Annotated in this window: 39 protein-coding genes; 15 read left to right on the top strand and 24 right to left on the bottom strand. The window is 67.3% G+C overall.

The features are described from left to right. Positions 1 to 421: 421 nt before the first annotated feature. From embR to AC5Y7D_RS26990, 7 genes are all read right to left on the bottom strand, one after another. Complete coding sequence (gene embR / locus AC5Y7D_RS27020; protein ID WP_499928896.1) at positions 422 to 1,582, bottom strand: ATPase/transcriptional regulator EmbR; 1,161 nt, start codon at positions 1,580 to 1,582, stop codon at positions 422 to 424. A gap of 279 nt (positions 1,583 to 1,861) precedes the next feature. Further along, complete coding sequence (locus tag AC5Y7D_RS27015; RefSeq protein ID WP_499928894.1) at positions 1,862 to 2,569, bottom strand: C39 family peptidase; 708 nt, start codon at positions 2,567 to 2,569, stop codon at positions 1,862 to 1,864. Positions 2,570 to 2,707: 138 nt separating this feature from the next. Further along, a complete protein-coding gene (locus AC5Y7D_RS27010; RefSeq protein WP_499928893.1) occupies positions 2,708 to 3,421 on the bottom strand; it encodes a C39 family peptidase in 714 nt (237 codons plus the stop codon). A gap of 129 nt (positions 3,422 to 3,550) precedes the next feature. Beyond that, positions 3,551 to 3,919, bottom strand: a complete 369-nt coding sequence (locus AC5Y7D_RS27005) for a DUF4189 domain-containing protein (RefSeq protein ID WP_499928891.1) — start codon at positions 3,917 to 3,919, stop codon at positions 3,551 to 3,553. 29 nt (positions 3,920 to 3,948) lie between these two features. Then, positions 3,949 to 4,698, bottom strand: a complete 750-nt coding sequence (locus AC5Y7D_RS27000; RefSeq protein WP_499928888.1) for an LppX_LprAFG lipoprotein — start codon at positions 4,696 to 4,698, stop codon at positions 3,949 to 3,951. A 176-nt stretch (positions 4,699 to 4,874) separates the two neighbouring features. Further along, complete coding sequence (locus AC5Y7D_RS26995; RefSeq protein WP_499928907.1) at positions 4,875 to 6,767, bottom strand: ABC transporter ATP-binding protein; 1,893 nt, start codon at positions 6,765 to 6,767, stop codon at positions 4,875 to 4,877. An 8-nt stretch (positions 6,768 to 6,775) separates the two neighbouring features. After that, a complete protein-coding gene (locus AC5Y7D_RS26990) occupies positions 6,776 to 8,518 on the bottom strand; it encodes an ABC transporter ATP-binding protein (RefSeq protein ID WP_499928886.1) in 1,743 nt (580 codons plus the stop codon). A gap of 172 nt (positions 8,519 to 8,690) precedes the next feature. On the opposite strand from AC5Y7D_RS26990, the gene AC5Y7D_RS26985 reads away from it, so the two are divergent. From AC5Y7D_RS26985 to AC5Y7D_RS26975, 3 genes are all read left to right on the top strand, one after another. Continuing rightward, positions 8,691 to 9,260, top strand: coding sequence for a DUF3558 domain-containing protein (locus AC5Y7D_RS26985; RefSeq protein ID WP_499928905.1), 570 nt, complete (start codon positions 8,691 to 8,693; stop codon positions 9,258 to 9,260). A gap of 8 nt (positions 9,261 to 9,268) precedes the next feature. After that, positions 9,269 to 9,811: a DUF3558 domain-containing protein gene (locus AC5Y7D_RS26980; protein ID WP_499928884.1), complete on the top strand. Its 543-nt coding sequence runs from the start codon at positions 9,269 to 9,271 to the stop codon at positions 9,809 to 9,811. Positions 9,812 to 9,931: 120 nt separating this feature from the next. Next, positions 9,932 to 11,776, top strand: coding sequence for a PE family protein (locus AC5Y7D_RS26975; protein WP_499928882.1), 1,845 nt, complete (start codon positions 9,932 to 9,934; stop codon positions 11,774 to 11,776). Positions 11,777 to 11,781: 5 nt separating this feature from the next. On the opposite strand, the gene AC5Y7D_RS26970 is transcribed toward AC5Y7D_RS26975, so the two are convergent. Beyond that, positions 11,782 to 12,258, bottom strand: coding sequence for a SixA phosphatase family protein (locus AC5Y7D_RS26970; protein ID WP_499928904.1), 477 nt, complete (start codon positions 12,256 to 12,258; stop codon positions 11,782 to 11,784). A gap of 244 nt (positions 12,259 to 12,502) precedes the next feature. Here AC5Y7D_RS26970 and AC5Y7D_RS26965 point away from each other — a divergent pair, with 244 nt between their 5' ends. From AC5Y7D_RS26965 to AC5Y7D_RS26950, 4 genes are all read left to right on the top strand, one after another. Beyond that, on the top strand, positions 12,503 to 13,651 hold the full coding sequence (locus AC5Y7D_RS26965; protein ID WP_499928880.1) for a metallophosphoesterase family protein: 1,149 nt from the start codon (positions 12,503 to 12,505) through the stop codon (positions 13,649 to 13,651). After that, positions 13,648 to 16,278 (top strand): AAA family ATPase, encoded by a 2,631-nt coding sequence (locus AC5Y7D_RS26960; protein WP_499928878.1) that lies wholly within the window; start codon positions 13,648 to 13,650, stop codon positions 16,276 to 16,278. Before AC5Y7D_RS26965 ends, AC5Y7D_RS26960 begins: the two co-directional genes overlap by 4 nt. Positions 16,279 to 16,405: 127 nt before the next feature. Next, positions 16,406 to 17,998, top strand: coding sequence for a GMC family oxidoreductase (locus AC5Y7D_RS26955; RefSeq protein WP_499928876.1), 1,593 nt, complete (start codon positions 16,406 to 16,408; stop codon positions 17,996 to 17,998). Between the two features lie 67 nt (positions 17,999 to 18,065). Further along, a complete protein-coding gene (locus AC5Y7D_RS26950) occupies positions 18,066 to 19,307 on the top strand; it encodes an alpha/beta hydrolase (RefSeq protein WP_499928874.1) in 1,242 nt (413 codons plus the stop codon). Here the strand turns inward: AC5Y7D_RS26950 and AC5Y7D_RS26945 are convergent. Genes AC5Y7D_RS26945 through AC5Y7D_RS26930 form a run of 4 tightly spaced genes read right to left on the bottom strand, consistent with a single transcriptional unit; the run spans position 19,297 to position 24,653 of the window. Then, positions 19,297 to 20,964 (bottom strand): ABC transporter family substrate-binding protein, encoded by a 1,668-nt coding sequence (locus AC5Y7D_RS26945; protein WP_499928872.1) that lies wholly within the window; start codon positions 20,962 to 20,964, stop codon positions 19,297 to 19,299. The genes AC5Y7D_RS26950 and AC5Y7D_RS26945 overlap by 11 nt on opposite strands. Beyond that, on the bottom strand, positions 20,957 to 22,792 hold the full coding sequence (locus tag AC5Y7D_RS26940) for a dipeptide ABC transporter ATP-binding protein (protein ID WP_499928870.1): 1,836 nt from the start codon (positions 22,790 to 22,792) through the stop codon (positions 20,957 to 20,959). Before AC5Y7D_RS26940 ends, AC5Y7D_RS26945 begins: the two co-directional genes overlap by 8 nt. Next, positions 22,789 to 23,679 (bottom strand): ABC transporter permease, encoded by an 891-nt coding sequence (locus AC5Y7D_RS26935; protein WP_499928868.1) that lies wholly within the window; start codon positions 23,677 to 23,679, stop codon positions 22,789 to 22,791. The genes AC5Y7D_RS26940 and AC5Y7D_RS26935 overlap by 4 nt, the downstream gene beginning before the upstream one ends. After that, the gene (locus AC5Y7D_RS26930) at positions 23,676 to 24,653 is read right to left on the bottom strand and encodes an ABC transporter permease (RefSeq protein ID WP_499928866.1); all 978 of its coding nucleotides are present in this window, start codon (positions 24,651 to 24,653) and stop codon (positions 23,676 to 23,678) included. The genes AC5Y7D_RS26935 and AC5Y7D_RS26930 overlap by 4 nt, the downstream gene beginning before the upstream one ends. 270 nt (positions 24,654 to 24,923) lie before the next feature. On the opposite strand from AC5Y7D_RS26930, the gene AC5Y7D_RS26925 reads away from it, so the two are divergent. Both AC5Y7D_RS26925 and AC5Y7D_RS26920 read left to right on the top strand, forming a co-directional pair. Continuing rightward, the gene (locus AC5Y7D_RS26925; protein WP_499928864.1) at positions 24,924 to 26,807 is read left to right on the top strand and encodes a PE family protein; all 1,884 of its coding nucleotides are present in this window, start codon (positions 24,924 to 24,926) and stop codon (positions 26,805 to 26,807) included. A gap of 257 nt (positions 26,808 to 27,064) precedes the next feature. Next, complete coding sequence (locus AC5Y7D_RS26920; protein ID WP_499928861.1) at positions 27,065 to 27,556, top strand: beta-class carbonic anhydrase; 492 nt, start codon at positions 27,065 to 27,067, stop codon at positions 27,554 to 27,556. A 40-nt stretch (positions 27,557 to 27,596) separates the two neighbouring features. On the opposite strand, the gene AC5Y7D_RS26915 is transcribed toward AC5Y7D_RS26920, so the two are convergent. Then, complete coding sequence (locus AC5Y7D_RS26915) at positions 27,597 to 28,016, bottom strand: PaaI family thioesterase (RefSeq protein ID WP_499928859.1); 420 nt, start codon at positions 28,014 to 28,016, stop codon at positions 27,597 to 27,599. Between the two features lie 206 nt (positions 28,017 to 28,222). On the opposite strand from AC5Y7D_RS26915, the gene cysD reads away from it, so the two are divergent. Genes cysD through AC5Y7D_RS26900 form a run of 3 tightly spaced genes read left to right on the top strand, consistent with a single transcriptional unit; the run spans position 28,223 to position 31,504 of the window. After that, a complete protein-coding gene (cysD, locus tag AC5Y7D_RS26910; RefSeq protein ID WP_499928902.1) occupies positions 28,223 to 29,152 on the top strand; it encodes a sulfate adenylyltransferase subunit CysD in 930 nt (309 codons plus the stop codon). Beyond that, complete coding sequence (cysC, locus tag AC5Y7D_RS26905) at positions 29,152 to 30,996, top strand: adenylyl-sulfate kinase (protein ID WP_499928857.1); 1,845 nt, start codon at positions 29,152 to 29,154, stop codon at positions 30,994 to 30,996. Before cysD ends, cysC begins: the two co-directional genes overlap by 1 nt. 31 nt (positions 30,997 to 31,027) lie before the next feature. After that, the gene (locus tag AC5Y7D_RS26900) at positions 31,028 to 31,504 is read left to right on the top strand and encodes an Rrf2 family transcriptional regulator (protein WP_499928855.1); all 477 of its coding nucleotides are present in this window, start codon (positions 31,028 to 31,030) and stop codon (positions 31,502 to 31,504) included. On the opposite strand, the gene AC5Y7D_RS26895 is transcribed toward AC5Y7D_RS26900, so the two are convergent. Continuing rightward, a complete protein-coding gene (locus AC5Y7D_RS26895; protein WP_499928900.1) occupies positions 31,501 to 31,890 on the bottom strand; it encodes a VOC family protein in 390 nt (129 codons plus the stop codon). The genes AC5Y7D_RS26900 and AC5Y7D_RS26895 overlap by 4 nt on opposite strands. Positions 31,891 to 32,055: 165 nt before the next feature. Next, a complete protein-coding gene (locus tag AC5Y7D_RS26890; RefSeq protein ID WP_499928853.1) occupies positions 32,056 to 32,469 on the bottom strand; it encodes a VOC family protein in 414 nt (137 codons plus the stop codon). A 39-nt stretch (positions 32,470 to 32,508) separates the two neighbouring features. Between AC5Y7D_RS26890 and AC5Y7D_RS26885 the strand changes: the two genes are divergently transcribed. Next, the gene (locus tag AC5Y7D_RS26885) at positions 32,509 to 33,387 is read left to right on the top strand and encodes an LLM class flavin-dependent oxidoreductase (protein WP_499928851.1); all 879 of its coding nucleotides are present in this window, start codon (positions 32,509 to 32,511) and stop codon (positions 33,385 to 33,387) included. Here AC5Y7D_RS26885 and AC5Y7D_RS26880 read toward each other — a convergent pair whose 3' ends face one another. Next, on the bottom strand, positions 33,388 to 35,127 hold the full coding sequence (locus AC5Y7D_RS26880) for an NAD-binding protein (RefSeq protein ID WP_499928849.1): 1,740 nt from the start codon (positions 35,125 to 35,127) through the stop codon (positions 33,388 to 33,390). Positions 35,128 to 35,376: 249 nt separating this feature from the next. Here AC5Y7D_RS26880 and AC5Y7D_RS26875 point away from each other — a divergent pair, with 249 nt between their 5' ends. Both AC5Y7D_RS26875 and AC5Y7D_RS26870 read left to right on the top strand, forming a co-directional pair. Continuing rightward, positions 35,377 to 35,913: an NUDIX domain-containing protein gene (locus AC5Y7D_RS26875; protein ID WP_499928847.1), complete on the top strand. Its 537-nt coding sequence runs from the start codon at positions 35,377 to 35,379 to the stop codon at positions 35,911 to 35,913. 132 nt (positions 35,914 to 36,045) lie between these two features. Beyond that, on the top strand, positions 36,046 to 36,534 hold the full coding sequence (locus AC5Y7D_RS26870; RefSeq protein WP_499928898.1) for an Rv2253 family sensor-like surface protein: 489 nt from the start codon (positions 36,046 to 36,048) through the stop codon (positions 36,532 to 36,534). A gap of 63 nt (positions 36,535 to 36,597) precedes the next feature. On the opposite strand, the gene AC5Y7D_RS26865 is transcribed toward AC5Y7D_RS26870, so the two are convergent. From AC5Y7D_RS26865 to AC5Y7D_RS26830, 8 genes are all read right to left on the bottom strand, one after another. After that, positions 36,598 to 36,933 carry a DUF732 domain-containing protein gene (locus AC5Y7D_RS26865; protein WP_499928846.1) on the bottom strand — a complete coding sequence of 112 codons (336 nt, stop codon included), beginning with the start codon at positions 36,931 to 36,933 and terminating at the stop codon, positions 36,598 to 36,600. A gap of 105 nt (positions 36,934 to 37,038) precedes the next feature. Next, the gene (locus AC5Y7D_RS26860) at positions 37,039 to 37,821 is read right to left on the bottom strand and encodes an alpha/beta hydrolase (protein ID WP_499928844.1); all 783 of its coding nucleotides are present in this window, start codon (positions 37,819 to 37,821) and stop codon (positions 37,039 to 37,041) included. Between the two features lie 7 nt (positions 37,822 to 37,828). Continuing rightward, positions 37,829 to 38,359, bottom strand: a complete 531-nt coding sequence (locus AC5Y7D_RS26855; protein WP_499928842.1) for a M15 family metallopeptidase — start codon at positions 38,357 to 38,359, stop codon at positions 37,829 to 37,831. Positions 38,360 to 38,410: 51 nt separating this feature from the next. Further along, complete coding sequence (locus tag AC5Y7D_RS26850; protein ID WP_499928840.1) at positions 38,411 to 39,091, bottom strand: thioesterase II family protein; 681 nt, start codon at positions 39,089 to 39,091, stop codon at positions 38,411 to 38,413. Between the two features lie 251 nt (positions 39,092 to 39,342). Then, positions 39,343 to 39,849, bottom strand: coding sequence for a hypothetical protein (locus AC5Y7D_RS26845; RefSeq protein WP_499928838.1), 507 nt, complete (start codon positions 39,847 to 39,849; stop codon positions 39,343 to 39,345). Positions 39,850 to 39,852: 3 nt separating this feature from the next. Continuing rightward, positions 39,853 to 41,013, bottom strand: a complete 1,161-nt coding sequence (locus AC5Y7D_RS26840; protein WP_499928836.1) for a TFIIB-type zinc ribbon-containing protein — start codon at positions 41,011 to 41,013, stop codon at positions 39,853 to 39,855. Between the two features lie 242 nt (positions 41,014 to 41,255). Next, positions 41,256 to 42,425 carry an SPFH domain-containing protein gene (locus AC5Y7D_RS26835; protein ID WP_499928834.1) on the bottom strand — a complete coding sequence of 390 codons (1,170 nt, stop codon included), beginning with the start codon at positions 42,423 to 42,425 and terminating at the stop codon, positions 41,256 to 41,258. 184 nt (positions 42,426 to 42,609) lie between these two features. After that, positions 42,610 to 43,449 carry an alpha/beta hydrolase gene (locus AC5Y7D_RS26830; protein ID WP_499928833.1) on the bottom strand — a complete coding sequence of 280 codons (840 nt, stop codon included), beginning with the start codon at positions 43,447 to 43,449 and terminating at the stop codon, positions 42,610 to 42,612. Positions 43,450 to 43,530: the final 81 nt, after the last annotated feature.

The raw sequence follows: 43,530 nt of genomic DNA, 5'->3' as shown, positions 1-43,530 counted from the left end.
GTGGTAGGGCCCGAACGTCGAGCCCACTCGCGAGTCTGATGCCTCGCTCATTGATGATCCTCCTCAAACAACCCGAATCCCGCCGACACTATCAACCGCCCCCAGGTAGCGCATTGAGAGCAACCACCGAATTCAGCAACCATGACGGTAATCGGGCCGGTGGGAGCTTGCCAATAAGACTGCCAATACCGTCAGCCAAAAAACCACACATCTTGCCGTGCGTGAACGGTACCGGTCGGGTCCGACAAACAGTTGGATGACCACCGGTCGTGAAAAGTCTTGTGGCAACGGCCACCCCGCAACTTGGACGCCAGCTGGCCAGCCGCGGCCCGCAACAAGCCGGCCGGCCGCCTGCCCCTGTCTCCAAAAGCGTCAAAAACTTTGTGCCCGTTGCCCGTTGATGTGGCCGCCGGCCGGTGCGTCAGGCCTGGGTGTGCGCGGCAATCTGAAACGTGAATTCGTGATCGCAGATCCGGATGTGGTCGCCGTCGTGGATGGTGGCGGCGGTACGGATGCGCTGGTGCCGCACGTGCACACCGTTGGACGAACGCAGGTCGTTGATGATGTAGTTGGTCCCGGTATCGACGATGACGGCATGGTGGCGGCTGACGTTCGCGCTGTCCAGGACGATGTCGTTGTCGCTGAGACGGCCGATCCGGGTCGCCGCCGAGCGCAACGGGTAGTCGCGTCCGGTCGCAACGTCATGCAGGTAGGCGGCGACCTTCTGGGTGGCGGCCATGGTGCGCTTGTCGAGCACCGTGACGGTTCCGACCGCGGTCACTTTGGCGTTTTGCTTCACGTCGAGGGTTTCCTGCCGCAGGATCCGCTCGTTGAGTGCCCGCAGGGTGGGGCCGGGATCGATGCCGAGGTCGTCGGCCAGGGTCGTCTTGACCCGTCGATAGGCGTTCAGGGCGTCGGACTGGCGGTCGGTCAGGTAGTACGCCGTGATCAACTGCGTCCAGAGCGGCTCCCGGTAGGGGTGTTCCACCACCAGCGCCTCGAGTTCGGTGATCACCGCCGACGCCCGTCCGCACGCGATCTCCGCCTCGGCCTTGGCGGTGTGCGCGATGATCTTGTCCTCGACCAGGGCGGTGGCGAACGAGTCGACGAACTGAAAGTCCCGCAGGTCGTCGAGCACCGGTCCGCGCCACTCGCTGAGCGCAGCCGACAGGTGCCGACTGGCCTCCTCGAAACGGCCCGCCGCGGCGGCGTGAACCCCGGCCGTCTTCTCGGCGATGAAGCGGCCGAGATCGCAGGTGTTTTCCGGGATGGTCAGCCGATAGCCCGGCGGCGCCGCGGCCAGGACCAGTCGTGGGTCGACTCCGGCGGCGCTGACCAGCTTGCGCAGATTGGACACGTAGGAATGGATACTGGCGCGCGCGCCGGACGGTGGCCATTCGTCCCAGAGCGCCGTGATCAGCGTGTCGACGCCGACCGGGCGGTTGCGGTTGATGACCAGCATGGCCAGCACGGCCCGCTGCTTGGGTGTGCCCAGCCCCACCAGAGTGCGGTCAATGCTCATCTCCAGCGGTCCGAGCACACCGAATTCGAGATGTTTGTCCACCATCGCGCTACCAGCCATTCCGGGTCCTCTGCGGCATTCCGATGCCTTCCGAACAGCGAGGTGCCAGTACGGCGACCTTCCTCATCATTGTGTCTTGGACGTTGCGGGTCCCGTCACGGCGGGTCCCGCATCGCTTGTCATTCTGAAGCATTGTGGCGCGAAGTTCGTGGATCCTCGCCCACCCGGTCGGGCACGTCGCCCGAAATCGGCGCCGTATCGATCCGCGAAATGCCGTTGCCGCCAAAGCGATCATCGGACGCCGAGTCGAATTGCGTTGGTGCTCATGCTGACCCGCACTCACTTGACGGTTGCGCCGGTGACCACCAGGAAGAATCGGCTGGTGGCCCAGGCCCTGGTGAACAGGCCCAAGGGGATCTGCTCGTCGCGCCCGTTCTTGTTGCCGCTGTCATTTAGGTGCACCACGCCGTTGCCGGTGTCGACACCGGTCACCACCACCGCGTGGTCGGCTACCGGGTTGCCGTCGTCATCCTTGCTGTCGATGGGCTCACCCCAGATCATTTCGGCGTTGACGCTGACGATGACCGCGTGCCCATTGCCGAGGTACTCCTCGAGAGCCTGCATCCCCGTGGCGACCCCGTTGTTCGCCGCCTCGTCCTGATCGGTCGTCTTCGCCCCGATGCCGTAGCTGCCCAGCAATGCCGGGATGTCCAGCCGGCTGGTGCCGTTGCCCGAATTCGGGTTCTGCGGGTCGGCCGGTGGGATGTAGATGGAGCCGGGGTGTCTGGTGCTCGGCGTGGACTGGGCCACTTTGATGATGGCGCGCTCGGAGGGCTCCGCACCGGTCATTTGACCGATCACGTCGGCGCTGGCCATCAGCACGCAGTCGTCGTATTTCTGGTAGCGCCACCACTTGGCGGCTGCCGCGGGATTGCCGTACATGGTGCGCTCCGCGGACGCGTCGGCGGGGGCGGCCAGTCCCAGGACCAGCGCGCCCGTCACCAGTGTCAGCAGGCCGGCCTTGGCGGCGGCGATCTTGTTGCTCATGGAGAAAGGTTCGAGGCCAGACCTGGTTGTTATCTCCAGAAATTCTTGGAGCGATCGGGTGGCGGTGCCCAGCCGCCGTGCGGTGACAAAACAGCGGGCAGCCAACCCAATTGGGTGGCTGCCCGCCGATTGCTCAGATCACTTGTGCGTTTCCTGCGTGACGGTCATGAAGTTGTTGCTGGTGGCCCAGGCCTTCACGAACACCGCCATCGGGATCTGCTCGTCGCGGCCGTTCTCGTTGCCGCTGTCGTTGAGGTGCACGACGCCGTTGGCGGTGTCGACTCCGGTCACCACCACCGCATGGTCGGCACGCGGTTGGCCGTCGTTGCCGCGGTTCTCGATCGGCTGGTTCCAGATCATCTCGGCGTTGAGCCCGACGATGACGGCGTGGCCGCTGCCGAGGTACTGCTCCAGAGCTTCCATGCCGGTGGCGACCCCGGTCTTGCCGGCGTTGTCCGCGTCGGTGTTGGTGGCGTGAATTCCGTAGTGCGCCAGCAGTGTCGGCAGGTCGTCCGGGTCGGTGCCCATCCCTGAGTTGGGGTCGTTCTTGTCGGCGGGCTTGACGTAGATCGAACCGGGGTGTGACACGCTGGGGGTGCTCTGGGCGACCTTGATGATGGACCGCTCGGAGGGGAGCTTGCCGGTGATCTGCCCGACCACGTCAGCGCTGGACATGATGGCGCAGTCGTCGTATTTCTGGTGCCGCCAGTACTTGGCGGCGGCGGTCGGGTCGCCGTACATGGTGGAGCCCGCCGAAGCTTCGGCCGGCCCGGCGAGTCCCAGCGCTACCACTCCGGCAACGGTGGCCAACAACGCGGTCTTTGCGATCGAGGAGATCCTCAGCCTCATCATGGTCTTGTCCTTTTCTCGTGAAGTGCTCGCTCCGCTTTCCGCGGACGGCCTGTTGAGAAAAGGCTCTGACGTTGGCCTATCTGTTATCTCTACGAATTCTTGAAGTGATCAGCTGACTGCGGCGGATCCTCAGTTGCAGGCCCAGGTGTCGATATAGCTGCCGGGGAGCTTGCTCAGCGCGTCTTTCATGGCAGCGCTCAGGTCGGGCCCCACTCCACCCTTGTAGTCGTGGTCTTTGGCCGCGACGGCGCCGCAGCCGGTGAAGGTGGTCAGTACCTTGCAGTCGGGGTAGCCACACGATTTCACCGCCGTCGCCTCGGCTGCCGCCTTCGTGGGATACGCGTGCGATCGTCCCCAGGAACCGTTGCCGGAGTATGCGATCGCGCCGTAGGAATCGGCCGCCGCAGCGGTGGGGGCCAGTGCTACCGCCAGGGCGGCGGCGGTGGCCACGCGGACAGCGGCGACCGCTAACCGCTGCCGACGGGTGGTCGTCGTCATGCGAAGTCCTACCTTTCCGAGTGCCGGCGCTAGACTGGCTTGGTTGCGGTGACCTGTTTGCCCCAGTCGGACAAGGTCAACGTCACCGAAGTGTTTGCGGTGGGGGAGATCTTGATCTGCACCAGGTGGGAGGAGCCGTCTGACGCGGTCCACACGGTGGTCGGCACTGTCGAGACGTTCTCATCTGTCACCCGGGTGCCCGCCAACGTCGCGATGTCGCTCGCGGATGAGTTTCCGGTGATTTTGGTGGTCGCGACGCCGTTCACCTGCTGGCTGCCCGCCACCGCACCATTCTTGAGGTTGGCCAGCAGGTTGGCCAGGCCCTTGTCGGGATCCAGCAGCACCGAGACGTGGTAGATCGAGGCGCCGTTGCCGAAGTCGGTGTAGGAACCCGGTTGTCCCAGGTCCGAATAGAGATGCCCGTCGACGAAGACGAAGTGTGCCTCTTCGCTCCTGCTGCCCACCAGTACCGTGGCGACGCCGGTGGCGACGGTCTGGGGAGTGTTGGAGACATCGCCCTCGAGCTTGGTCACCCGGATATTGGGGATGTCGCCTTCGACGGCGACGCTCACGTGCATGCCGGTGGTTTTGCGCATCACGTCGGCGGCCTGCTTGAGCAGGGTCGCGGCTTCACCGCTGGTGGCATTGGCCGTGCTGCCCGGGGATTTGGCGCCGTCGGTGGCCTTTCCGCCGCATCCGCCGACCACGAGTACGACGGCCAGGGCGGCAGCTGCGGCGGTGAGCAATCGTTGCCGGAAGGCGTGAGGCGGAAGCTTCATCGACATCTCCTAATGTTGGCCCACAGCTGTTTCCTGCATAGTCATCGCCGCGCCCGACAGTCAACAGCCGACCACTGAGCTTAGTGAGCCGCTGCCGGGGTGTGGCCGAATCCGCTTGTTCGGCAACTCGTTTTGCGGCAGCGCCGATCATCGTAGAACCGTGTGGCAACCAACGGTCAGGCCAGCGTCATCTCGTAGTAGGCGCTGCGCGCGGCCAGCAGTGCGGCGTGGCTGCCTTGTTCCACGATCCTGCCCGCCTGCACGACGACGATCCGATCGGCATCACGGATCGTCGAAAGGCGATGGGCGATAATAAAACTCGTTCGGTCGCGGCGGAGTTCGCCGGTGGCTCGCGCGATGAGCAGCTCGGTGCGGCTGTCGACCGAGCTGGTCGCCTCGTCCAGAATCAGCAGTTGCGGGCGGGCAAGGAACGCCCGGGCGATCGTGATCAGCTGTTTTTCGCCGACGCTGATGTTGCCCCCGCCCCCGCTGATCTGGGTCTGATAGCCGGCCGGCAGGGTGTGCACGAACCGGTCCACGTAGGCCGCCTCGGCCGCGGCCACGATTTCGGCCTTGGTCGCATCCGGGCGGCCGTAGGCGATGTTCTCCTCGATCGTGCCGTCGAACAGCCAGGTGTCCTGCAACACCATGCCGATCCGCGAACGCAACGCATGCCGGTTGAGGGTGGCGATATCCACGCCGTCGATCAGGATGCGGCCGGAGTCGACGTCGTAGAACCGCATCAGCAGGTTCACCAGGGTGGTCTTGCCGGCACCGGTCGGCCCGACAATCGCCACCGTGCTACCCGGTTCGGCCACCAGCGACAGATCGTGGATCACCGGGTGGCCGGGGTGGTAGGCGAATCTCACGTGTTCGAACTCGACCCGTCCCGGTCCCGTCGGGGTTTCGATTTCTGTTGCGGGATCCGGGGGCTCTTCGGGCTCGTCGAGCAGCTCGAACACCCGCTCGGCGCTCGCCACGCCGGACTGCAGGGTGTTGTACATCCCGGCAACCTGACCCACCGGAGTGTTGAACTGGCGCACGTACTGAATGAACGCCTGGATGCTGCCGAGCGTGATCTGCCCGGCGGCGATCTGCAGGCCGCCGATCACGGCGACGGCCACGTAGCCCAGGTTGCCGATGAACCCCGTTACCGGCCCGACCAGTCCGGAAAAGAACTGGGCGCCGAAGCTGGCCTGGTAGACATCGTCGTTGAGTTGGTGGAACTGGGTGAGCGCGGCGTCCTGGTGGCCGAAGGTCTTGACCACCGTGAATCCGCTGTAAGTCTCTTCGATGTGGGCGTTGAGCCGGCCCGTGCTGGCCCAGTGCGCCATGAACAGCCGTTTCGAACGGCGGGTGATCGCCCGGGTGGCCCACAACGAGAGCGGAACGGTGCACACGGTGATCAGTGCGAGCAACGGCGAAATCCAGACCATCATGAACAGCACGCCGAGCACGGTCAGAATCGACGTCACCAGTTGGCTGATCGTCATCGACAACGACGTCTGCATGTTGTCGATGTCGTTGGTGACCCGGCTGAGCAGTTCCCCGCGCTGTTGTCGGTCGAAGTACGACAATGGCAGGCGGTGCAACTTGTCCTCGACATCGGCGCGCAGCCGGGTGATGGTTCGCTGCACGGTGACGTTCAACAGTCGCGCCTGACCCCAAAGCATCGCCGCGACAACAAGATACAGGCAGAAGGCCAGGATCAAGGTGCGCGCCACCGCGCCGAAGTCCACTCCCTGACCCGGTACCACATTCATCCCGGAAAGCAGGTCGGCAAAAGCCGTGTCGCCGCGCGCCCGGGCCTCGGCTACGGCCTGGGCCTTGGTGACACCCGACGGCAACCGGCGGCCGACCACGCCGTTGAACAGCAGATCGGTTGCGTGCCCGAGAATCCGGGGAACCATCACCCCGATGGCGGTGCCGGCGATCCCGAGCGAGATGACGGCGAGGCTCAGCCGGCGATGCGGGGACAGCCGTCCCACCAGCCGACGTGACGACCCCCAGAAATCGCGCGAGCGCGTGTCGGGCGGCGCCGGGGCGGCGCCGCGTGGGCGGGTGGCCATCGGTGCGTTCACGGCACTCCCCCGGCACTCACGGCCTGCGAGGCGGCGAATTCCCTATAGGCGGGGCAGTCGGTCAGCAACGATCCGTGGCTGCCTGCGCCGACGATCCGGCCCTTATCCACCACGATCACCTCGTCGGCCTGGGCTGCAGATGAAATCCTTTGCGTCACAATGATTATCGTGGCAGCTGCGGCCTCTTCGCGCAGTGCGCTGCGCACCCGTGCATCGGTGTGGACGTCGAGTGCGGAGAATGCGTCGTCGAACAGGTAAATGGCGGGGCGACGAATGACCGCGCGCGCGATCGCCAATCGCTGACGCTGGCCGCCGGAAAAGTTGATGCCACCCTGTGCGACGCGCATCTGCAGCCCGTGCGGCCGTACGAAATCAGCTGCCCCCGCGATGCGTAACGCTTCCCACATCTGCTCGTCGGTGACCGGCTGCCCCGGCAGCGCGCCATACCTCAGGTTGTCGGCGACGGTGCCGGTGAACAGGTAGCCGCGCTGCGGCACCAACCCGATCGCGGACCAGAGTCGTGCGGTGTCGTAGTCGCGGACGTCGATGCTGTCGATCACGACCTTCCCGGCGGTGGCGTCGTAGAGGCGGCAGATCAGTGACACCAGCGTCGACTTTCCCGACCCGGTGCTGCCGACGATCGCGGTGGTGGTACCGGGCCGCGCGGTCAGCGAGATGTCCTGCAGCACCGGGTAATCGGCTCCCGGATAGCTGAAGGTCAGGTCCTGCAACTGCACCAGACCGGTGATCGGATGCGCCGGGAACTTCGGTTGTGGTGGACTCACGATGGCCGGCGTGGTGGACAACACTTCGGTGATGCGTTCGGCGCAGACGGCTGCCCGCGGCAACACGATCAACGTCATCGTCGCCATCAACACCGCCATCAGGATCTGGGCGAAGTACGACAGGAACGCGATCAGCGATCCCACCTGCATCTGTCCTGAATCGATGCGCAGGCCGCCGAACCAGATCAGCGCGACGCTGGACAGGTTGATGGTCAGGGTGGTCACGGGGAGCATCAGCGCCTGCCAGTTGCCCGCACCCAGGGCGGCGCTGGACAGCGCCATGTTGGCCTGAGCGAACCTGTCGCGCTCGAATTGCTCGCGGGTGAACGCCCGGACCACCCGCACGCCGGAGAGCTGGTCGCGCATCACCCTGTTGATGCCGTCGATCAGACTCTGCATGCTGCGGAACAGCGGCAGCATGTGCGAAATGATCCAGTAGTTGGCGACTGCCATCACCGGGACGCTGACCAGCAGCAGCCAGGTCAGCGCCGCCTCTTGATGGATGGCCATGAGGACGCCGCCGACGCACATGATCGGTGCGGTGACCAGCACGGTGGCGCTCGTCTGTACCAGGAACACGATCTGCCGCACATCGTTGGTGCTGCGGGTCAACAACGTCGGTGCACCGAATCGAGCCGTCTCGTGCTCGGAGAAGCGCAGCACCTGGTCGAACATTGCTGCCCGCAGATCGCGGCCGAAGCCGGTTCCGGTCCGCGAGCCGAAGTACGTGGCCCCCACCGCACAAAGCGCCTGCAGCCCGGTGACAAGAAGCATGACCACCCCGAGTCGCATGATGGTGGCCGCGTCGCCCTTGGAGACGCCGTCGTCGATGATCGCGGCGTTGACGGTGGGAAGGTACAGCGAAGCCAGTGTGCTGACTGACTGCAGCACCATCAACACCGCCACCATCGCGCGATACGGCAGGATGTACTGGCGCAGCAGTGCCAGGAGCATGGGGTAACTGTGTCACACCGGGCCGTCAGTGCTGCGCAATAACAGGCGCGGCCGGGGCGTGCACGTCGTCCCGAAATGCCTGATCAAGTGGCGTGTCGGTGGTTGACCCGTGGGGCTGCGGCTACAGTGCATCGTGTGGAGCGGCGGCAGCCTGGAGAAATGGTGGGTAGTGGTGCGGCGTAATTGGGCGGGGCCTGCCTGGCGGCGGGTCGCGGCGGTCGGGGCCTCGGTGGCCCTGCTTTCCGGAGTCGCGGGGTGCTCCGGTTCCGACGACAACAAGCCCGGCGGACCGGTTCCGTCGACGTCGGGGAGCGCCGATGGCAAGCACGGGCCGTTCTTCCCGCAGTGCGGTGGCGTCAGCGACGAGACGGTGACCCAGCTGACCAGGATCTCCGGGTTGGTCAACACCGCGAAGAACTCCGTGGGCTGCCAGTGGCTGGCCGGCGGCGGGATCTCCGGGCCCCACTTCTCCTTCTCCTGGTACCGCGGCAGCCCGATCGGACGTGAACGCAAGACCGAGGAGTTGTCGCGGGCCAGCGTCGAGGACATCAACATCAACGGTCACGGTGGATTCATCGCCGTGGGCAACGAGCCCAGCCTGGGTGACTCGCTGTGTGAGGTCGGCATCCAGTTCGCCGACGACTTCATCGAATGGTCGGTGAGCTTCAGCCAGAAGCCGTTCCCCCCGGCCTGTGACATCGCGAAGGAACTGGCCCGTCAATCGATTGCGAACTCGAAATGAGCCGGCGGATGCGAGCCCTGCTGACCGTGACTGCCGCGCTGATCACCGTGCTGATGGTGCTGACCGGGTGTACCAAGTCTGTCGACGGCAAGGCGATGAAGGCGGGAGGAGCCGGTGTCCCGCGCAACGACAACTCCGAACGGCAATATCCCAACCTCCTCAAGGAGTGCGAGGTCCTGACCACCGACATCCTCGCCAAGACGGTGGGTGCCGATCCGCTGGACATTCAGAGCACGTTCGTCGGGGCCATCTGCCGCTGGCAGGCCGCCAACCCGGCCGGCCTGATCGACATCACCCGGTTCTGGTTCGAGCAGGGCAGCCTGAACAACGAGCGCAAAGTCGCCGAGGGGCTGAAGTATCAGGTCGAGACCCGCTCCATCCAGGGCATCGACTCGATTGTGATGCGGCCCAACGATCCCAACGGGGCCTGCGGTGTCGCCAGCGACGCGGCCGGCGTCGTCGGCTGGTGGGTCAATCCGCAGGCGCCCGGCATCGATGCGTGTGGACAGGCGCTCAAGCTCATGGAGTTGACGCTGGCGACCAACGCCTAAGGGGCAGAGCTGGCTAGCACTCTCGGGGCGGGGTTTGTCCAAACCCGTCTGCTCGCCCCAATTTGGGCTATAGCATCGACTCCTCTTCGTGGTCATCGATAACCCCAAGGAGTGACGTCGATGTCGTACCTCATTACGTTGCCACCGGAATTGTCTTCTGCGGCAAAGGATCTAGCCGGCTTGGCCTCAGCAGTCGGTGCGGCTAACGGGACTGCCTCGGCAGCTACGACCGGAGTGGTGGCCGCCGCCGCCGACGAAGTGTCTACCCAGATCGCGGCGCTGTTCGCAGACCACGGTCGGGCGTATCAGGCACTGGGGGCGCAGGCTGTGGCGTTCCAGACCCACTTCGTCGACGCGTTGACAATGGCCGGAAGTGCTTATACCGGTGCTGAAGCGGCCAACACTTCGCCCTTGCAGGTGGTCCAAGACGGTGTCCTGGGCCTGGTGAATGCGCCCACTCAGGCGCTGCTTGCTCGCCCGCTGATCGGCAACGGCGCCAACGGCGCCCCGGGCTCGGGCCAAGCCGGCGGACCCGGCGGCTTGTTGTGGGGAAACGGCGGTAACGGCGGTTCCGGCGGTTCAGGCCGGGCCGGTGGTAGCGGCGGAGCCGCTGGACTGTTCGGCAACGGAGGGGTCGGCGGATTGGGCGGGCCGGGGCAACCAGGCGGAAGCGGCGGTGCCGGCGGGATGCTGTACGGCAACGGCGGAGCCGGCGGCCAGGGTGGTGCCGCGCTCGCTGCCGTCAATGGCGGTCTCCCCGGTCGCGGAGGTGACGGGGGTAGCGCAGTTTTGTTCGGTGACGGCGGGGCGGGCGGGCAGGGCGGTACCGGCCTCACCGGTGCTTCCGGTGTCAATCCCACCCCGGCCGGCACCGCAGCCACCGGCACGGGCGGGGGTACGGCGACGGCGACAACGGGCTCGATCACTGCGACTGGGGGCGGCACCGGCAGCCCCGGTGGCGGTGGTCTGACCGGCGGAACCGGCGGTGTCGGCGGTACCGCGCTCAACGGGACGGGCGTAACGCTGGCCACCGGCGGAGATGGCGGTGACGGTGGGACTGACGGCGGTGCGGGCGGATCCGGCGGCGCAGCGATGGTGCTTCCCGGCGGCACCACCGCCCACGGCGGTAACGGTGGCGATGGCGTCGTGGGCTTGTCTCCTGGCTTCGCGGGGGGTGTCGGCGGTGCCGGCGGAGCCGCGAGCAACGGAAATCTGAATATCGGCGGTGACGGCGGACAGGGTGGCGGTGGTGCCGCCGGCACGGCCGGGGGCAACGGAGGAATCGGTGGTGCCGGTGGACACGGTGGAGCAGGTGGATTCTTCGTGGGTAACGGTGGTACCGGCGGCAGCGGAGGTATCGGTGGGGCCGGCGGTGCCGGGGCCCCGGGTGGGTCCGGCGGTGGAGGTGGTGCCGGCGGCAACGCTGCCACCGCCAGTGTCAACAGCCAAGCTTTTGGGGGCGTCGGGGGTGCCGGCAACGCCGGCGGCAACGGTGGGGTGGGCGGCGTCGGCGGTGCTGGTGGCCAGGGCGGTGACGGCGGCGCCGCCGGGCGACTGTTCGGAAACGGCGGTGCCAGCGGTGACGGCGGGCTCGGTGGAGCCGGTGGGGCCGGTGGCTACGGCGGGGTCGGTGGAGCCGGTGGGGTCGGTGGAGCGGCCTCTGCACCCCCAGCAACGTCGCCCGTATTCAAAGGGGGAGACGGCGGCAGCGGTGGCGACGGCGGCGTTGGCGGCACTGGCGGCAACGGCGGCGCTGGCGGCGCCGCTGGCGCTACCGGGGGAGCCGGCGGACTGCTTGGCAGTGTGGGTAGCCGCGGTGTCGTTGGCGGCGGTGGCGTCGGCGGCCTGGGCGGAACCGGCGGAGCAGGCAGTGCGGGCGGTCAGGGTGGCACGGGGTCCGTTCAGGGTAGCGCCGGAGGCAACGGGACTGCGGGAGGCGCCGGCGCGGCAGGCCTGCCCGGCTGATCGTGCTAACGCGGCACGTGGAAGTCGACCAGCGCGGCGCTGCCGGGTTGCACGTCGGCCCACCGGCCCCGGACGTGCAGCACGGCGATTGCTGACGTCGGGTACTTCACCGAGATGCTCTCTGCCGCAGCGGTATTGCTGTTGTCGACGTCCGCAAGGATGAGCGCCAACGAGGATGTCGTCGGTTCGTGCCCGACGATCAGCAGGGCGGCGACATCGTCGTCCACCCGGTTGATCTCGTCGATCACGGCGCCCGGGGTGGCGCCGTACAGTCGCCCGAGGTAGCGGACCGGCGCGCCGATGCCGGCGCAAGACAGGGTCTCTCGGGTACGGGTGGCCGTCGAGCACAACACCGCGTCGATCGTAGGCAAGTTGGCGCGCAGCCAGTCGCCCGCCAAACCGGCCTCGCGCTGACCGCGCGGGGCCAGTGGTCGCTCATGGTCGGGTACCCCGTCGGGGTACGCCGACTTTCCATGCCGCATCAGGATCAGGGTGTGCGGTTCAGCCACCGGCTCACGGTATCCACTGCGACGTCCCGGCTGCGGTGCGGGTGCGCAAAATGCCGACCGCGGCGGCGTAGCGCCGTACCTCTGCGCGCGCCCGGGCGGAGGTGATTGCCTCCGGCGCATCTGACCAGACCCTCCGGCCGACGTCCCGGGACTTGTCGGCACCCAGCCATACACTCCCGAAGCAACGTCAATCACGCTCACGAAGGGGGTCGACGGCATGAGGTTCCTGCACACCGCCGACTGGCAACTGGGCATGACCCGTCACTTCCTTGCCGGTGATGCCCAGCCCCGCTATTCGGCGGCCCGCCGCGACGCGGTGGCCGGGTTGGCTGCGCTGGCCGCCGAGGTGGGCGCGGAGTTCGTCGTCGTGGCCGGCGACGTCTTCGAGCACAATCAACTCGCCCCGCAGGTGATCGGCCAGTCGTTGGAAGCCATGCGCGCCATCGATATTCCCGTCTACCTGCTGCCGGGCAATCACGATCCGCTGGATGCGTCGTCGGTCTACACCGGCGCACTGTTCACGGCTGAATGCCCGGACAACGTCGTGGTGCTGGACCGGGCCGGTGTGCACGAGATACGGCCCGGAGTGCAGCTGGTCGCGGCACCGTGGCGGTCGAAGTCGCCCACCACCGATCTGGTCGCCGAAGTGCTGGACGGGCTGCCCCCCGCCGATGTCACACGTGTGCTTGTCGCTCACGGTGGCGTCGACGTACTCGATCCCGACCGCGCGAAGCCATCGCTGATCCGGCTCGGCGGTGTCGAAAAAGCATTGTCGGACAACGTCATCCACTACGTCGCCCTCGGTGACAAGCATTCGCTCACCAAGGTCGGCCACAGCGGCCGGGTCTGGTATTCCGGGTCGCCGGAGGTCACCAATTACGACGACGTGGAGACCGATCCCGGGCACGTGCTGATCGTCGACATCGACGAGACTGATCCGCAACACCCGGTCACCGTCGAGGCCCGTCGCGTCGGCCGGTGGCGCTTCGTCACGCTGCGCAACCAGGTCGACACCAGCCGGTGCATCACCGATCTGGATCTGAACCTCGACCTGATGCCCGACAAGGACCGCACCGTGGTGCGCCTGGCATTGACAGGGTCGCTGACGGTCACCGACCGCGCGGCACTCGATGCCTGCCTCGACAGATACTCGCGGCTGTTCGCCTGGCTGGGACTGTGGGAACGGCATACCGAGCTGGCGGTCATACCCGCGGACGGCGAATTCGACGACCTGGGCATCGGCGGCTTCGCCGCGGCGGCGGTCGAAGAGTTGGTCGCCACGGCACGCGCGGGCGCGAACGACGCCGTCGATGCCCAGGCGGCGCTGGCGTTGTTGCTGCGCCTGGCTGATCGGGGCGCGGCATGAAGTTGCACCGGCTGGTCCTGAGCAACTACCGCGGCATTGTCCACCGGGAGATCGAATTCCCCGAGCACGGAGTCGTGGTGGTGTACGGCGCCAACGAAATCGGCAAGTCTTCGATGATCGAGGCGCTCGATCTGCTGCTGGAATCCAAGGACCGCTCGACGAAGAAAGACGTCAAGCAGGTCAAGCCGGCCCACTCCGACGCCGGTTCGGAGGTGACCGCCGAAATAAGCACTGGCCCTTATCGTTTCGTATACCGCAAACGGTTCCACAAGAAGTGCGAGACAGAGTTGACGGTGCTCTCGCCGCGCCGTGAGCAACTCACCGGTGACGAGGCGCACGAGCGCGTATGCGCGATGCTGGCCGAGACGGTCGACACCGCATTGTGGCGTGCCCAGCGGGTGCTGCAGGCCGCATCGACCGTTTCGGTTGACCTGTCGGGCTGCGATGCGTTGTCGCGCGCGCTCGACATCGCCGCGTCCCAATCCGTAGGTGACGCCGCTCTGTCAGCCACCGAGCCGCTGCTCATCGAGCGGATCGAGGCCGAATACGCACGCTATTTCACGGCGACCGGCCGCCCCACCGGGGAGTGGGCCGCTGCCCGGTCCCGCTTGGACGAGGCACAGGCCGCAGCGGCCGCGTGCGCACAGGCCATGGCCGAGGTGGACGACCGGGTGTCCCGCCACGCCGAGCTGACCCGGCAATCGGCGGAGCTGGCACAGCAGCGCGCTGCGATTCTTCCGCGTCTTGAGGCGGCGCAGTCCGCAGCCGATCGCGTCAAGGCACTCACCGATGAGGTGCGCGAAGCCGCCCTGATCGCAGCCGCGGCCACCGCATCCAGCACCGCGTCGACCGCCGCGCACGCCGGCCGCCTCGCGCTGATCGCCGAAATCGATTCTCGCGCAACAGCGATCGCCACATTAGCGGCGCAAGCCCAAGAAGCCGCGGAGCAGCAGGCGGTGGCGGCGCGAGACGCCGCAGCCTGTGACGCGGCCGCCGAAGAGGCGGCCGCGATCCTGACGGAGGCGCAAGACCGCTCCGAAGCCGCTCGGCGCACCCTCGACCGCATCGCGGAGCGGGACGAAGCCGACCGGTTGAGCGCAAGGCTGACCAGGATCGACGGAGTCGAACGCGAGCTCGACCAGATCCGGAGCGAGTTGTCCGGTATCGCGCTGACCGACGACGTGCTGCGCCGCATCGAACAGGCCGCCACATCGGTGGACCGCGCCGGTGACCAACTGGAGATGATGTCGGCGGTCGTGGAGTTCACCGCAGCCGCTGACATCGAGCTTGCCGTCGGCGATCGACGAGTCTCATTGCCGGCCGGGCACAGCTGGTCGATCACCGCCACCGCTCCCACCGACGTCGATATCGCCGGGATAGTGACGACCCGGGTCACCCCGGGTCCGAGCGCCCTCGATGTGCGCGCCAAGTACGTTGCGGCACAACAGGAGCTCGCCGCCGCACTGGAGGCCGGCGGGGTCACCGACGTCGCGGCGGCGCGTGCGGCGCACCAGCGGCAGTGTGAGCTGCATGCCAGTCGCGATCGGCTCACCGCGACCCTGACCGCATTGTGCGGTGACGAGAACGCGGTTGCCCTGCGGGACAGGTTGGCCCGGTTGCGTGCCGAGCAGCCGGCGGAGCCGGACCTGTTCGCCACCGATGTCGCCGGCGCCCGCGCCGAACGAGACGCCGCCGAGGCGGCTGTTAAGGCGGCGCAGGCGCAGTGTGAGACACGGCGTCAACTTGCCACCGCCGCCGCCCGTCGCCTGGCCGAGACAACAACTCGCGCCACGGTTCTCAGCAGTGACATCGCCACGCAGCGGGCCGAATTCGCCGCGGCCGTCACCCGGTTGGCGAGGGAGCGGACGTCGGTGAGTGACGACGCATTCGCGGTCAAGGCCGAGGCCGAGCGTCAGGCCGCGCAGGCCGCCGAGCTCCGTGTGGCCGCCCTTGACCGGGCCCTCGCCGACGCCAGACCGGATGCGATCGCCGCTGAACTCCTCGAGGCCCAGACGGTGGCCGACGCGCTGCGCGAGCGTCACGACGCCACGGCCACCGCCCTGCGTGAGATCGGCATCGAGCTCGCCGTCCTGCGCAGCGAGGGGCGAAAAGGAAGGCTCGACGCGGCGCAGACCGAACTCGAGCACGCCACCAGCCATCATGCGCGGGTCGGTAACCGCGCCCGGGCTGCGCAGCTGCTGCGGTCGGTGATGGGACGTCATCGCGACGACACCCGCAAGCGGTATGTCGAGCCGTACCGCGCCGAGCTAGAGCGGCTCGGCCGCCCGGTATTCGGTCCGACATTCGAGATCGACGTCGACAGCGACCTGCGCATCCTGAGCCGCACGCTGGGCGGCGTCACGGTGCCCTACGAGTCGCTGTCCGGCGGGGCCAAAGAACAACTCGGCATACTGGCCCGATTGGCGGGCGCGGCTCTGGTCGCCAAGGAAGACGCCGTCCCGGTTGTCGTCGACGACGCGCTCGGGTTCACCGACCCGGACCGGCTGGTGAAGATGGGTGAGGTGTTCGATGCCGTGGGCGCGCACGGCCAGGTGATTGTGCTGACGTGTAGCCCGACCAGATACGACGGCGTCACGGGTGCGCATCGCATCGATCTGAACGCATAGTGCTCGCAGCCGGCCGGGCATACACTCGGCCCATGACGGCGACCGGCCCCCGCAAGCGGGTGGGCACCTCCCACCTGTGGGGGCGCACCCCCAGCGCCCGGCTGACGCCCCAAACCAGGTATGGCCGATGGACATTCAGTGTGACTACGTAGTGATCGGCACCGGCTCTGCCGGAGCCGTCGTGATCAATCGACTCAGCGCCGATCCCGCCACTGAGGTGGTCGCCCTGGAGGCCGGACCGGGTGACACCAACCGGTTCATCGGGATCCCCGCGGCATTCTCCAAGCTGTTCCGAACCGAGGTCGACTGGGATTACCTGACCGAGCCGCAGCCCGGACTCGACGGGCGCCAGATCTATTGGCCCCGAGGCAAAGTGCTCGGCGGCTGCTCCTCGATGAACGCGATGATGTGGGTGCGTGGCTTCGGCGCCGACTACGACGAGTGGGCCAAGCGCAGTGACCCGCAGTGGTCCGCTGCAGCAGCGCTCGAGTACTACCGCCGCATCGAGGACGTCAGCGCCGCGTGGCATTTCGTCAGCGGTGACGACAGCGGGGTCACGGGCCCGCTGCACATTTCCCGCCAGCGCAGTCCCCGCGCACTGACCGCGGCCTGGCTGGCCGCCGCACGCGAATGCGGCTATGCGGCCGCGCGTCCGAATTCCGCTGCACCGGAGGGCTTTTGCGAGACGGTGGTCACCCAGCGACGGGGTGCCCGGTACAGCACCGCCGACGCCTATCTCAAGCCGGCGATGAGCCGCAAGAACCTCAGCCTACTCACCGACGCCACGGCCACCCGGATCCTCTTTGAGGGCACCAGGGCGGTGGGTGCGGAATTCCAGCGTGCCGGTCAAACCTCCGTCGTCCGCGCCCGCCGCGAAGTGGTGCTCTGCGGCGGCGCCGTCAACAGCCCACAGCTGCTCATGCTCTCGGGCATCGGTGATCGCGAACATCTTGCCGAGCACGGCATCGAGACCCTGCACCACGCCCCCGAGGTAGGTCAGAACCTGATCGACCACCTGGTGACACCGGTGGGTTTCGACGTCGAGGAAGACAGCCTGTTCGCCGCCGAGAAGCCGAAGCAGTTGATCAACTACCTGCTGCGGCGGCGCGGCATGCTCACCTCCAACGTCGGCGAAGCCTACGGATTCGTCCGCAGCGACCCCGATCTGGAGCTGCCGGATCTGGAATTGATCTTTGCCCCGGCGCCCTTCTACGACGAGGCACTTCAGCCCGCGGCCGGACACGGAGTCGTCTTCGGGCCGATCCTGGTCGCTCCCGAGAGCCGCGGACAGATCACGCTGCGGTCCGGCGATCCACACGACAAACCGGTCATCGACCCGCGCTACCTCTCCGATCCCAGAGATCGCGCCGCCATGATGGTGGGGCTGCGGATCTGCGCGGAGATCGCCCAGGCGCCGTCGCTCAGGGACGTGCTCGGGCCGGTGGTACGGCCGCGCAACTGCGCCGGACTCGACGGTCAACTCGACGACGCAACCCTCGAACTGGCCCTCAACACCTGCTCACACACGCTGTATCACCCGATGGGCACCTGCCGAATGGGCAGTGACGAAGCCAGCGTGGTCGACCCACAGCTGCGGGTTCGCGGAGTCGACGGGCTGCGGGTCGCCGACGCCTCGGTCATGCCCAGCACCATCCGGGGCCACACCCATGCCCCGTCGGTGCTGATCGGGGAAAGGGCCGCGGATCTGATCCGCAGCTGACCCAGAGGCAGCCCATGTGCGGCGCCGCCGATCTGGGCAGAATGACACACATGACGGGCTGCCGCCGATGACCATGAACGCCAAACGCCGCCGGATGCACGACAAACTGGCGAAGTTGCCGGGGGTGCGACCGGTGCGCCGGCCGGTATCGCCGGGCAGCGACGAGGAGTTCGACCTGTTCTACGTGCGCACCGGCCACAAGTCGGCGCATCCGCTGGTGATCATCCCGGGCGGTCCGGGTGTGGCATCGCTGCGGTTGTATCACGGCTTCCGTCGCCGTGCGGCCGCGGCGGGTCTCGACGTCATCATGGTCGAGCACCGCGGGTTGGGGATGTCGCGGCACGACGACGCGGGTGCCGACCTGCCGCCGCAGGCCTTGACCGTCGATCAGGTGGTCGACGACGTGGCCGCGGTGCTCGACGATGCGCACGTGGACTCGGCGGTCATCTACGGCTCCTCCTACGGCAGCTACCTCGCCGCCGGTGTGGGGGTGCGCCATCCGGGCCGGGTGCACGCGATGATCCTGGATTCGCCGGTGCTGTCCGCCCACGACATCGTGGCCGTGCGCGAGGCGATCCGAGCCGTACTGCTGCGCGGTGACAGCCCCGAGACGCAGTCGCTGGCCCCCAAGGTTCGCCGTCTCGTCGATGCAGGGGTGCTGACCCCCTCGGCGGGGCAGGTCGCTGCCACGGTGTACGGCTATGGCGGGGCACCGATGCTCAACCACCAACTGGACCTGTTGCTCACCGGACGAAAGATGTTGTGGCGGGCGCTGGTCCGCTTCACCACCATGGGTGTCAGCCGCAAGGTGCCCTACCGCTACGAATCCGACCTGGTGAGCCGGATCGCCTTCCGCGAACTCAATTACGCCGCCGAACCCGACGGTCTGCCGCTCGACCCGGCGGTGGCGGTGCGTGAAACCATGGAAATGACGGCCGATTTCGAGGCCGAACCGTACGACTTGGCGGCCGAGATGCCGAAATTCAACTGGCCGACGGTGGTGATCGGCGGCGGCCGCGACCTCGTCACCCCGCCGGCGGTGGCCGAGCGCGTGGCGGCCCTGCTGCCGCAGGCCGTCCTGCTTCGGCTGCCCACGATGGCGCACAGCGCGCTGGACTTTCGGGAGCCCGCGGCCCTGGCGATCGCCGCCGCCGTCTGCCGCGGCGAATTCGAGGGCCTGGCCGCGCGGGCGCGGGAACTGGACGTACTGCCCGCGCGGTTGCCGATGCGCCTGCTGTGGAAGGCGATCGACGTGGCGGCCACCGTGGAAGCGGCCGTACCGCCGCTGCTGCACCGCCTCAGCGCATGAACCCGATCGCGGTGTAGTCCAGGTCCGCCAACCCCCGGGCACCGAAATTCGCCAGCTTGCTGCGCACCGCCACCGGTCCGGGAGACTGGATCAGCGGCAGGCTGAATCCTTCGGTCCAGATGAGCCGGTCGACGTCGTTGGCCAGCGCCCGGGCTTTGCCGGGATCGAGCTCGCTGAGGGTTCGCTCGATCGCGTCGTCGATCTCGGGGCTGCCGATCTTGCCGAAGTTGCTGTCCCCGTCCGATGCGTAGATCTGGGTGAGACCGGACAACGGGAACGCGTCGCCCACCCAGCCGAACAACGCGATGTCGAACGCCCCGACGTTGACGTAGTCCCGGAAAAAGCCACTGCCCGAACGTGATTGCAGATCCAGCTTCACGCCGATCTCGGCGAGGCTGTGCTGGGCGATCTGCGTGACGGCCTTGGTGCTCTGCGCGTCGTAGAAGAGCATCCGCACCACGAGCTGTCGGCCGTTCTTCTCGCGGAAGCCGGTCCCGGAATTGAGTTTCCAGCCCATGGCGTCGAGATCGCGTCGAGCCCGCTCCGGGTCGTACGGGATGCTGTTGTCTCGGTAGCCCTCCTGCCCGGCCACGAAGATGTGGTTGTTCAACGGCACCGGATCACCGGTGAGGCCGTGCAGCGCGACCTCGGCGATGGTGCGCCGGTCGATGCCTTCGCTGACCGCCAGCCGCAGTGACTGGTCGGACAGGATCGAGCCGTTGGCGCCGTTCATGGTGAAGTGCGTCCACACCGGCGCCGGCGCTTGCCGGATCGAGATGCCCTTGGTGCGTTCGGCGATGATGAGCTGGTCGAGCGAGGCGACCCCGGTGGCGTCGATCGTGTTGTTCTGCAGGGCCGGCAACCGGGCCGGATCATCGAGCACCAGGTAGGTGATGGAGTCCAGGCGCGGCCGGGTGCCCCACCACCTGGGGTTGCGGGTCAACACGATTCGCTGTTTGGCCCGGTCCAGCGTGCTGATGATGAAGGGGCCTGCGGACAGACCCGGCGCATCCAGCCAGCCCTTGTTGAACGCCTCGGGTGTGGCGGTCACACTTTCGGGCAGCAGCATGCCGTTGCCGGCGAACATGCCGCGCCACTCGGCGTACGGCTTGGCGAAGGTCATGACGGCCTGCCGGTCGTCGATCCCGCGGGTCACCGACGCCACACGGTCGGCGCCGTTGGTGGTGGCGATCTCGTAGGCGCTGTCGGTGCCCGTGGTGGCGTGGATTTGACTGGCGATGTCGCGCCACGTGATGGGACTGCCGTCGGACCAGACCGCTTTGGGATTGATGGTGTAAGTGATCACCTGAGGGTTCGTGCCGGTGAGCTCCACGCTGGTGAAGTAGTTGGTGTTGACGGTCGCCGAGCCGTCTGCGCCGATGGTGAAGGCGCTGGGCAGCGTCGCCTTCAGCATCCCGGCGACCTCCGACGAGTTCCCGTCGATATGCAGGATGTTGAAGTTGGGCGGAAAGTCGATGAGGGCGAGCCGCAGATTGCCGCCCTCGAGCAGCGTCTGGGGATTCTGTGGGTTCATGTCGCTCGCGGTCCCGACCGTCCCGCGACCGGCGGGCGTCAGCTGCCCGCCCGTCGAGCACCCGCACAACACCAACGCCGCGGCGAGTATGGCCGCCGCCGCACGGCCCACCCGGCTATGCATCGCCCGGCTCCGGTTGCGGCACCGCGCTCAGCAGCCGGCGGGTGTACTCGTGCTGTGGACTGTCGAACACCTGCCGGCTGTCGCCCTGCTCCACCACGGCGCCGCGGAACATCACCACCACATCGTGAGCGAGATGTTTCACGACCGAAAGGTCATGAGAAACAAAAAGATACGACAATTTGAAGCGGTCCTGCAGGTCGAGCAGCAGATTGATGATGCCGGCCTGGATGGAGACGTCGAGAGCGGACACCGGTTCGTCGAGGGCGAGGATCTTGGGCTGCAAGGCCAGCGCCCGCGCAATACCGATGCGTTGCTTCTGTCCGCCGGAGAACTCGGCAGGGTATCGGTTGGCGTCGGCGCGGCGCAGGCCCACAATGCTCAGCAGCTCGGCCACCCGGGCATTGGTGTCGCCTTTGCTGAACCCGTTGGCCCGCAACGGTTCAGCGAGCAGCTCCGAGACGGGCAGCCGCGGATCCAGCGATGCGACCGGATCCTGGAACACCGCCTGGATGTCGCGTCGCAGTGACCGGCGGCCCGCCGGGCGAAGGGTGCTGACGTCGGTGCCGAGGACTTCAATCGAACCGGACTGCGGCGTCGCCAGTTCCAGTATCTGGTTCAACGTCGTGGACTTGCCGGAGCCGGACTCGCCGACGATGCCCAGCGTCCGACCCTGGTGCAGGGTGAAGCTGACGCCGTCGACAGCGCGGACTTCACCGACGGTACGGCGCAGCAGCACGCCCTTGGTCAGTGCATACGTCTTGACCAGGTCGCGCACCCGGACGACCACCGTCGAATCCTCGGTTGTCGCGGCAGCCTTTTGGGTGTCGACGCCGTAGATTTCGGCGGCACTGCGCCCGGCCGCCTGGTCGGTGCGGATGCAGGCGGCCCGGTGCTCGGCGCCCACCTCGATCAATTCGGGCTCCGCGCTTGTGCATTCGTCGATGGCCAGCGGGCAGCGCGGCGCGAAGGGGCATCCCGGCTCCAGACCTACCAGCGACGGGGGAGCGCCCGGAATGGGCACCAGCCGGGTGCCCTGCGGGGCGTCCAGTCGCGGCACCGAACCCAACAGTCCGATGGTGTAGGGCATCTGGCGATCTCGGTAGAGATCGCTCACCCCGGCCGACTCGACCACCCGTCCGGCGTACATCACCAGCGCCCGGTCGGCGAACTCTGCGACCACACCGAGGTCGTGGGTGATGATCAGCACGCCGGCGCCGGTGACGTCGCGTGCCTTCTTGAGCACCTCGAGAATCTGCGCCTGCACGGTGACGTCCAGCGCGGTGGTCGGTTCGTCGCAGATCAGCAGGTCCGGGTCGTTGGCGATCGCCATCGCGATCACCACGCGTTGGCGCTCCCCGCCGGACAGTTCATGCGGAAAGGCCCGGGCCCGCTGGCCGGGCTGCGAAATGCCCACTAGCTCAAGCAATTCCACGGCGCGCTCGCGGGCGGCCTGCTTACCGACGTCGTGCTGGTGCACCCGGATCGCCTCGGCGATCTGATTGCCGACGGGGTAAACCGGCGTCAGCGCCGACATGGGGTCCTGAAACACCATGCCGATCGACTTGCCACGAAACCGGGACATGCCGTCGTCGGCAAGCCCCAGTAGTTCGGTGCCCTGCAGCAGCACCGAGCCGCTGACGGTGGCGTACTCCGGGAGCAGGCCGACCACCGCCATCGCGGCCGCGGACTTGCCAGAACCCGACTCGCCGACCATCGCCACCACTTCACCCGGGTCGACGTGGTAGCTGATGCCGCGGACAGCCGTCACCGGGGCGGCGTCGGTGGGGAAAGTGACCGCGAGGTCGGTCACGTCCAGCAGCGGACTCATTGCGCACCCCGTCGCAACGTCCGGGCGCCGGGATCCAGCGCGTCGCGCAGGCCGTCGCCGGTCAGGTTGGCGCACAACACGATCAGCACCAAAACCCCGGCCGGAACCAGGAACACCCAGGGAAAGGTGGTAGCGGCCTGGGTGCCGTCGGCGATCAGGGTGCCCAGTGACACGTCGGGGGGCTGCACGCCGAAACCCAGGAAGCTCAACCCGGTTTCGGCCAGGATGGCGAACCCGACGTTGAGGGTGGCGTCGATGATCAGGATGGATGCCACGTTGGGCAGTACGTGGCCGACGATGATCTTGCGGCTCGAGACGCCCATGTACCGCGCGGCGCGGATGAAATCGTGCTCGCGCAGGCTCATCGTCAAACCGCGCACCATGCGGGAGCTGACCATCCAACTGAAGGCGGCCAGCAGCAGCACCAGCGACATGATGTTGGCCGAATTCCTGGTTCGCGGCGACACGATGGCGATCAGAATGAAGCTGGGCACCACCAGCATCAGGTCGACCACGAACATCAGCACCCCGTCGCGCCAGTCCTTGAAGTAGCCCGCGATGGATCCGACGGTGGCCGCTATGCCGGTGGAGATCACCGCGACGCACACACCGATCAGCATCGATTTCTGCATGCCGCGCAGGGTCTGAGCCAACATGTCCTGGCCGATTGCGTTGGTGCCCAACCAGTGGCGGGTGTTGGGTGGCTGCAGCAGCGCGCCGAAATCGAGGTCGCGGTAGGAGTAGGGCAGCAGCGGCGGCAGCGCATAGCATCCGATGAAGAGCAGCACGAGCAGTGCCAGAGCCACCACCGCCGGGCGGTTACGCAGAAACCGGCGCAGCACCAGCGTGCGGCGGGAAGTGAATTCAGTGGGCTCGACCGCTGTCACGACACACGCACCCGCGGATCCAGTGCTGCATAGAGGATGTCGGACAGGAGTCCGGCCAGCAGTGTGACGGCGGCCGAGAACAGCGTGATCGCCGCCACGATGTTGGTGTCCTGCGTGGCGATTCCGCGGATCGTCCATTCGCCCATGCCGTGCCAGCCGAAGATCTTCTCGACGAACACCGCGCCGCCCACCAGCCCGGCCACGCTGTAGGCGAACAGCGTCGCCATGGGGATCAGCGCGGTACGCAAGCCGTGTTTCACCAGTGCGCGGCGGCGGGTCAGGCCCTTGGCGCGGGCCGTGCGGATGAAGTCCTGTCCCAGGACGTCGAGCATCGCGTTGCGTTGGTAGCGGCTGTAGCCCGCGGCGGCACTGAGCGTGAGAGTGAGTGTGGGCAGTATCAGATGCTTCAACCGGTCGCCGACCGCCGCCCAGCTTCCTTCGATCACGCCTGGTGAGGTCTCGCCGGTGTAGTCGAAGAGCTGGAAGCCCAGCGCCCAGTTGGTTCGCAGCGCCCCCATGATCAACAGGTTGGCGATGACGAAGGTCGGCGTGCTCAGGATGAGCAACGCGGTAACGGTGACGACGCGGTCGCTGAAACGGTATTGCCGGATGGCGCCCCACGCCCCGAGTGTCACCCCGAGCAGCGTGCCCAGTACGGAGCCGATGAGCAGCAGTCGCAGGGTGACGCCGATGCGACGGCCCAACTCGATCCCTACGGGTTGGCCGGTGACCGTCTTGCCGAAGTCGCCGTGCACGGCGTGCGAGACCCAGTTGGCGTAGCGGATCGGGATGGGCCGGTCCAGGCCGAGGTCGTGCGCCTTGGCGTCGATCACCGCTTTGGGTGGCCGCGGACTGCGTTGCATCAGGCTTTCCAGCGGCGAGAACGCCACCGAGGTGAGGCAGTAAGTCAGAAACGACGCCAGCGCCAGCAGCACGAAGTACTTGGCCAACCTGCGCAATAGAAAACGCGTCACGCCGTACCGCCTTGCCGCATTGGGACAGGGTAGCGAGCGGGCGGCTGTGGGTGGGTAGTCGAGCCCTCAGCCAGGGCGCGGGTATCGCGATCAAGAGCATGGGCAGGGCGAATCGTGCGACCCAGTACCTTCGCTGATCAGCGCATTTCACAATCGACAAACGATTGCCGAATACCTGCCGGTCACTATCGGCATAGTCAGCCGAACGCTCCCAGGAGTCCCGTGGGGGCGTGCCGCCAGCGTTCATAGATCGCAGGGGAGGACGAGAAAATGTCGTTCGTCATCACGGTGCCGGAAGTGCTGGAGGCTGCGGCTGCGGATCTACGGGCCATCGGGTCTGTGATCGGCGCGGCCAATGCCGTGGCCGCAGCGCCGACGACGGCGCTGGCGGCGGCGGGTGCCGATGAGGTGTCGGTGGCGCTCGCCGCATTGTTCGGGGCGCACGCCCAGCAATATCAATCGGTCAGCGCTCAACTATCGGCATTCCACGACCAGTTTGTGCACAATCTGCAGTCCACTGTCGGCGCATATTCGAACGCCGAGGCTGAAAATGTGGTTGCTGCCGCGCAGCAACAGCTCGTCAATGCAGTCAATGGGCCGTCGCAAGCGCTCACCGGGCGGTCGTTGATCGGCGACGGTACTCACGGGACGGCGCCGGGGCAGTCCGGTAGCAACGGCGGTTGGCTATGGGGCAACGGCGGCAATGGCGCGGCTGGTGGGCCGGGACAGGCCGGTGGGCGTGGCGGCGATGCCGGGCTGTTCGGCAATGGAGGCCGGGGCGGGTACGGCGGGGATGCCATCGCCGCTGGCGGCACAGGCGGGGCCGGCGGTGCCGGCGGTGACGGTGGGCTGTTGTGGGGCAATGGCGGTGCGGGCGGGACGGGCGGGGCCGCTAGCCCGGTTGCCCTGCCCGACCCGAGCGGCGCCTCTGCTACCGCCGGCATCGGTGGAGCAGGCGGAGCCGGTGGTAATGCCGGGCTGTTGTTCGGGCACGGCGGCACCGGCGGTAGCGGGGGTGCCGGGGGACAGGGTGCTGGCACGGTCGGTGGTTACGGCGGCGCCGGCGGTGAAGGAGGCGCCGGCGGTAGGGCCGCACAGTTATTTGGCGACGGCGGCACCGGCGGCGATGGCGGATTGGGCGGGGTGGGCACCGACACCACTGCCAAAGGCACCGGGTACCGGGGAGGCGTTGGTGGTGCCGGTGGAGACGGCGGTGGCGCCGGGTGGTTCGGCAACGGCGGTGCCGGCGGAAGCGGGGGTGACGGGGGGACAACCCTTCCGGGCGGCTACACGTGGGGAGGCAACGGCGGGGCGGGTGGCCGCGGCGGCCAGGCCGGCCTGCTGTTCGGCAACGCTGGTGACGGCGGGTTGGGTGGTTCGGGCGCTGCGGGCGGACCCGGCACCGATCTTGTTCTCCACGGCCGCGGCGGGTCCGGTGGGGACGGCGGCAATGCAGGGCTGTTCGGCAACGGCGGAGCCGGGGGCCACGGCGGAGCCGGTGAGAACAGCTCGACACGGTCCAGCTCGAGCGGCAACGGTGGTACGGGTGGCAAGGGCGGCGCGGGCGGACAGTGGTACGGCAATGGTGGAGCCGGCGGAAACGGCGGGTTCGGCGGGGCCACCGGCATGCCGGGCCTGCCTAACTCTGGTGGCCACGGTGGCGCAGGTGGTAACGCCTATCTGATCGGTCACGGCGGCCACGGGGGCAACGGCGGAAATACCGGAGTCGTCGGCCCGGGCGGAAACGGCGGGTACGGCGGCCAGGGCGGCATGTTGTTCGGCAACGGCGGCGCCGGAGGGGCCGGCGGATCCAGCCGCAGCTCGGTGATTTTCGGTAACGGCGGCAACGGCGGGGCTGCCGGCATGATTGGCGATGGCGGTGCCGGTGGTATGGGCGGGGCGAATGCGTCGAGGATCGGAGCCGGCAATGGTGGCGACGGGGGGGCGGGCGGTTCCCTGTTCGGCAACGGTGGCGACGGCGGTGCCGGCGGTACCGCGTCGCGAGGTGGTGCCGGTGTCGGTGGTGACGGAGGTGACGCCCCATTGATCGGCGACGGCGGTAACGGCGGGGCGGGTTCCGGTGGCGCGCCCGGCGGCGCCGGCGGCGCCGGTGGGCTGTTGTCCGGCAATCCCGGGTCGACTGGGGCGCAGTAGAACATCATCCAACCACCTATTGGTGGTGAACTGCGTACTCCATCAACGAAAGTATCCCGAAGAGACAGCGGTCGTCTCCTGCGGGGCGACCGCGGGCTGTTCGGACGCGGGCGGATGGTGGCCCAGGTCTGGTAGCGTTTTCTTCATTCAAATCCGGCTGATCCGCACCCGTGAGATCCGGCCAGCTGATTGTTAAGCTCCTCCGCGGCATTGATCTGGACAGCAAATTCCATACCGTGATATTCGAGGAGACTTGCGTGACGGTTACCGACGATTACCTGGCCAACAACGCCGACTACGCCGGCGCCTTCCAGGGGCCGCTGCCGCTGCCGCCGAGTAAACACGTCGCGGTGCTGGCGTGCATGGATGCCCGCATCGATGTGTACCGCGTGCTCGGTATCAACGAGGGGGAGTCGCACGTCATCCGCAATGCCGGCGGCGTCGCCACCGACGACGCCATCCGCTCGCTGGCAATCTCCCAGCGGCTGCTGGGAACCAAGGAGATCATCCTGATCCACCACACCGACTGCGGGATGCTCACCTTCACCGACGACGACTTCAAGCGCAGCATCCAGGAGGAGACCGGCGTCAAGCCGCCGTGGGCGGCCGAGGCGTTCCCGGACATCGCCGAAGACGTCCGTCAGTCGCTGCGGCGGATCGAGAACAGCCCGTTCGTCACCAAGCACGAGTCGCTGCGGGGATTCATCTTCGACGTCGCGACCGGGAAGCTCGAAGAGGTCACCCTCTAACGGTTCGGGCGCCAGCCGGGCGAGCCATCGCACGGCCGGGTCAGCCCACCTTGTAGACCGCCAGCGCCTTGGCCACCAAGGTCCCGTCGGGATCGACGATGTCGGCCTCGCAGTTGACCAGCGACCGTCCGCGCCGCAGCGCCCGCCCCACCGCGATGACATCGGTGGCCCTGGCCGGTGCCATGAAGTCCAGCGTCAGCGACACGGTCACGCCGCGCAGCTGAGGCGGCGCCTCCCGGCCGCTCCACGCCGCCGCCATGACCGCCAGATCGGCCAGGGTGGCTATCGCGCCGCCGTGGACCATGTCGGCCACGGTGGCGTTCGTCGGGTCCCAGGGCAGCCGCAGCCGGACCTCGTCCTCGCCCAGATGGTCGATGACGATGCCGAGCTTGGCGGCGAAGGGGGACTGCGGCAGAAAGGCCGCGATGACGTCGCGGCCGGAGGCGGGTTCGGCAGACATCCGCCCATGGTTGCGCACTTGGCGCGAGCAGACGCAAACTCCCGCAGTTTATGGCCGAATCGGAGGAGTATGCGTCTGCTCGCGGGGGGAATGGCCCAGCTCTGAGGCATTGAATGGCATTGACACCAACCCCGTGGGCTGGTTCTATTTCAAGTATTGACCGTAAATCGGGTCAAAACTACCAACTTAACCAGGAAAAGATGCTGATGACGACCGACGTCAAGGCCGGCCCCGCCGTCGGGCAGTACGAATTGAGCCATCTGCGCTCGCTTGAGGCCGAGGCGATCCACATCATTCGAGAGGTGGCCGCCGAGTTCGAGCGGCCGGTGCTGCTGTTTTCCGGCGGTAAAGACTCGATCGTCATGTTGCATCTGGCGCTCAAGGCTTTTCGGCCCGGGCGGCTGCCGTTCCCGGTGATGCACGTGGACACCGGCCACAATTTCGACGAAGTCCTGGAGACCCGCGACGAGTTGGTCGCCGAGGCCGGGGTGCGGCTGGTGGTCGCCTCGGTGCAGGACGACATCGACGCCGGCCGGGTGGTGGAGACCATTCCCTCGCGCAACCCGCTGCAGACCGTGACGCTGCTGAGGGCCATCGCGGAGAACAAGTTCGACGCCGCGTTCGGCGGAGCCCGGCGCGATGAGGAGAAGGCGCGCGCGAAGGAACGGGTGTTCAGCTTCCGCGACGAGTTCGGCCAGTGGGACCCGAAGGCTCAGCGGCCCGAGTTGTGGAACCTCTACAACGGTCGGCACCACAAGGGCGAGCACATCCGGGTGTTCCCGCTGTCCAACTGGACCGAGTTCGACATCTGGTCCTACATCGGCGCCGAGAAAGTGAAGTTGCCGTCGATCTACTTCGCCCACCGCCGCAAGGTTTTTCAGCGCGACGGGATGCTGTTGGCCGTGCACCGCCACCTGCAGCCGCGCGCCGACGAGCCGGTCTTCGAGACCTCGGTACGGTTCCGCACCGTCGGCGACGTCACCTGCACCGGCTGTGTGGAGTCGCGGGCGTCCACCGTCTCGGAGGTCATTGCCGAGACCGCGGTGTCCCGGCTGACCGAACGTGGCGCAACCAGGGCCGACGACCGGATATCGGAGGCGGGCATGGAAGACCGCAAGCGGCAGGGGTACTTCTGATGACGACGCTATTGCGCCTTGCGACAGCCGGTTCCGTCGACGACGGCAAGTCCACGCTGATCGGACGACTGCTCTACGACTCCAAGGCGGTGATGGAGGACCAGTGGGCGTCGGTGGAGAAGACGTCGCGCGAACGTGGCCATGAGTACACCGACCTCGCCCTGGTCACCGACGGCCTGCGCGCCGAGCGCGAGCAGGGCATCACCATCGACGTCGCGTACCGCTATTTCGCCACTCCCAAGCGGAAATTCATCATCGCCGACACCCCGGGGCACATTCAGTACACCCGCAACATGGTGACCGGTGCGTCCACGGCGCAGTTGGTGATCGTGCTCGTCGACGCCCGTCACGGCCTGCTCGAGCAGTCCCGCCGGCATGCGTTCCTGGCGTCGCTGCTGGGCATTCAGCACATCGTGCTGGCCGTCAACAAGATGGACCTGATCGGTTGGGACAAAGAGAAATTCGAGACGATCCGGGACGAGTTCCACGCGTTTGCGGCGCGTCTGGACGTGCAGGATGTCGCCACCATCCCGATGTCCGCCCTGCACGGCGACAACGTGGTGACCAAGTCCGAGAAGACGCCGTGGTACGAGGGGCCGGCGTTGTTGTCGCACCTCGAAGAGGTCTTCATCGCCGGTGACCGGAACCTGGTGGACGTGCGGTTCCCCGTTCAGTACGTCATCCGGCCCCACACGCATGAGCATCAGGACCACCGCAGTTATGCGGGGACCGTGGCCAGTGGCGTGATGCGGCCCGGCGACGAGGTGGTGGTGCTGCCGGTCGGCAAGTCCACCCGCGTCGCCGCGATTGAGGGGCCCAATGGGCCGGTGGCAGAGGCGTTTCCGCCGATGGCTGTGTCGGTGAGCCTGTCCGACGACATCGACATCTCGCGCGGCGACATGATCGCCCGCACCAACAACCAGCCCAGGGTCGCCCAGCAGTTCGACGCGACGGTGTGCTGGATGGCCGACGGGTCGGCGCTCGAGCCCGGCCGCGATTACCTCATCAAGCACACCACCCGAACCACCCGGGCACGGATCACCGCATTGGACTACCGGCTCGACGTCAACACCCTGCACCGCGACAAGACGGCAACGGCACTCAAGCTCAACGAACTCGGCCGTGTCTCCTTGCGCACCCAGGTGCCGCTCCTGCTCGACGAGTACTCCCGCAACGCCAGCACCGGCTCGTTCATCCTCATCGATCCTGTCACCAACGGCACGGTGGCGGCGGGCATGGTGTTGCGTGACGCCGCAGCCCAGAAGGCCAGCCCCAACACCGTCCGGCACAAGTCCCTCGTCAGCGCCACTGATCGCGCGATTCGGGGTAGGACGGTGTGGCTCACCGGGTTGTCCGGAGCGGGCAAGTCGTCGGTGGCCATGCTGGTCGAGCAGAAGCTGCTCGAAAAAGGCATTCCCGCTTATGTTCTCGACGGTGACAACCTGCGCCACGGCCTGAACGCCGACCTGGGCTTCAGCATGGCTGACCGGGCGGAGAACCTGCGTCGGCTGGCGCATGTGGCAACGCTGCTGGCCGATTCGGGCCAAATCGTGCTGGTGCCGGCGATCAGCCCGCTCAGCGAGCACCGTGAGATGGCCCGGAAGGTCCATGCCGACGCGGGATTCCCGTTCTTCGAGGTGTTTTGCGACACCCCGCTCAAGGAGTGTGAACGGCGCGACCCAAAGGGGTTGTACGCCAAGGCCCGGGCGGGGGAGATCACGCACTTCACCGGGATCGACAGCCCGTATCAGCGGCCCAAGAACCCGGATCTGCGGCTCACCTCGGATCGCAGTGTCGAAGAGCAGGCGCAGAGTGTGATCGAGATGCTGGAGCTGCGGGCGTAGCGGACCGAGCCAGGCTGGCACAATCCTGGGCATGCGGATGTCGGCCAAGGCGGAGTACGCCGTGCGGGCGATGGTCCAGCTCGCGACGGTTCCCACCGGCACGCTGGTGAAGACCGACGAGTTGGCCCAGGCTCAGGGCATTCCACCGCAATTCCTGGTAGACATTCTGACCAACCTGCGCACCGACCGGCTGGTACGCAGCCACCGGGGACGGGAGGGCGGGTACGAACTCGCCCGTCCGGCAAGCGAGATAAGCATCGCCGACGTATTGCGGTGCATTGACGGACCGTTGGCCAGCGTCCGCGACATCGGGCTGGGCGACCTGCCCTATTCCGGTCCGACCGTGGCGCTGACCGACGTCTGGCGTGCGCTGCGTGCCAGCATGCGCTCGGTGCTGGAAGGAACCACGGTCGCCGACGTCGCCACCGGCACCCTGCCCGAGCATGTCTCCAAGATGGCCGACGACTATCGCGATCAGGAGAGCCGGCGGCACGGCGCCCGCGGTTAGCCGCCCGAACCGTACGGCCGGGTGAGGATCTCCATGGCGTGCCCGCCCGGATCGCGGAAGTAGACGCCGCGGCCCCCGTCGCGGGTGTTGATCTCGCCGGGACGCCGGGCGCCGGGATCGGCCCAGTGGGCCAGGCCGCGGGCCTTGATCTTGCCGTAGATCGCGTCGAACTCGGCTTCGGAAACCAGGAAGGCGTAGTGCTGCGGCCGAATCTCCTCACCGTCGGCGACGTCGGCGTAGTCCAGGCTGGCGCCGTGCTCCAGCCCGACGACCAGGAACGGCCCGAACGCCGTCGGGCCGGGCAGCCCGAACAATTCGGTGAGGAACTCTGCGGATTCCCGCTTGTCGCGCGAGGCGACGATGGTGTGGTTGAAGCTGATACCCATAGTTCTCGCCATCCTCCCCTCTTCTGGCTGACGTCCGCCAGCGCCCCGCACACCTTTCGCGAGCGCCCGCGTTTTGCCCGCGACACGCCGCGGCAGTAGTACATTTGGGGACCCTCGCCCCAAGGCTCCAAGACCCCAAGGCCCCAAGGGGCCCACACCCAAGACCTACTTCGGCGCCGTCAACTCCAAGGCAATGTTGTCCGGGTCGCGAAATTCCAGGATGTAGGACGGCCCGATGTCCTTGATGGGCTCGTGTGTAATCCCGAGCTCATCGAGATGTTCTGCCGCAGCATCTAATTCGGCCTTACTGGCGACCCGGAACGCGATGTGGTCCAGTCCGCACCGGTTCTCGTCGAACCGGTCATCGGCCACCGGCCGCAAGCCCAGTAATCCGCCGCCCATGTCGTAGATCACGCCGCCGAACAGAAAGCCCAGCCGACGCCGCGTTGCTTCATCGGCGTTCTCGGGCGCCTCGATGAGCACCGGCCAGTCGAACACGCTCTCGTAGAACCGCCGCGACCGCTCGATGTCGGTGACAGTCAGCCGGACATGCGCAATTGACGAGCTCGTTAAGGCCATCCGCCCCATGCTGCCAGAATCACTTACGTGCAGATAGGTATGACCATGCCCGTGATGGAGCCCGACCTGGACGCGGCGTTGCTGCGGCAGTGGGCGCAGGCGATCGATGAGGGTCCGTTCTCGTCGCTGTGCTGGGGAGAGCGCATCGCCTTCGACAATCCGGACAGCCTGACGCTGCTCGGCGCACTCTCGGCCTGGACCCAGCGGGTACGACTGGTGACGACGGTGATCGTGCCGCAACTACACGACCCGGTCATGCTGGCGAAGGGCCTGGCCACCGGCGACATGCTCAGCGGCGGGCGGCTGACGGTCGGAATCGGTGTCGGCGGCCGGCACGAGGACTACCACGCGGTCAGCGCCGACCCAAAGACGCAGACCATCCGCGGCATGGCCGAGCGTGTCGCGGTGATGAAACGCGTGTGGGCCGGAGAGAAGACCAGCGAGTCGGTGCGGCCGGTGGGGCCCTCGCCCGTCCAGCCTGGTGGCCCGCCCCTGCATGTGGGCACCATCGGGCCCAAGACCGTACGCAGCGCCGCGGCCTGGGCCGACGGTATGGCCGGAACCACCTTGGACCTCGATGTCGGAAAGCAGAACGAGCTGTTCGACGTGGCCCGCACGGCGTGGGCCGAAGCGGGCAAGCCGGCACCTCACCTGGCGACGTCATTCTGGTTCGCGTTCGGCGCGGCCGACGAGGCCCGCGACCAGGTGCATCGGCATCTGCGGCGCTACATGAACTGGATCCCGGCCGAGTATGTCGACGCGATGGCGCCGATGACCGGCTGGGCAGGGACCGAGGACGAACTGGTGGCGGTGTTGCGTCGATTCGCCGACATCGGCACCGACGAGATACAGCTCATCCCCACCAGCTCGGACATTGAGCAGGTGCGTCGCGCGGCCGACGTCGTCGCCGCGTTGTAGTCAGCCCGCGGCCGCTTCGGGGACGGCGGACTGACCCGACGGCCGGCCTTTTCGCAGGGTTGCCAGCAGTTCGCGGTACGGCCCGACCAGATAGACGGTGTCGCCGCCCTCGAGCCGCGCGTCGCGGCGCGGATGCAGCCTGACCTGCCCGTCGGGCCCGGTGATCGCGATGACGCGCGTCTGCGTGGACAGTTCGTGCATGGGCTTGCCGTCGAGCTCGCTGCCCGAGGCGACACACATGCCGCCCACCATGAACGAGCGTTGCCCGACGGAGAACGTCCCCAGTACCTGCAGTCCCATCGCGGCGCCGATGAACCAGGGCGCGGCCAGATCGACCGTTGAGCGGACATTGTCGAATCCGAACCGCTGCGCGACCGCCGAACCCAGCGACCGGTCGTACACCCGCAGCACCAACGGAACGTCCTTGCGGTGCAGCCTGCGGTGCGACCGGGTGCTCAACATCTCACGCAGGACGATGCCGACCTCGATGTTGACCATGTCGTCCTGGGTCAGCACCGCCACCGCACGAGCCTTCTCGATCCCGGCATATTCCAGCGTTTGGCGCAGCGTCGCGTCGCCGAAGATGACCGGGACGTCGAGTTCTGCCGCCGCGGCCAGGTAGCGGTTGTTCTCGTCGAGCTCGATGACGGCGACGTCGCGGCCCGCAGCGACAAGATCGCTGACCACGCGGCTCCCGAAGGAACCCAGCCCGACGACGATGATGTGGTTGCGCATATGGCGCACCCGGGAGCGCCCGGCCGAGCGGACAAAGCGGCGCGACAACAGCAGGTCGGCGATGAAGGCGACCAGCAGCGCCGTGGTGGTGACACCGGCGAACATCAACATGATGCTGAACAGCCGCAGCCAGATTGGCTGGTTGAAGAAGTTGAAGTCGCCGTATCCGACCGTCGCGATCGTTTCGGTGGTGAAATACAACGCGTCGATCCAACTCATGCCCGGCATCTGATAGCAGTAGCGCAGCAATACGGTCGACCCCACCAGCAGCGCCAGCGCCGCCCCCAGTGCCCGGAAGAACATCGGGTTCACTTCGTCACGCAGGGTGCGGGCGGCGTCGAGGCCACGGTGTATCCGAGGCCGGCCGGAGCGGTTGTACACCGGCCGGGGAACCGCGATGCCGCGTGCGGCCACCTCCTCCGCGGTGCCGATCATCGCGGTCCAGTCACCGGTGTGAACTTCTAGATCCCGTCCCGGGCACGCGACGACCTCGCCGGGTGCCGGTGAGTCCTTGCCCCCGATCACCGCCACCGGCGCCAGATCGCCGTAGATCTCGCGCAGCGTGGCGTCCCGCGGCGCCTCGGATCTCGAGACCACGAATTGAATGCCGGCCGCCTCGAACGGGTGTGCAGTGTAGGCCAGCACCGATTCGACCACCGACGGTGCGGCCAGGTCGGCGACGTCGAGAATCGCACCCGGCCCGTTGTCGGCGGCCATCGCCTCGCGCAGCACATCGTTGGCGAGGCGGGCGACCACCCGAACATGGGGATTGGCTTTGCGTGCGAGCAAAGCGATTTCGAGGTTTTTGGCGTCGTCGTCGCCCACGCAGACCACGGCGTCGGCGTTGGTGAGGTCGACCCCGGCCAGGTTGTCGCCGGTCAGCATCGCCACGTTGGCGCCGACCTTGTTGAGTTCCTCGATGATCGTCGCAGCCAACGCGTCGTCACCGCTGACGATGATATGGCGCACCATGTCCCGCCCGCTCCGCCATGAGTTGTCCCGCATGAACACCCGCTCCTGATGACATGGACGCCGGCCGGCTTATTGACTATCGGTCACCGCGCCGGATGACGCCAGCAAGACGCGCTGATGCGCCGAGCCGGAACTCATCTTCGTCGGGAGCAGGACTGGCTGCAATCGCGGGCTGTCGCGGCCGCCGCGTCGATGCACTCTCGTCGAAGGTCAGTATCACCGGCGCCTACGTGGACCCCGGGTCGCAGCGCGACCAGTCGACACCGGCCCAATACTGTCCATGTGCCTACCATCGAACCCGTTGCGTCCCGCGAGGTCTACCGCAATCCATGGATGGTCCTGCGCGAGGACGACGTCCGCCGGCCCGACGGCAGCCCGGGCATCTACGCCGTGGTGGACAAGCCGACCTACGCACTCGTGATGCCGTACGAAGCAGGGCGATTCCGGTTGGTCGAGCAGTTCCGCTATCCCGTCGCTGCGCGCCGTTGGGAGTTCCCCCAGGGCACCGCCCCGGATTTGGCCGACCTGGAACCCGCCGCGCTCGCCGAGCGGGAGTTGCGCGAGGAGACCGGGCTGCGCGCCACGACGTTCGAGGCCCTGGGTCAGCTCGACGTGGCGCCCGGGATGACCGGTCAGCGCGGCTGGGTGTTCCTGGCCACCGGAGTATCAGAGGGGGACGCGGAGCGCGAGCACGAGGAGCAGGACATGCGCAGCGCCTGGTTCCCGCGCGAGGAGGTCGAGACGATGATGCGCGGCGGGGTGATCGTCGACGCGCAGTCGATTGCGGCTTACGGCCTGTTTCTGTTGCACGGGCGGTGACCGTGCGGGCGGGACGCGCTCATCGCACCGTCGGCCGGACGGGCGCGATGAAGTTCGAATTCGGCTGAGCGCGATCGTGTCCGTGCCGATATCCCGTTGCGTCATCCGGCCGGCAGCATGGACACGGTGCCGGTGGGATGGAAGTGCGCATTGCTCGCCGTCGTCGTCTCGGCGTTCGGCGTGCCTACCGCGCACGCGGCGACACCGTCGTGGAACGGCAAGTACTCGTTGGTCAGGTACGCCGTGGACAAGACCGGGACCAGCGTCGCCGCCGGCCAGGCCGAATCCACCTTCAGTGCCGACTACGTCTTCTCGACGACGTGTTCGGCCGCCACGTGTGTCGCCACCGCCAATAACGGGCCCAAACCGGCGAATCCGACGATCACGGTGCCGTCGCACTACACCTGGGACGGCTCCCGGTGGGTCGAGCGCTTCGACTTCCAATGGGATTGCTATATGGGAGAAGGAGTTTCAAAGGTGTGGGCGCCGGCCAAGTCGTGGGCTTTCTACACGCCGCAGTCTGACGGATCGCTGCGTGGCACCTGGCACACCGACATCACCGGCGGTCCGTGTCAGGGCAGCGTCGAAATGCCGGTGGCGGCGTTTCGCGCCGGCGCTTGACGGTCGGTGAACATGGAATCGCCGCCGCACAGGGGCTGCGCGGCGGCGACTGGTGTTGCGGTATCAGGTGGTGGTGACGTACTGCGGGCAGTAAGCGCTGGCGGCGTCGACGGCGAAGGTGTGAGCCCCGCTGCTGCTCAGGCCGGTCCGCTGGGCCACTCCGCTGATTACCTGCTTGCTGGACTGCCCGGCGTCCAGCGCACTGCAGACGGCGTGCGCCTCGCTGATGGCGCGGGCGTTGCTGGGCGGGGTGATGCCGTCGGCCTTGATCTGCGCGATGAAGGCGTCGTCGACCGTGCCCGCGCCGGCGGTGCCGGCCAGTCCGAGTGCGGCCAGACCGAGCGTCGCCGCGGTCAGGGTGGTGCCGGCCAGGGAAGCGGTGAAACGGCGAGTGAACATTGCTATCTCCGTGTTACTGAGGGGTGGTAGACGCTGGTTTGCGTTGAACCAAGCCTCATGCGCACGGCTTGTGAAGTTCTCAATGGATTCTTGATGCGCTGGTGATCAAAGGCCGTGCGCTGACAGCCAGCTCTGCATCCGATCGGCTACCGCGCGCCATCCGGGTTCCAGCATCAGGTCGTGGGCCAGGTTCGGAAAGATTTGCGCCTCAGCCCCGTAAAGCTTTGCGATACTACGGGTTTCGCGTGATGTGACGATGGCGTCGCGCTCGGCGCCGATCACCAGTAGCGGCACGCGATTGACGCGTTGGGTGTCTACCAGGTCGAGGGCGAGCATGTCGAGAAAGGCGCGATACGACTCGTCCTGCAGGCGCCGGTGATAGGAGACGACCTCCCCCTCGGACATCCCTGCAGAGAAGAACAACTCTCTGGCAAGTGCGGGCGAGCTCACCAGCGGTCCCAGCCGCCGTTGCACGTTCACCTTGGCGAACTGCACCGGGTGGCGGCGGGCGATGCGTCCGGTCACCCGCAGCACGCCGCTTGGGCGGATCGACGCCAGCAGTATCGCCCCGGCGGCCGTGTGCTGCGTCAGGTAATGCTGGATCACGAAGCCGCCCATCGAATGCCCGATCACCACCGGCGGCACCGGCAACGACTCAGCCACCTCGGCGACATCGGCGACGTAGTCCTTGATCCGTGCCCCGCGCAGGGTGCCGGGACTTGCGCCGTGGCCGCGCAGACTCGGCGCGACGACGCGGTAGCCGTGGCCCGCGAAGAAATCAAGGAATTGCTCATCCCAACACCACGCCGCATGCCAGGCGCCGTGAACGAACAACAGGGGCACCGGATGCTCCTGGATGGGGCCGCCTTTGTCGATGACGTCGAGCATGCGTCTGTCAGCCGGCGGCGTTGGGCCGCAACGGCGGGCAGCTGCCGCCGTAGTCGGAAGCCAGCTCGAAATGCCAGATCTCGTTGGCATAGATCTGGCACAGCCCATACGCCGAGCCGTTGCGGATGAGCCAGTTGTCGGCGTCGGTGGGGCCGACGTCGACGGCGTGGCCGATGACGTGCTTGGAGGCTTCGGGGGAGGCGACGTACTGGCTGGCGATGGCGGCGCTGCCGTAGCGGGCGACAGCTTCGTTGAACAGTTGCTGCTGAAACTCCGGTGAACGCCAGCCGGAAGTGAGTCCCAGGGTGATGCCGTCGGCCTTGGCGCCGCGTGCGGCCTGCTGAATCGCGGCGAGCAGCGCCGGGTTGAGGCGGCTCACCGCGGGGTCGGCGAGGTCGAAGGCGCTGAGCTCCTGGCCATCGGGCACCCAGCCGCCGGCCGTGTTGTCATCGCCGGGCGCCGCGGCGGCGGGCGCCGGCGGCGCCAAGGCGGCGAGCATGAAACCCGCCGCCGCCGCCATCAGCCATTTCCGAAACATCGCCTTGTACCTTGGCGAGTCCGGTCGGATGAGTCAAGCCGAACCGATCCCTCACGCGGCCAGGACGGTCGACACCAGCGGCTTGAGCGTCTCGAACAGCGGCTGGCGATTCCGCAGGTAGAAGTGGCCGCCGCGCAGGATCTGCACCGAGAAGTCCGCCGTCGTCCGCGACCGCCATTCACGCAGGTCGGCTTCGCTGACCAGGGGGTCCTCGCTGCCGCCGAACACGTGGATCGGGCAGGGCAGTTCCGTGGTGTCCTCCTCCCGGTCGGTCATGCACAGCCGCAGATCGTGTCGGGTGGTGGTGACGGCCCGCTCGTGCAGCGTGGGCCAGCGGGTCAAGCCCGTGGGCCACCCGCCCAGATCCGAGAACAGCGTCACCAGCTGCTCGTCGTCCAGCCCGTCCACCAGGTGCAGCGGTGGGGGGAGGTGCGGGGGGGCGTAGGCGGACAGGAACACCGCGCGGGGGAGCAGCTCGCCCGCTGCTGCCCGCACCGACGCCAGCCGGTAGGCGAGCAGTGCGCCGAAGCTGTGCCCGAAGAACATGTGCGGTTCGTCGAGGTAGGGCCGCAGCTGCTCGTTGACCTCGTCGACGAGGTCACGCAGCGTGCTGAACCGCTCGCGGTTGGCGATCTCGACGGGAATCACCTCGACTGCCGGCGCGAGGGCCTTCTGCCAGGCTTTGAATGTCAGGCTGCCGCCGCCGGCGTGGTGGAAACAGAACATCCGCATGATCGTCGCCTTCTCTCGTGCTGGTGAACACCACGATCACGGAAGCGACTTGAAGGATCCTTGGTGGATTCTTGCCGGGCTCTTGCCGTCTGCCGGTTGACCAACCCGCCCGGTCGCCGCGGAGGGGGCCGGACGCGTCCGACGTCTTGATGCCGACGACGACCTGCCCTGGGATGGGGTGGTCCACCGCGGTGGCGATCGCCAGCGTGATCGTCGTGCCGCCAACGGGTAAACCGCACAGCGTCGAGCCGTCAGGCGGTGAGCCTGCGCTGCACTTCCCGGGTGACATCGAGGTGTTGCTGCACGGTCGCAAGGTCGGCTTCGAGCGTGGTGGCGTCGGGCATTGTCGTGGCGGTGGCATAGCGCGCGACCGCGGCTTCGATCGACTCCACCGTTGCCGTGATGGTCGCGAGCAACTCCTCTCGCGGACGGGGCGCGAGCTGCGCCACGGCGACGAGGTGGTCGTCGAGATCGAGCGCCGTCTGTTCCAGGTCGGCGCGCAGCACCACGGTGGTCCCGGTATCGATGGCGTTGACGGCATGCAGGGCGGCCAACGCGTCGCGCAGTCTGCGGTGCAACCGGGCTTCGGGATCATGCGACACGGCCCATGACCGGGGGGCCCGGGTGGGCCTGCCGGGGATCAACTGATTGGCGGCGGTGAGCGCCCGCTTCTGGCGGTGATTGAGGACGGCCACGATCGCCACCGTCACACCTACGAGGACGGCGAGCATGAGAATCACCCCCGCGGCGATCTCCATCGACTACCTCCTGTGAATGTTGTGGCTGGGCGGCTTACTCGAATGATGGCCGTGTGCGCGGAGATACGACCAGATCGCGATCACCAGAATCACGACCAGAACCGCACACGCGATGGCAATCGCCAGCTTGACCTTGCTCCACGGCCGATCGCCGGCCACCTCACCGGTGAGGCCGTTGATGGCGACCTGGAACGGACGGTTGCTGTACATCACCGTCAGCAGCCAAAGCGGCAGCAGAATGTGCTTGAACCCCAAGTAGTTCCACGTGGTTCGCAGCTGGTGGATCCGCTGTCGGTCACCGCCGATGTCGGAGCGCACGGTGCGTTCGACGGCCTGCTCCATCTCCCGCTTGGCCTCGGGCAGCGCCTGTTCGGCGTCCTTGTCGTAGGTGCGGCACAGGTGGCCGGCGACGAACTCGGGGGAATATGCACGGGCCTGCTCGACGGGCCACGGCTCGAGTTGTTTGATTCTCTTGCGGTTGAGATTTCCGTCGTCGTTGGCCAGCACCGGCAGGTCCGCGAAAACGTTGTTGACCTGGCCGGAAACGCGATACCAGTCCGTCTGCGTCTCGTAGATGGCGTTGCCGTTGTCGTCGGTGCCGGTCCGCACCTGACGGTCCACGCCCCGCTCGCCTTCGTACCAGGTGTCGGTGTTGGCATCGTAGGTGAAATACGCCGTGTACAAGCTGGAGAAGGCGCCGATCTCGCGGTACTTCTTGAAGTCGGTCGGAGCGAACCAGCGCTTGGTGACCCACTTTTCGATGAGCTGGCGGGCCTGCTTCTCGTCGATGCGAAACGGCACCACGCCGTCGACCGGCAGCCGCGCGGGCGCGTTGTGCACATCATCGAGCTGGATCGGCGTCGCACAATAGGGACACTTGGTGGCGGTCAAGGTGCCCGCGAATTCGGTTGTACCGCCGCAGTTCTGACAGGCAACCTCGCGCATACCGGAAAGGTTCGGCCCGCCCTGGCTGCGCTGCATCACCCGCAGTTGTTGCATCGCGCCGCGCAATTCCCGAGAACGGACCGCGGTGTTCGGCGCGGTGATGTCGTAGTAGTTGCCGCAGTTGGGGCAGCGCAGTTTCTGGCTGGCGATGTCGAAGTTGAGCTGACCCCCGCAGGCGGTGCACGGATACGTTCGGGTGCGTTCGGTTTCGTGCAACATCGCCGGGCCGGACGGTGGTCTGGCGAATGGGCGCAGGGGCGGCGGGCTCGCCGCGGGTGGTGGGGCCGGTCGCGGCAGCGGCGGCGGGCTTGGATGCGGTCGCGGCAGCGGCGGGGGGCCTGCGGTTCGCGGGGATAACGGCGGCGGGCCGGCCGGGGGGCCTGCGGTTCGCGGGGGTAACGGCGGCGGCTGCGGATGCGGCGGTCGCGGGCCGCGCACGGGGTCGCCCGGGTAGCTGGTCGTCATTGCTGGGGAAGCGGTGGTGGCGTGCCGGGCAACGGGGGTGGTGTGTTGAACAGCGACTGCAGGGCCGGCACGGTGGACGCCGGGGCCCAGTTCGCCATCCCTTCGGTCCACACGACGGTGTCGCGGGTCAGCTGACCGCTGGCCACGAACTGGCGCAGCGCGTTGACGGGGTACGGGCCGGCAGGCTGACCGGCCTGCTCGAAATGGAAGAGCTGCTGGGTGGGCAGCGGCGGCGGCGATCCCTGCATCGGCGGTTGTTGGGCCGCGGATTGCTGCGGCTGGGCTTGGGGTTGGGCCGCGTTGGCCATCTGAGCCCCCAGCGCGACGCCGAGGCCGGCCTGGATTGCCGAGCCGGCCGCGCCACCGCCCTCGTTCTGCGCGGCGGCCAGCATCGCATCGGCCCTGCGGGCCTGCTCGTAGCGGTTGAGATCGCCGACGTTGTTCAGGAAACCGCTCTCTTCGAGGCCTCGCGCAACGCCGCGAGTCATCGCCTGCTGAATCTCCTCCGGCAGCGAGATCGTCATGGTGACGGCGTCGATGCCCAGGCCGAAAGCCTGCACGCGCTGGGCGACGAACTCGCGCAGCTTGTCGGACAACTCCACCTGGCGGCCCTGCAGGTCGATCGCACCCAGGCCGCTGCCCATGACCATGTCGTTGAACGCCAGGGCGATGTTGCGGCGGATCAACTCGGTGATCTGATCCATGTCGACCACGCTCTGGGTGCCCAGCACCTGACGCAGGAAGACGGTGGGATCGGTCACCCGCACCACCGTGGTGCCGTTGGCCCGCACCTGCACCATCTTGAAGTCGGGGTCCCGCACCGTCACGGGTTGCGGTGTACCCCAACGCAAGTCGGGGTAGGGGCGGGTGTTGATGAAGTAGACCTCGGAGCGGAACGGACTGTTGAATCCGTACTTCCAGCCCTGCAGCGTGCCCAGGATCGGCATGTTCTCACTGGTGAGGGTGTAGTGGCCCGGGTTGAACTGATCGGCCAGCTGCCCCCGGTAGACGAACATCGCCCGCTGGCCCTCCCGGACGATCAGCTGGGCCCCGTTCTTGATCTCGTTGTCATACCGAGGGAAGCGCCACGCCAGCGTGGTATTGGTGTCGTCGAGCCATTCGATGATGTCGACGAACTCGCCCCGGATCATGTCTCGCATGCCCATGGTCTTGGTCCCCTCCTCGGCGCCGCTCAGCGAGCCCGCGCTGCAATTATCCTGGCGAATCTTACGCGGCGCCGCAGCCGGTGAAATGGCTGTTGCCGCGAAGCTCTGCTCCGCCGCAGCGGTGCCGACGACAAGGGTCCGAGGGAGTTCTTGAAGGATTCCTGGAGCGCGCCGCGGCCGCAAATCACCCGGCGATGCCGCGAATGAGATCCGCGGTGCGGTGCGGCTGTTCGATCATCACGAGGTGCCCGGCGGGGGCGACGGTGAGGTGTTCGGCATCGAGGGTCTTGGCCAGCTGGATCTGCTGCGCGCGCCAACGGCGGGTGCGCCAACCGGTGTGGGCGGTGACCACCATGCGCCGCACCGGCGGCAGCGGATGACCGGCTCGAAGTGCGTACAGCTCGGCCGACAGCTCGTGGTAACCGACATATTCGGTGAACAGCGCGGTCAGAAATTCGGGCTCAGTTGCGGCAGTGCATATTTGCGCGCGCATCTGCCCGTCCAGTCCACCGGGGCGTCGTCGTTGCGCCAGCGTGAGGCCGGCGCGGCCCAGCGGGGCACCCAGGCGCAGGGCGTGCAGCAACCGCGCGGCTGCCTGGGCGGCCGTGAGCTTGGCGCGTAACGGCAACGCAAGCCGGCGGTGATCGGCGGCGATGCTGGAATCCAGCAACAGCAGGGCGCGGGTACGCTGCGGGTACAGGCGAGTGAACGCTTCGGCGTAGAAACCGCCGATCGAATGTCCCACCACCACAGCCTGATTCGCACCCGGTACGGCATCCAGGACGGCGGCGATCCGCTTCGCCTCACCCCGAACCGTGCGGCGGCCCGGTCTGCGCGTCACCGACGTGCCGGGCCGATCGAATCGCACCACCGTATGGTCGCCGGCCAGGTCGGCGACGGTGTCGCTCCAGTGCAGAGCCCGGCCGCCGAGGCCGCTGCACAACACCACGATCGGGCCGCTGTGTCCGTCGATGAGGGTGTGCACCCGATATCCGCCGGCCTCGACGTGGGCGCCCCGGCTCACGGGCCGCGGTCGCTTCGTGCGCGGGCTGTGCGAAAGGCGACGTAGATCAGCCACCCCGCGAACGCAGCCAGCTCGGTTCGC

Source organism: Mycobacterium sp. NGS49 (genome assembly GCF_059812565.1).
The sequence above is the reverse complement of the archived record's forward strand: the minus strand, read 5'-3'. Positions and strand labels throughout refer to the sequence as shown.

What these genes read in the sequence shown, in the direction of transcription:
- embR (WP_499928896.1), bottom strand. Translation starts at nt 1,582, where the DNA reads ATGGCTGGTAGCGCGATGGTGGACAAACATCTCGAATTCGGTGTGCTC.
- AC5Y7D_RS27015 (WP_499928894.1), bottom strand. Translation starts at nt 2,569, where the DNA reads ATGAGCAACAAGATCGCCGCCGCCAAGGCCGGCCTGCTGACACTGGTG.
- AC5Y7D_RS27010 (WP_499928893.1), bottom strand. Translation starts at nt 3,421, where the DNA reads ATGATGAGGCTGAGGATCTCCTCGATCGCAAAGACCGCGTTGTTGGCC.
- AC5Y7D_RS27005 (WP_499928891.1), bottom strand. Translation starts at nt 3,919, where the DNA reads ATGACGACGACCACCCGTCGGCAGCGGTTAGCGGTCGCCGCTGTCCGC.
- AC5Y7D_RS27000 (WP_499928888.1), bottom strand. Translation starts at nt 4,698, where the DNA reads ATGAAGCTTCCGCCTCACGCCTTCCGGCAACGATTGCTCACCGCCGCA.
- AC5Y7D_RS26995 (WP_499928907.1), bottom strand. Translation starts at nt 6,767, where the DNA reads ATGGCCACCCGCCCACGCGGCGCCGCCCCGGCGCCGCCCGACACGCGC.
- AC5Y7D_RS26990 (WP_499928886.1), bottom strand. Translation starts at nt 8,518, where the DNA reads ATGCTCCTGGCACTGCTGCGCCAGTACATCCTGCCGTATCGCGCGATG.
- AC5Y7D_RS26980 (WP_499928884.1), top strand. Translation starts at nt 9,269, where the DNA reads ATGCGAGCCCTGCTGACCGTGACTGCCGCGCTGATCACCGTGCTGATG.
- AC5Y7D_RS26975 (WP_499928882.1), top strand. Translation starts at nt 9,932, where the DNA reads ATGTCGTACCTCATTACGTTGCCACCGGAATTGTCTTCTGCGGCAAAG.
- AC5Y7D_RS26970 (WP_499928904.1), bottom strand. Translation starts at nt 12,258, where the DNA reads ATGCGGCATGGAAAGTCGGCGTACCCCGACGGGGTACCCGACCATGAG.
- AC5Y7D_RS26965 (WP_499928880.1), top strand. Translation starts at nt 12,503, where the DNA reads ATGAGGTTCCTGCACACCGCCGACTGGCAACTGGGCATGACCCGTCAC.
- AC5Y7D_RS26960 (WP_499928878.1), top strand. Translation starts at nt 13,648, where the DNA reads ATGAAGTTGCACCGGCTGGTCCTGAGCAACTACCGCGGCATTGTCCAC.
- AC5Y7D_RS26955 (WP_499928876.1), top strand. Translation starts at nt 16,406, where the DNA reads ATGGACATTCAGTGTGACTACGTAGTGATCGGCACCGGCTCTGCCGGA.
- AC5Y7D_RS26950 (WP_499928874.1), top strand. Translation starts at nt 18,066, where the DNA reads ATGACCATGAACGCCAAACGCCGCCGGATGCACGACAAACTGGCGAAG.
- AC5Y7D_RS26945 (WP_499928872.1), bottom strand. Translation starts at nt 20,964, where the DNA reads ATGCATAGCCGGGTGGGCCGTGCGGCGGCGGCCATACTCGCCGCGGCG.
- AC5Y7D_RS26940 (WP_499928870.1), bottom strand. Translation starts at nt 22,792, where the DNA reads ATGAGTCCGCTGCTGGACGTGACCGACCTCGCGGTCACTTTCCCCACC.
- AC5Y7D_RS26925 (WP_499928864.1), top strand. Translation starts at nt 24,924, where the DNA reads ATGTCGTTCGTCATCACGGTGCCGGAAGTGCTGGAGGCTGCGGCTGCG.
- AC5Y7D_RS26915 (WP_499928859.1), bottom strand. Translation starts at nt 28,016, where the DNA reads ATGTCTGCCGAACCCGCCTCCGGCCGCGACGTCATCGCGGCCTTTCTG.
- cysD (WP_499928902.1), top strand. Translation starts at nt 28,223, where the DNA reads ATGACGACCGACGTCAAGGCCGGCCCCGCCGTCGGGCAGTACGAATTG.
- cysC (WP_499928857.1), top strand. Translation starts at nt 29,152, where the DNA reads ATGACGACGCTATTGCGCCTTGCGACAGCCGGTTCCGTCGACGACGGC.
- AC5Y7D_RS26900 (WP_499928855.1), top strand. Translation starts at nt 31,028, where the DNA reads ATGCGGATGTCGGCCAAGGCGGAGTACGCCGTGCGGGCGATGGTCCAG.
- AC5Y7D_RS26895 (WP_499928900.1), bottom strand. Translation starts at nt 31,890, where the DNA reads ATGGGTATCAGCTTCAACCACACCATCGTCGCCTCGCGCGACAAGCGG.
- AC5Y7D_RS26890 (WP_499928853.1), bottom strand. Translation starts at nt 32,469, where the DNA reads ATGGCCTTAACGAGCTCGTCAATTGCGCATGTCCGGCTGACTGTCACC.
- AC5Y7D_RS26885 (WP_499928851.1), top strand. Translation starts at nt 32,509, where the DNA reads ATGACCATGCCCGTGATGGAGCCCGACCTGGACGCGGCGTTGCTGCGG.
- AC5Y7D_RS26880 (WP_499928849.1), bottom strand. Translation starts at nt 35,127, where the DNA reads ATGCGGGACAACTCATGGCGGAGCGGGCGGGACATGGTGCGCCATATC.
- AC5Y7D_RS26865 (WP_499928846.1), bottom strand. Translation starts at nt 36,933, where the DNA reads ATGTTCACTCGCCGTTTCACCGCTTCCCTGGCCGGCACCACCCTGACC.
- AC5Y7D_RS26860 (WP_499928844.1), bottom strand. Translation starts at nt 37,821, where the DNA reads ATGCTCGACGTCATCGACAAAGGCGGCCCCATCCAGGAGCATCCGGTG.
- AC5Y7D_RS26855 (WP_499928842.1), bottom strand. Translation starts at nt 38,359, where the DNA reads ATGTTTCGGAAATGGCTGATGGCGGCGGCGGCGGGTTTCATGCTCGCC.
- AC5Y7D_RS26850 (WP_499928840.1), bottom strand. Translation starts at nt 39,091, where the DNA reads ATGCGGATGTTCTGTTTCCACCACGCCGGCGGCGGCAGCCTGACATTC.
- AC5Y7D_RS26845 (WP_499928838.1), bottom strand. Translation starts at nt 39,849, where the DNA reads ATGGAGATCGCCGCGGGGGTGATTCTCATGCTCGCCGTCCTCGTAGGT.
- AC5Y7D_RS26840 (WP_499928836.1), bottom strand. Translation starts at nt 41,013, where the DNA reads ATGTTGCACGAAACCGAACGCACCCGAACGTATCCGTGCACCGCCTGC.
- AC5Y7D_RS26835 (WP_499928834.1), bottom strand. Translation starts at nt 42,425, where the DNA reads ATGGGCATGCGAGACATGATCCGGGGCGAGTTCGTCGACATCATCGAA.